This window comes from Aeribacillus sp. JST-2 (genome assembly GCF_056032925.1).
In genome coordinates, this window is the sequence record NZ_JBVVUU010000020.1 from 1 (window position 1) to 52,082 (window position 52,082).

At 39.7% G+C, this 52,082-nt stretch carries 55 protein-coding genes and 2 tRNA genes; 1 reads left to right on the plus strand and 56 read right to left on the minus strand.

Annotation, left to right across the window (positions count from 1 at the left end; all coding sequences use genetic code 11):
- Positions 1-322: 322 nt before the first annotated feature.
- The 49 genes from lysS to metG all read right to left on the minus strand — a co-directional run bounded on the left by lysS (position 323) and on the right by metG (position 46,565).
- On the minus strand, positions 323-1,825 hold the full coding sequence (lysS, locus tag AC0KTX_RS11015; RefSeq protein ID WP_474252238.1) for a lysine--tRNA ligase: 1,503 nt from the start codon (positions 1,823-1,825) through the stop codon (positions 323-325).
- Between the two features lie 94 nt (positions 1,826-1,919).
- A complete protein-coding gene (gene dusB, locus AC0KTX_RS11020) occupies positions 1,920-2,912 on the minus strand; it encodes a tRNA dihydrouridine synthase DusB (RefSeq protein ID WP_474252239.1) in 993 nt (330 codons plus the stop codon).
- 16 nt (positions 2,913-2,928) lie between these two features.
- Positions 2,929-3,144 (minus strand): helix-turn-helix domain-containing protein, encoded by a 216-nt coding sequence (locus AC0KTX_RS11025; RefSeq protein WP_474252240.1) that lies wholly within the window; start codon positions 3,142-3,144, stop codon positions 2,929-2,931.
- Positions 3,096-3,623 carry a 2-amino-4-hydroxy-6-hydroxymethyldihydropteridine diphosphokinase gene (gene folK, locus AC0KTX_RS11030; protein WP_474252241.1) on the minus strand — a complete coding sequence of 176 codons (528 nt, stop codon included), beginning with the start codon at positions 3,621-3,623 and terminating at the stop codon, positions 3,096-3,098. The genes AC0KTX_RS11025 and folK overlap by 49 nt, the downstream gene beginning before the upstream one ends.
- Positions 3,620-3,982 (minus strand): dihydroneopterin aldolase, encoded by a 363-nt coding sequence (gene folB / locus AC0KTX_RS11035; protein ID WP_474252289.1) that lies wholly within the window; start codon positions 3,980-3,982, stop codon positions 3,620-3,622. The genes folK and folB overlap by 4 nt, the downstream gene beginning before the upstream one ends.
- Complete coding sequence (folP, locus tag AC0KTX_RS11040) at positions 3,975-4,826, minus strand: dihydropteroate synthase (protein WP_474252242.1); 852 nt, start codon at positions 4,824-4,826, stop codon at positions 3,975-3,977. The genes folB and folP overlap by 8 nt, the downstream gene beginning before the upstream one ends.
- On the minus strand, positions 4,823-5,695 hold the full coding sequence (gene pabC, locus AC0KTX_RS11045; protein WP_474252243.1) for an aminodeoxychorismate lyase: 873 nt from the start codon (positions 5,693-5,695) through the stop codon (positions 4,823-4,825). The genes folP and pabC overlap by 4 nt, the downstream gene beginning before the upstream one ends.
- Positions 5,696-5,697: 2 nt before the next feature.
- Positions 5,698-6,285: an aminodeoxychorismate/anthranilate synthase component II gene (gene pabA / locus AC0KTX_RS11050; RefSeq protein ID WP_474252244.1), complete on the minus strand. Its 588-nt coding sequence runs from the start codon at positions 6,283-6,285 to the stop codon at positions 5,698-5,700.
- Entirely contained in the window at positions 6,282-7,715 is a 1,434-nt protein-coding gene (gene pabB / locus AC0KTX_RS11055; protein ID WP_474252245.1) for an aminodeoxychorismate synthase component I, read from the minus strand. The genes pabA and pabB overlap by 4 nt, the downstream gene beginning before the upstream one ends.
- Positions 7,716-7,772: 57 nt before the next feature.
- Positions 7,773-7,916, minus strand: a complete 144-nt coding sequence (locus AC0KTX_RS11060; protein ID WP_474252246.1) for a hypothetical protein — start codon at positions 7,914-7,916, stop codon at positions 7,773-7,775.
- A complete protein-coding gene (gene cysK / locus AC0KTX_RS11065) occupies positions 7,906-8,835 on the minus strand; it encodes a cysteine synthase A (RefSeq protein ID WP_474252247.1) in 930 nt (309 codons plus the stop codon). Before cysK ends, AC0KTX_RS11060 begins: the two co-directional genes overlap by 11 nt.
- A gap of 69 nt (positions 8,836-8,904) precedes the next feature.
- Positions 8,905-9,783 carry a peptidyl-prolyl cis-trans isomerase gene (locus AC0KTX_RS11070; RefSeq protein WP_474252248.1) on the minus strand — a complete coding sequence of 293 codons (879 nt, stop codon included), beginning with the start codon at positions 9,781-9,783 and terminating at the stop codon, positions 8,905-8,907.
- A gap of 23 nt (positions 9,784-9,806) precedes the next feature.
- Positions 9,807-10,691, minus strand: a complete 885-nt coding sequence (gene hslO / locus AC0KTX_RS11075) for an Hsp33 family molecular chaperone HslO (protein WP_474252249.1) — start codon at positions 10,689-10,691, stop codon at positions 9,807-9,809.
- A 2-nt stretch (positions 10,692-10,693) separates the two neighbouring features.
- Complete coding sequence (locus AC0KTX_RS11080; protein ID WP_474252250.1) at positions 10,694-11,470, minus strand: type III pantothenate kinase; 777 nt, start codon at positions 11,468-11,470, stop codon at positions 10,694-10,696.
- Positions 11,471-11,598: 128 nt separating this feature from the next.
- Positions 11,599-13,566, minus strand: a complete 1,968-nt coding sequence (ftsH, locus tag AC0KTX_RS11085; RefSeq protein ID WP_474252251.1) for an ATP-dependent zinc metalloprotease FtsH — start codon at positions 13,564-13,566, stop codon at positions 11,599-11,601.
- Between the two features lie 89 nt (positions 13,567-13,655).
- Positions 13,656-14,204: a hypoxanthine phosphoribosyltransferase gene (hpt, locus tag AC0KTX_RS11090; RefSeq protein ID WP_474252252.1), complete on the minus strand. Its 549-nt coding sequence runs from the start codon at positions 14,202-14,204 to the stop codon at positions 13,656-13,658.
- 19 nt (positions 14,205-14,223) lie between these two features.
- The gene (gene tilS / locus AC0KTX_RS11095; protein WP_474252253.1) at positions 14,224-15,606 is read right to left on the minus strand and encodes a tRNA lysidine(34) synthetase TilS; all 1,383 of its coding nucleotides are present in this window, start codon (positions 15,604-15,606) and stop codon (positions 14,224-14,226) included.
- 166 nt (positions 15,607-15,772) lie between these two features.
- Positions 15,773-16,747 carry a protein kinase domain-containing protein gene (locus AC0KTX_RS11100; RefSeq protein ID WP_474252254.1) on the minus strand — a complete coding sequence of 325 codons (975 nt, stop codon included), beginning with the start codon at positions 16,745-16,747 and terminating at the stop codon, positions 15,773-15,775.
- Positions 16,716-17,486 (minus strand): VWA domain-containing protein, encoded by a 771-nt coding sequence (locus AC0KTX_RS11105; RefSeq protein WP_474252255.1) that lies wholly within the window; start codon positions 17,484-17,486, stop codon positions 16,716-16,718. Before AC0KTX_RS11105 ends, AC0KTX_RS11100 begins: the two co-directional genes overlap by 32 nt.
- A gap of 44 nt (positions 17,487-17,530) precedes the next feature.
- Entirely contained in the window at positions 17,531-20,023 is a 2,493-nt protein-coding gene (gene spoIIE / locus AC0KTX_RS11110) for a stage II sporulation protein E (RefSeq protein WP_474252290.1), read from the minus strand.
- 202 nt (positions 20,024-20,225) lie between these two features.
- Positions 20,226-20,297, minus strand: a tRNA-Glu gene (locus AC0KTX_RS11115).
- Between the two features lie 12 nt (positions 20,298-20,309).
- Positions 20,310-20,386, minus strand: a tRNA-Met gene (locus tag AC0KTX_RS11120).
- A 168-nt stretch (positions 20,387-20,554) separates the two neighbouring features.
- The gene (locus AC0KTX_RS11125) at positions 20,555-20,932 is read right to left on the minus strand and encodes a S1 domain-containing RNA-binding protein (protein WP_474252256.1); all 378 of its coding nucleotides are present in this window, start codon (positions 20,930-20,932) and stop codon (positions 20,555-20,557) included.
- 85 nt (positions 20,933-21,017) lie between these two features.
- The gene (locus AC0KTX_RS11130; RefSeq protein ID WP_474252257.1) at positions 21,018-21,392 is read right to left on the minus strand and encodes a septum formation initiator family protein; all 375 of its coding nucleotides are present in this window, start codon (positions 21,390-21,392) and stop codon (positions 21,018-21,020) included.
- A 20-nt stretch (positions 21,393-21,412) separates the two neighbouring features.
- Positions 21,413-22,033, minus strand: coding sequence for a spore cortex biosynthesis protein YabQ (gene yabQ, locus AC0KTX_RS11135; protein WP_474252258.1), 621 nt, complete (start codon positions 22,031-22,033; stop codon positions 21,413-21,415).
- Positions 22,030-22,335 carry a sporulation protein YabP gene (yabP, locus tag AC0KTX_RS11140; protein WP_474252259.1) on the minus strand — a complete coding sequence of 102 codons (306 nt, stop codon included), beginning with the start codon at positions 22,333-22,335 and terminating at the stop codon, positions 22,030-22,032. Before yabP ends, yabQ begins: the two co-directional genes overlap by 4 nt.
- Positions 22,336-22,432: 97 nt before the next feature.
- Complete coding sequence (locus tag AC0KTX_RS11145) at positions 22,433-22,720, minus strand: RNA-binding S4 domain-containing protein (protein WP_474252260.1); 288 nt, start codon at positions 22,718-22,720, stop codon at positions 22,433-22,435.
- Positions 22,721-22,722: 2 nt separating this feature from the next.
- Positions 22,723-24,195, minus strand: coding sequence for a bifunctional methyltransferase/pyrophosphohydrolase YabN (yabN, locus tag AC0KTX_RS11150; protein WP_474252261.1), 1,473 nt, complete (start codon positions 24,193-24,195; stop codon positions 22,723-22,725).
- Entirely contained in the window at positions 24,188-25,804 is a 1,617-nt protein-coding gene (locus tag AC0KTX_RS11155) for a putative polysaccharide biosynthesis protein (RefSeq protein ID WP_474252262.1), read from the minus strand. The genes yabN and AC0KTX_RS11155 overlap by 8 nt, the downstream gene beginning before the upstream one ends.
- Positions 25,805-26,178: 374 nt before the next feature.
- The gene (gene spoVT, locus AC0KTX_RS11160) at positions 26,179-26,715 is read right to left on the minus strand and encodes a stage V sporulation protein T (RefSeq protein ID WP_474252263.1); all 537 of its coding nucleotides are present in this window, start codon (positions 26,713-26,715) and stop codon (positions 26,179-26,181) included.
- Between the two features lie 184 nt (positions 26,716-26,899).
- Entirely contained in the window at positions 26,900-30,427 is a 3,528-nt protein-coding gene (gene mfd, locus AC0KTX_RS11165) for a transcription-repair coupling factor (protein WP_474252264.1), read from the minus strand.
- A gap of 72 nt (positions 30,428-30,499) precedes the next feature.
- Positions 30,500-30,727, minus strand: coding sequence for an anti-sigma-F factor Fin (locus AC0KTX_RS11170; protein WP_474252265.1), 228 nt, complete (start codon positions 30,725-30,727; stop codon positions 30,500-30,502).
- Between the two features lie 77 nt (positions 30,728-30,804).
- Positions 30,805-31,368: an aminoacyl-tRNA hydrolase gene (gene pth, locus AC0KTX_RS11175; protein ID WP_474252266.1), complete on the minus strand. Its 564-nt coding sequence runs from the start codon at positions 31,366-31,368 to the stop codon at positions 30,805-30,807.
- A gap of 72 nt (positions 31,369-31,440) precedes the next feature.
- A complete protein-coding gene (locus AC0KTX_RS11180) occupies positions 31,441-32,061 on the minus strand; it encodes a 50S ribosomal protein L25/general stress protein Ctc (RefSeq protein WP_474252267.1) in 621 nt (206 codons plus the stop codon).
- Positions 32,062-32,187: 126 nt separating this feature from the next.
- Positions 32,188-33,144, minus strand: coding sequence for a ribose-phosphate diphosphokinase (locus tag AC0KTX_RS11185; RefSeq protein WP_474252268.1), 957 nt, complete (start codon positions 33,142-33,144; stop codon positions 32,188-32,190).
- A gap of 18 nt (positions 33,145-33,162) precedes the next feature.
- Positions 33,163-34,539, minus strand: a complete 1,377-nt coding sequence (glmU, locus tag AC0KTX_RS11190) for a bifunctional UDP-N-acetylglucosamine diphosphorylase/glucosamine-1-phosphate N-acetyltransferase GlmU (RefSeq protein ID WP_474252269.1) — start codon at positions 34,537-34,539, stop codon at positions 33,163-33,165.
- A 587-nt stretch (positions 34,540-35,126) separates the two neighbouring features.
- Positions 35,127-35,882 (minus strand): arylamine N-acetyltransferase family protein, encoded by a 756-nt coding sequence (locus AC0KTX_RS11195; RefSeq protein ID WP_474252270.1) that lies wholly within the window; start codon positions 35,880-35,882, stop codon positions 35,127-35,129.
- Between the two features lie 258 nt (positions 35,883-36,140).
- On the minus strand, positions 36,141-36,434 hold the full coding sequence (spoVG, locus tag AC0KTX_RS11200; protein WP_474252271.1) for a septation regulator SpoVG: 294 nt from the start codon (positions 36,432-36,434) through the stop codon (positions 36,141-36,143).
- 151 nt (positions 36,435-36,585) lie between these two features.
- The gene (ridA, locus tag AC0KTX_RS11205; RefSeq protein ID WP_474252272.1) at positions 36,586-36,960 is read right to left on the minus strand and encodes a 2-iminobutanoate/2-iminopropanoate deaminase; all 375 of its coding nucleotides are present in this window, start codon (positions 36,958-36,960) and stop codon (positions 36,586-36,588) included.
- Positions 36,961-36,991: 31 nt separating this feature from the next.
- The gene (gene purR, locus AC0KTX_RS11210) at positions 36,992-37,813 is read right to left on the minus strand and encodes a pur operon repressor (RefSeq protein ID WP_474252273.1); all 822 of its coding nucleotides are present in this window, start codon (positions 37,811-37,813) and stop codon (positions 36,992-36,994) included.
- Between the two features lie 55 nt (positions 37,814-37,868).
- Positions 37,869-38,738, minus strand: a complete 870-nt coding sequence (ispE, locus tag AC0KTX_RS11215) for a 4-(cytidine 5'-diphospho)-2-C-methyl-D-erythritol kinase (protein WP_474252274.1) — start codon at positions 38,736-38,738, stop codon at positions 37,869-37,871.
- 160 nt (positions 38,739-38,898) lie between these two features.
- Positions 38,899-39,087, minus strand: coding sequence for a small, acid-soluble spore protein, alpha/beta type (locus tag AC0KTX_RS11220; RefSeq protein WP_474252275.1), 189 nt, complete (start codon positions 39,085-39,087; stop codon positions 38,899-38,901).
- A 133-nt stretch (positions 39,088-39,220) separates the two neighbouring features.
- Positions 39,221-39,487 carry a biofilm formation stimulator Veg gene (gene veg, locus AC0KTX_RS11225; RefSeq protein ID WP_474252276.1) on the minus strand — a complete coding sequence of 89 codons (267 nt, stop codon included), beginning with the start codon at positions 39,485-39,487 and terminating at the stop codon, positions 39,221-39,223.
- A 261-nt stretch (positions 39,488-39,748) separates the two neighbouring features.
- Positions 39,749-40,648, minus strand: a complete 900-nt coding sequence (yabG, locus tag AC0KTX_RS11230; RefSeq protein ID WP_474252277.1) for a sporulation peptidase YabG — start codon at positions 40,646-40,648, stop codon at positions 39,749-39,751.
- A gap of 90 nt (positions 40,649-40,738) precedes the next feature.
- Positions 40,739-41,641, minus strand: coding sequence for a 16S rRNA (adenine(1518)-N(6)/adenine(1519)-N(6))-dimethyltransferase RsmA (gene rsmA, locus AC0KTX_RS11235; protein WP_474252291.1), 903 nt, complete (start codon positions 41,639-41,641; stop codon positions 40,739-40,741).
- Positions 41,595-42,203, minus strand: a complete 609-nt coding sequence (rnmV, locus tag AC0KTX_RS11240) for a ribonuclease M5 (RefSeq protein ID WP_474252278.1) — start codon at positions 42,201-42,203, stop codon at positions 41,595-41,597. Before rnmV ends, rsmA begins: the two co-directional genes overlap by 47 nt.
- Positions 42,204-42,332: 129 nt before the next feature.
- Positions 42,333-43,532 carry a ubiquitin-like domain-containing protein gene (locus AC0KTX_RS11245; protein WP_474252279.1) on the minus strand — a complete coding sequence of 400 codons (1,200 nt, stop codon included), beginning with the start codon at positions 43,530-43,532 and terminating at the stop codon, positions 42,333-42,335.
- Positions 43,533-43,755: 223 nt separating this feature from the next.
- Positions 43,756-44,523 (minus strand): TatD family hydrolase, encoded by a 768-nt coding sequence (locus AC0KTX_RS11250; protein ID WP_474252280.1) that lies wholly within the window; start codon positions 44,521-44,523, stop codon positions 43,756-43,758.
- Positions 44,524-44,618: 95 nt separating this feature from the next.
- A complete protein-coding gene (gene metG, locus AC0KTX_RS11255; RefSeq protein WP_474252281.1) occupies positions 44,619-46,565 on the minus strand; it encodes a methionine--tRNA ligase in 1,947 nt (648 codons plus the stop codon).
- A 344-nt stretch (positions 46,566-46,909) separates the two neighbouring features.
- Between metG and AC0KTX_RS11260 the strand changes: the two genes are divergently transcribed.
- Positions 46,910-47,194 (plus strand): AbrB/MazE/SpoVT family DNA-binding domain-containing protein, encoded by a 285-nt coding sequence (locus tag AC0KTX_RS11260; protein ID WP_474252282.1) that lies wholly within the window; start codon positions 46,910-46,912, stop codon positions 47,192-47,194.
- A 27-nt stretch (positions 47,195-47,221) separates the two neighbouring features.
- On the opposite strand, the gene rsmI is transcribed toward AC0KTX_RS11260, so the two are convergent.
- The 7 genes from rsmI to AC0KTX_RS11295 all read right to left on the minus strand — a co-directional run bounded on the left by rsmI (position 47,222) and on the right by AC0KTX_RS11295 (position 51,935).
- Positions 47,222-48,097, minus strand: a complete 876-nt coding sequence (gene rsmI, locus AC0KTX_RS11265) for a 16S rRNA (cytidine(1402)-2'-O)-methyltransferase (protein WP_474252292.1) — start codon at positions 48,095-48,097, stop codon at positions 47,222-47,224.
- A gap of 20 nt (positions 48,098-48,117) precedes the next feature.
- The gene (locus tag AC0KTX_RS11270; RefSeq protein ID WP_474252283.1) at positions 48,118-48,870 is read right to left on the minus strand and encodes a tRNA1(Val) (adenine(37)-N6)-methyltransferase; all 753 of its coding nucleotides are present in this window, start codon (positions 48,868-48,870) and stop codon (positions 48,118-48,120) included.
- Between the two features lie 72 nt (positions 48,871-48,942).
- The gene (gene yabA, locus AC0KTX_RS11275) at positions 48,943-49,305 is read right to left on the minus strand and encodes a DNA replication initiation control protein YabA (RefSeq protein ID WP_474252284.1); all 363 of its coding nucleotides are present in this window, start codon (positions 49,303-49,305) and stop codon (positions 48,943-48,945) included.
- A 14-nt stretch (positions 49,306-49,319) separates the two neighbouring features.
- Complete coding sequence (gene ricT, locus AC0KTX_RS11280) at positions 49,320-50,144, minus strand: competence/sporulation regulator complex protein RicT (RefSeq protein WP_474252285.1); 825 nt, start codon at positions 50,142-50,144, stop codon at positions 49,320-49,322.
- A 2-nt stretch (positions 50,145-50,146) separates the two neighbouring features.
- Entirely contained in the window at positions 50,147-51,139 is a 993-nt protein-coding gene (gene holB, locus AC0KTX_RS11285) for a DNA polymerase III subunit delta' (protein ID WP_474252286.1), read from the minus strand.
- A gap of 14 nt (positions 51,140-51,153) precedes the next feature.
- Positions 51,154-51,594 (minus strand): YaaR family protein, encoded by a 441-nt coding sequence (locus tag AC0KTX_RS11290; RefSeq protein ID WP_474252287.1) that lies wholly within the window; start codon positions 51,592-51,594, stop codon positions 51,154-51,156.
- A gap of 11 nt (positions 51,595-51,605) precedes the next feature.
- Positions 51,606-51,935 (minus strand): cyclic-di-AMP receptor, encoded by a 330-nt coding sequence (locus AC0KTX_RS11295; RefSeq protein WP_474252288.1) that lies wholly within the window; start codon positions 51,933-51,935, stop codon positions 51,606-51,608.
- Positions 51,936-52,082 lie beyond the last annotated feature (147 nt).

Here is a 52,082-nt window from a genome sequence, read left to right on the forward strand (position 1 = left end):
AAAAAAGTTTATCCTCATATCTGCTCATTTCTTGAATCAACAGGAACGCTTTCGTTTTGTTCAGTTTTCAAAGATCAAGCTTCTAAAAAAGACGACTTATCCAATATAACAATTTCTTCACATCATGTCAACAGGTAATTTTCGAACCCTTTAGCAAGGACGAATATTAATATATCATCTTTTCTATCACAAATCAATATATTTTTTATGATTTTCCCACCATTATCGCTCTAATCAAAGATAATAAAAAATGGGCATTTTTGCAAAACTTATTTGAAAAATAAATAGGAAGACGATAAAGCCTTCCTATTGTATAGAAAAATTATTTGTTTCTCATTTGCGGGAACAAGAGAACATCTCGAATGGACGGTGAGTTTGTAAGAAGCATAACAAGCCGGTCTATGCCAATGCCAAGCCCTCCAGTCGGAGGCATGCCGTATTCCAAGGCTTCAACGAAATCTTCATCCATCATATGCGCTTCATCATTTCCTTGTTCTCTTTCTTTTAGTTGGGCTTCAAAACGTTCACGCTGGTCAATCGGATCATTCAATTCGGTAAAAGCATTTGCATGCTCACGTCCGACAATAAATAATTCAAACCGGTCTGTAAATCTTGGATCTTGTTCATTTTTCTTTGCAAGAGGCGAAATTTCAACCGGATGGCCGTAAATAAATGTCGGCTGAATCAGTTTGTCTTCTACTTTTTGCTCAAAAAATTCATTAACAATATGGCCGTATTGCATATTTTCATCGATTTTTACGTCGTGGCTTTCCGCTAAAGCCCTTGCTTCCTCTGTTGTTGTAATATTCCAAAAATCAACGCCTGTGTATTCTTTAATGGCGTCTGCCATGTGAAGCCTTTTCCACTTCGGCTCCAAATTCACTTCGTGTTCGCCGTAGCGAATAGTAGTTGTACCAAGTACTTCTTTTGCAATATGAGCAATTAAGTTTTCCGTTAATTCCATAATATCCTGAAAGTCTGCATATGCTGCGTAAAGCTCAAGCATGGTGAATTCAGGATTATGTCTGGTTGAAACTCCTTCATTGCGGAACACGCGGCCAATTTCATATACCTTTTCCAACCCGCCGACAATAAGCCGCTTCAAATGCAATTCAATGGCAATTCTCATATACAACGGCATATCAAGAGCATTATGATGGGTGATAAATGGCCGTGCAGCCGCTCCTCCCGGAATGGAATGCATCATCGGCGTTTCAACTTCCAAATATCCTTGATTGTCTAAATAACGGCGCATTGATTGGATGATCTTGCTTCTTGTGATAAACGTGTTTTTGCTGTCCGGATTCATAATTAAATCTAAATAACGTTGACGATAACGTTGTTCAATGTCTTTAAGCCCATGATATTTATCTGGCAGAGGACGCAATGCCTTTGTGAGCAGAATAAACTCCGTTGCTTTTACAGAAAGTTCGCCAACTTTTGTTTTAAAAACGGTTCCTCTGACACCAACTAGATCGCCCAGATCCGCCATATTGAAAATCTCATACTGATCATCGCCCACTGTATCTTTTCTTACATAAATTTGAATTTGCCCTGACAAATCTTGGATATGAGCAAATCCAGCTTTTCCCTTACCCCGTTTCGTCATAATTCTTCCAGCAATCGAAACATGAATGTTTTTTTCTTCTAACTCTTCCTTTGTCAATTCCCCGTACTGTTCTTTCAGTACATTTGCTTGATGGGTGCGCTCAAACCTTTTGCCAAAAGGATCAATCCCTTTCTCTCTTAAAGCATTCAGCTTTTCCCTTCGAACTTGCAGCTGATCATTCAATTCTTCCTGATGATTGATTTCTTCTTTACTCATCTTTTATCAACTCCAATGCTTTGAAAATGTAAAGCAGAAAACTGCCAGATGCCTGGCAGTATACAAAATAGCTAAACAAAAGTTCATATTTCCGCTATGCGGTTTGACGCTCTTTCTCTTCTACTTCATTGGCAAAATGATCAAGCAGGGAAACGAACTCTTGTTTTGTTTCGCAATTATTAATGGCATTTCTTATTTTTGCGCCGCCGCGAATGCCTTTTAAATACCAAGCCGCATGTTTGCGCATTTCTCTTACCGCAATGGTTTCACCCTTTAAATTGATCAAACGTTCCAAGTGCAATTTACATACATCAATTTTTTCACGAACGGTCGGTTCCTCCAACAGTTCTCCTGTTTCTAAATATTTAACCGTACGGTAAATCATCCACGGATTGCCTAAAGCAGCTCGTCCAATCATAACGCCGTCGACCCCTGTCTCATCCAACATTCTTTTTGCATCTTCAGGGGTTTTGACATCTCCGTTTCCGATAACCGGAATATTGACAGCTTGCTTTACTTCCTTGATAATATCCCAATTCGCCTTTCCTTCATACATTTGAACCCGTGTCCGTCCGTGTACCGAAACCGCCTTACCGCCTGCCCGTTCAACAGCTTGGGCATTTTCCACCGCAAAAATATGTTCTTCATCCCAGCCTATCCGCATTTTAACGGTAACGGGTTTTTCTACGGCATCAACAACAGCGGCAACCATGTCATAAATTTTATTTGGATCAAGCAGCCATTTAGCGCCGGCATCGCATTTCGTGATTTTCGGAACAGGGCAGCCCATATTGATGTCGATAATGTCTGCGGTTGTATTTTTATCAACGAACTTTGCCGCTTCCACCAATGTTTCTTTTTCACCGCCAAAAATTTGCAGGCTCAATGGCTTTTCCCGTTCATCTATATAAAGCATACCCATTGTTTTGGCGTTTTTATATAAAATCGCTTTATCACTGACCATTTCGGCGCAAACTAAACCTGCACCGAATTCTTTCACTGTCAGCCGAAACGCTGAATTGCATACTCCCGCCATCGGCGCAAGAACAACACGGTTTTTTAATTGGATATCCCCAATTTTAAACAAAACCTCGCAACCTCCTTTACTTTTCAATGTCTTCCGGCGTTAACTCCTCCACGCTGACGTTTAGCTTTAGAGCAATATCTTCCACTAATTGTTTGCTCGGAATACGGTTTCCTCTTTCCACCTCTCCAAGAACTGATACAGAAACCCCCAAATCTTTTGCAAAACCGGCTTGTGTATAGCCTTTTAATTTTCTAAAAGCGCGAATCCTTCTTCCCCATTTTTCTGCTTCCATATTCGCACTCCTTTTTTATCTTGTAATTGATCTATTAAAAGCGACAAAGAATACGGCGGCTTCGGGCATTGAATATGACGATCTATCTCAAATAAAGGAATTAGGACAAAAGACCGTTCAAACATTCTTGGATGGGGAATGGTGAGCTGTTCTGTTTCAATATTTTCGTTATTATATAATAAAATGTCAAGGTCAATTGTTCTAGGCCCCCATCTGATTTCTCTTGTTCTGCCCAAATGCTGCTCAACGGATTGAGTTAACTTAAATAATTCAAATGGCGACAAATTCGTTGCCACTTTCACAACCATATTTAAAAACAAATTTTGCTCGACAAAGCCGACAGGATCTGTTTCATAAATGGAAGATGTTTTTATTACCGCCACATTTGGATCCTTGTCCAATCGCCTGATGCTTTCCCGCAAAAAGTATTCTCGGTCACCTATGTTAGAACCTAACGATATATATGCAATATTGTTCATTTTCGTCCCCTTTTAATTTCCACTGCAACATAGTGATAATGACCCGGAATAGGCGGATCCGGTTTGGTCACTTTCACCATGCATTGTGCAACAATTGGAAAAGTAGATAATAATGTTTCTGCCAACTTTTCTGCGATTGCTTCAATTAATTTGCAGGGCGGGCCTTCTACAATATTTTTGCAAACATCGTACACCTTTGCGTAGTTTACGGTATCATTTATTTCATCCGTTTTTCCCGCTTTTTTTAGATCCGTCTCTAAAATGACATCAACCCGAAATCGTTGTCCAAGCTTGTTCTCTTCAGGATAAACGCCGTGATAGCCCCAAAACTCCATTCCAGTTACATGGATCTTATCGATCTTGATCAAGCCCCTTTCCAAGCATCGCATCCATCATTTTAACCATCCGTGCAATTGGTTTAACATCATGAACCCGAACAAATTGACAACCTTTTTGCACTCCTAAGCATACGGTAGCTCCTGTTCCTTCCATTCGCTCATCTACCGGTAAATCGAGAACACGTCCTATAAATCTTTTTCTCGAAGTTCCAAGCAAAACCGGGAATCCCAGTTTTGTAAATTCTTCCAGATGGCGCATGACCAAGAGATTGTCTTCAAAAGTTTTTGCAAATCCGATGCCCGGATCAAGAATAATTTGTTCATCCCTTACGCCTGCTTTTTTGGCTATCTCGACACTTTCCATTAAATCAGAAATCATGTCTCTAATTAGATCATTATACCCTTCTTTTTCGCGATTGTGCATCAAGATGATGGGGACGTCATATTCTGCCGCCACACGAGCGATGTCCGGCTCTTTTTTCGCCCCCCATATATCATTGATGATGGTTGCCCCAGCTTCCACCGCTTTTTTTGCCACATGCGCTTTGTACGTATCGATAGAAATAGGAACTCGAATTTCTTTAGACAATCTTTCAATTACTGGAAGAACCCTAGCTAACTCATCTTCTTCCGAAACGGGCTCATGGCCTGGACGGGTCGATTCACCTCCGACATCAATGATATCGGCGCCGCTTTCCACCATTTCTTTTGCATGCTTTATGGCTCTTTCAATATCGTTAAATTTTCCGCCGTCCGAGAAAGAATCAGGTGTAACATTTAATATTCCCATTACTTGCGTTTTATCTTCATAGCGTAATAGATAGGGTCCACATTTTAAAATTTTTGCTTTTTCGATTACACTCATTGTTCATCACCTGCTTTAAAGTCATTTCTAGTAAAAAGAAGCTGCCGGCATTTTTTATAGATATCGATTAATTGATTTGTCAAAATTCCCTGTTCACCTGCAAATGCTTTTTGGCCAATATGCGTAATTGGGACAATCTCCTGCAAAGAATTTGTGATAAATACTTCTTGTGCAGAAAACAGATGTTCTGGTTTATAAAATCCTTCTTCAAAAGGAATGCCGATTTTTTTGAGAACCGTCAACACAAACTGTCTTGTAATTCCGTTTAATATTCCTGTATCAACAGCCGGTGTATAAACGGTGTTGTTTTTCACCCAAAAAATGTTGGAAACAATCCCTTCAGCAACATACCCTGAATGTGTTAAAAATATACCCTCCTTTTTCGGGTCATCTCCAATTTCTCTTTTGGCCAGCAAATTATTTAAAAAGTGGTGCGATTTGATACGAAAAGACCCTTCCGGCGTATTTCTCCGAACCGAAAGAATGACCCCCTGCTTTGTCGATCGTTCCGGCATCTTTAATTCTTTAATAAACATAATGAAAACCGGATTTTGATAGCGGGCTGCCGATAAGCCCAGCTCCTTTTCACCAGCTGAAACATTTATCCGAATATACGCATTTTTGAAATGATGTAATTCATGCAGTTTTCTAATAATTTGTTCCGCCTTCTGATAAGAAAGAAAAAAATCAATGCCGAGTTCGTTAACCGCTGCATTCAAGCGATCGATATGATCATGCAATAAAAATGGATGACCGTTATAAGTTCTTATTGTTTCAAAAGCGCCGATTCCGTATAAAAACCCATGGTCGAACGGGGAAATATGCAGCTCATCCTGCTTTTTATATTCACCGTTTATATATAAGTACACACTTATACACTCTTTTCTTCCGCACGATAATATAATAGGAATTGCTTTAACATCCGTTTCCCGTTTTCAGTCATAATGGATTCCGGATGGAACTGCACACCTTCAACCGGCAATAATTTATGGCGGATTCCCATAATTTCCCCCTCATGAGTCCAAGCTGAAATTTCAAAACAGTCCGGAAGGGTTTCTTTTTTTACAATCAAAGAATGATACCTTGTCGCGGTGAACGGGTTGTCCAAGCCGTTGAAAATCGTTTTTCCATCATGATAAATTTGCGATGTTTTTCCATGCATTAATTTGTCTGCGCGGACTACATCGCCTCCGAACACTTGAGCTATTGATTGATGACCTAGACAAACGCCAAAAATCGGAATTTTCCCTGCGAACTGTTTGATTGCCTCCATGCTGATTCCTGCTTCATTCGGTGTACAGGGCCCAGGAGAAATCATGATATAAGCCGGTTTGAGCTCTTCTATTTCCCTAATGGTGATTTCATCATTTCGTCTGACGACAAGCTCTTCGCCAAGCTCACCAAGATATTGGACTAAATTGTACGTAAAAGAATCATAGTTATCGATCATTAAAATCATCTCATCTCACCTCTAACTAACATTTTCTCTTCTTCGCTCAAACTGATCGCTTTCCATATTGCTTTCGCTTTTTTCAAACACTCTCTATATTCATATTCCGCAACAGAATCAATCACGATTCCAGCACCTGCTTGCACATACGCCCAACCGTCTTTGGCAAGGAGCGTCCGTATGACAATATTAAATTCTAAATCTCCATTAAAGCCGAGCCAGCCGATGGAACCGGTATATAACCCTCTTCTTGTCGGCTCCAGTTCTTCAATGATTTCCATCGTTCTTACTTTCGGAGCCCCTGTGATCGTACCTCCGGGAAAAACAGCACGAATAATATCAGAGAAGCCTTTTCCTTCCTGCAGCACCCCGCGAACATTCGATACGATATGAATGACATGTGAATACTTTTCAATTGTCATCAGTTCATTGACTTCCACACTGCCATATACACATACCCTGCCGAGATCATTCCGTTCTAAATCAACAAGCATGATATGTTCTGCCCGCTCTTTTTCATTGGTGATCAAATCTACGGAAAGCTGGCGATCCTCCTCATCGCTTCTTCCTCTTGACCTCGTTCCTGCAATCGGACGGGTATTCAGGACGTTTCCCCTTTTTTTAATGAGCAGCTCTGGAGATCCGCTGGCAATTTGAAATTCCGGTGTTTCAATATATGCCATATATGGAGAAGGGTTAACCTTTCGCAAAGCTTTGTAAATTTCAAAAGGATGGGTAGAAAGCAGCTTTGCCTGTCTGACAGATAAGTTCACTTGAAAAACATCACCGCTCGCAATATATTCCTTTACCTTTTCAACTGCTTTTTTAAACGGCTCCTCCATAAACGTGACCGGCTCGTAGGTTAGATTGCCCTGCTCGACTTCATCATTAAAAACATCATGTCCAATTTCATCACACCATAATGTTTTCATCTCTTCTAGCCGTTGTCTTGCAAGCAATTCCTCTCCGTTTTTACAGCTGGTTATCAGCCAAAGCTTTTTTTCTTCATGATCGTAAACGGCAACGTCTTGGAAAACAATGAAAAAAAGATCAGGAATATTTAAATCATCCAAGGAGCGGTTAGGCAGTTTTTCAAAATAACGGACGGCATCATAACTAATAAATCCGATAGCTCCCCCTTGAAAATCAGGCAGAGAAGGATCGGTTTCAAATTGAAATTCCTTCATCCATGCTTCCAGCAATAACAATGGATTGCCTTTCTGAACAATTTCTTTATCTCCTTGATGTATAATTAGTTTTCCGTTTTTCCCTTTGATCAAGGCATAAGGCTTGATCCCTGCAATACTGTATCGGCCGCCTCTTCCACTTTCAAGAAGGACATGATATTTTTCACCATGCGCAAGCTTCTCGTAACAAATAAAAAAGCGATCCGTTTCAAAAGGGATAGACGTTGCCAGCGGTTTTCTTGTGTTTCCCATTCATCCACTCTCCTTTTGCCCATATCCTTATTTTACATCAACAATGAGCTGTTTACATTAATAGACTTGCAATTTCCAAACTTCGTAAACATCACTCAATTGATACAGCGGATGATACCCCATTAATAGGAAAAAGCTGCCGACAAATTTGTCAGCAGCTTTTTCGGCAGCTAATTTCCAGTCTAAAAGATTATTCTTCATCAAATTTATACAATGGTGTACTTAAGTATCTTTCGCCGTTACTTGGAATAATCGCTAATACTTTTTTGCCTTTTCCCAATTGTTTTGCCACTTTGAGTGCAGAGTAAATTGCAGCTCCTGAAGAAATTCCGCCTAATACCCCTTCTTCTCTTGCAGCTTTACGAGCTGTTTCAAAGGCTTGTTCAGTTGTGACGGTAATAATTTCATCATAAATGTCCGTATTTAAAATATCAGGAACAAATCCCGCACCAATACCTTGAATTTTATGAGGGCCTGGTTTTCCTCCGGATAAAACAGGAGAATCAGCGGGCTCTACCGCATAAATTTTAATATTTGGATATTTTTCTTTTAATACTTCTCCCGCTCCTGTTATCGTACCGCCTGTACCGATGCCGGCAACAAATGCATCCAATTGATCACCCATCTGTTCAACAATTTCCGGTCCAGTAGTTAAACGGTGAATTGCAACATTTGCTTGGTTTTTGAATTGCTGCGGCATGAAATAACCGTGTTTCTCAGCTAGTTCTTCCGCTTTTTTAATCGCACCTTTCATTCCTTCTGATCCAGGCGTTAAGACAAGTTCTGCACCGTAAGCCCGCAGTAAGTTGCGTCTTTCTAAACTCATTGTTTCAGGCATGACTAAAATGGCCCGTAACCCTTTTGCAGCTGCAACCATTGCCAAACCGATTCCTGTGTTTCCGCTTGTAGGTTCAATAATCGTATCTCCCTGCTTTAACTTCCCTTCTTTTTCCGCTGCTTCAATCATAGCTAAAGCAATACGGTCTTTAACGCTTGAACCTGGATTAAAATATTCCAGTTTCAAATAAACATCTGCGCTGTCATCGTCAACAATTTTTTGCAATTTTACTACAGGAGTTTTACCAATCAGTTCTAAAACCGAATTTGCAACAACCGCCATAATTCACACCTCAATTTCCGAGTAATTTTATTGGTTTTATTGAAAATATACCAATAAATTTTTGAATTGTCAATGATTTTGTTTATTTTCGTAAAACCAAGTGACGCCTATGTCATCCCAGAGCTGTCTGGCGGTTACATTTCCTTCCATCTGCTCTAATGCCAGCTGCCGGCGAATTTGATGTTTTACTTCGTCAAACTTATATTGTTCACCTTTTACTTTCTCACGCAAAAAAATGATAGCATAACCATTGTCAAGCGAAATTGGATCTGACCATTCATTTTCCTCCATAAATTTTGCTTCTTCTATATATTCTCTTGGAATATTGGGATCACCATCAAAAATAAAACCGAGATCGCCGCCATCTTTTGATGTCATTTTGTCAATCGATTGTTCAGCTGCCAGAGCTTCAAAGCTGGATCCACCTTCCAGCTCTTTTATTATTTTTTGTGCATCATTTTTTGTTTTAACGATGATATGAGATAAGTGATAAGCATCATGTACAACAAATTGTTCCTTATGCTCTTCATAATACTTCCTTAATTCCTCTTCGCTTATATTGACATCTTTCGTTAATAGCTCTTCCAAAAGAATGCTGTAGCGTATTTTTTTCTTCAATTCATCTTCTGCAAGAACGTTTTCCTCGGGAATTTGATATGACAGTTTAAACATTTTCATTTCGCGTTCAATGGTTTTGTCATCCACTTTGATACCATATTTTCGGGCTAACTCCAGCACGACCTTATAGTTAATCATATCTTCCAATGTTTCCTGGCCATACCGCTTTTCAAGCTCATTCAGCCATTGCTGCCTTGTAATGCGGCTATCACCAATTTTTGCAACTGCTTCATCTTTTCCATTTACATTCTTAGATAGCAAAAAGGCGAACGATACGATGTTTATAAGCACTAGTACAACTATAATGGTCCATAACGCTTTTTTGCTCATCCCTTCAGCTCCCTGCTGCTATTTTATTTTTGCGTAGCTGCTTCCTTTAAGTCCAGCAAATCCTCCTTTGAAAATACATATATTTCGTTGCAAAAATGACATTGAGCTTCCGCTTTTCCGTCTTCTTCAATCATTTGTTGAATCTCTTCCACGCCTAAACTGATAATAGCATTTCCAAATCTCTCTTTTGAACAAGTACAACGGAACTGCACGGGCATTTGATCTATCATTTTAACATTACCTTTCCCTGCCAGCTCCTCCAATATTTCTTCCGGCGCAAGCCCTTTTTGTATCAATTTTGAAATTGGTTCAATCGTTTTTAAACGTTGTTCTAGTTCGGTAATCACTTTTTCTTCCGTCCCAGGCATTAATTGCAAAATAAATCCGCCTGCCGCCAAAATCGAGTTGTCCGGGTTAACTAAAACCCCCACTCCTACTGATGACGGAACTTGCTCAGAAGCAACTAAATAATAGGCAAAATCTTCCCCTAACTCTCCGGAAATTAGCGGTACCTGGCCGGAAAAATGCTCTCGCAATCCTAAATCCTTTACAACCGTCAGCATTCCGTTTTTGCCGACAACTCCCGCTACATCAAGTTTTCCTTTCTCGTTGAGAGCAGTATGAGCCTGCGGATTCTTTACATAACCTCTGACATCACCTTTTGAGTTGCTGTCGACAATAATGGCGCCGATAGGTCCACCGCCTTCAATCTTAATCGTTAATTTTTCATCGCCTTTTAACATTGATCCAAGCATTACACCGGCTGTCATAGCCCTGCCAAGAGCAGCTGAAGCTGTAGGCCATGTTTGATGGCGGCGTTGCGCTTCCCCAACCGTATTGGTGGTTCGAACGGCATAAGCACGCACCCCCCCATCATAAGCTAATGATTTTACCAAATAATCATTCATCATCATGACTCCCTTCCAACGTTGCGTTCATAAATTAACTGCAGCCCGGTTAATGTTAATAATGGGTCAACAATATCGATAATATTCGATTCTTCAGCAACTAAGCTGCTAAGTCCCCCTGTGGCTATCACTTTCGGCTCCTTTTTTGCTTGAGCTTTCATTCTAGCGACGATCCCTTCCACTTGCCCAACATAACCGTAAACAATTCCCGATTGCATAGCTGCAACTGTATTTTTCCCTATTATGTGATCAGGTTTGGCAATTTCTATTCGTGGCAGCTTTGCGGCTTTTGAATAGAGGGCTTCCGTAGAAATATTAATTCCTGGCGCAATGGCGCCGCCCATGTATTGTCCTTTCTCGTTAATGTAACAGTAAGTTGTGGCGGTTCCGAAATCCACAATGATAAGCGGGCATCCATATAGATATATGCCTGCTACAGCATTGACAATTCTGTCTGCCCCAACTTCCCTGGGGTTATCATATTTAATGTCCAAACCCGTTTTGATTCCCGGACCAACAATAAGCGGTTCCAAATGGAAATATTTTTGACACATGTTTTCTAAAGCAAGCATAATCGGAGGAACAACGGAGGAAATAATGATTCCTTTAATATCGGAAAATGTCAATCCAACGTATTCAAATAATGTTTTAAAAAGCATTCCGTATTCATCTTCGGTCTTGTGGCGATTTGTTTCAATCCGCCAATGATAAAGCAATTTCTCTTTTTGGTACACACCAATTACAGTATTTGTATTCCCAACATCCAACGCTAAAATCACTATCCATCACCTTTTTAACGTTAATTTCAATACTACGTCACCATCATATCATACATTGAATATTAGTAGTTGCCCACAATGTTAAAAGAAAAACCGCCAACCTAATACGAGTTGGCGGCAGCAATATTTTAATCTTTGTTCAATTCAGAGGAATTAATCTGAGGATCTTCATTTTTCGGCTGAATATTTACCCGCACAAGATTCTCTTTGCTTGTTTCCTCTTTGTTTTCTTTTTCTGCATGATCATTTTCGGATAAAGCTTTTTCATTTGAACGATCCGGCAACGTTCCATGCTCAATCAAATATTTAATTTGTTCGGCATCAAGAGTTTCTACTTCTAACAACGTTTTAGCAACCAATTCCAATTTATCGCGATTCTCAGTGAGAATTTTCTTCGCCCGTTCATAACATTCTTTAATAATGCGCTGAATTTCCAAGTCAATTTCATAAGCAATCGCATCGCTGTAATTTTGCTCCGTTTGAATGTCCCTGCCTAAAAAGACCTGTCCTTGAGAATTTCCAAATTGCAACGGACCCAATTTATCAGACATTCCAAATTCCGTAACCATTCTTCTTGCAATATTTGTCGCCCTTTGGAAGTCATTGTGAGCTCCTGTGCTCACTTCACCAAATATAATTTCTTCTGCAACCCGTCCGCCAAGCAATCCGGTAATTTTATCCAGTAGTTCCGGTTTTGTCATAAAGTAGCGGTCTTCTTTCGGCAGCATGACAGCATACCCGCCAGCTTGGCCGCGAGGTACAATCGTCACTTTATGAACCATTTCAGCTTCATCTAAAACCAAGCCGATAATCGTATGCCCTCCCTCATGATAGGCAACAATACGGCGTTCCTTTTCCGAAATAACCCGACTCTTTTTGGCAGGTCCAGCAATCACTCGGTCTGTCGCTTCATCGATATCAGACATATCGATTTTCTTTTTATTCTGCCGCGCTGCTACAAGAGCTGCTTCGTTCAACAAATTTTCCAAATCCGCTCCCGAAAAACCAGGGGTTCTCATCGCAATGCTGCGCAAATTAACGGATTCATCCAACGGTTTATTTCGGGCGTGCACCTTAAGTACCGCCTCGCGCCCCTTAACATCCGGCCGATCCACAGTGATTTGCCGGTCAAAACGGCCGGGACGCAGCAATGCAGGGTCTAAAATATCCGGACGGTTGGTAGCCGCAATGATGATAATTCCTTCATTAGAGCTGAATCCATCCATTTCAACAAGCAGCTGGTTCAGCGTCTGCTCTCTTTCATCATGCCCTCCGCCTAATCCTGCTCCTCTTTGGCGGCCGACAGCATCAATTTCGTCGATAAAAATGATACATGGGGCGTTCTTCTTAGCTGTTTCAAACAAATCGCGAACGCGGGAAGCACCGACACCGACGAACATTTCAACGAAATCCGAACCGCTTATGGAGAAAAACGGGACGCCGGCTTCTCCTGCTACAGCGCGAGCCAGTAATGTTTTACCAGTTCCCGGGGGTCCTACCAAAAGAACACCTTTAGGAATGCGAGCGCCAAGTTCTGAAAACTTGCGGGGATCTTTTAAAAACTCGACTACTTCCACAAGCTCTGCTTTCTCCTCATCTGCTCCTGCCACGTCTTTAAATCTGACCTTTTTCTTATCATCGTTATAAAGCCTTGCCTTGCTTTTGCCAAAATTCATGACACGGCTGCCGCCGCCTTGCGCTTGGTTGAGCACAAAGAAGAACAAAATAAAAATGATAATAAACGGGATGATGGACGTAAAAAATTGAACCCATCCATTCGTATCATCGGCCTGAGACCATTTCATTTCCGTCTTGGCAGCTGCTTGATCCAATCTGGCCAAAGCTTCGTCTCCTGATAAGTAGGTGATAAAGAATTGATTTTCTTCATACCCCTTTAATTGCCCTCTTACTTCATATACGCCTCTTACCGGTTTCACCACTATATTGTCAACATCTCCGCTTTCCAATTTGGAGATGAAGGTACTATAACTCATTTGTTCCGTTTTTTGGTTACCGCCTTGGAAAAAGTTCACCACACCGATAACCACTAAAAAAATCAGCAAATAAAATATAGTATTTCGGAAAATCCGATTCATCCCTTACCTCCTCCCACGCAGTAAAACAAAACTATACTCAATAGTATCATAGAAAATTGGCACAATACAACTAATACGACTTTATTCCATTACTCATCTTTATTTTGGTAAATATCAGGCTTTAATATGCCGATAAAAGGAAGGTTTCGGTATTTTTCGGCATAATCCAAACCGTAGCCGACAACAAACGCATCAGGCACTTCAAAGCCCACATAATCTGCTTCAATGTTAGTTTTACGTCCACTCGGTTTGTCCAAAAGGGTTACAATTTTAATCGATGCTGCTTTACGATAACGGAAAAGATCCACCAAGTAGCTTAAGGTCAGTCCGCTGTCGATGATATCCTCAATTATTAAAAGATCCCGCCCTTCAACAGAAGCATCCAAGTCTTTAATAATTTTGACTTCTCCTGATGAAACCGTTTTGTTGCCATAGCTGGATACATCCATAAAGTCCATTTCCAAGTATGTATTCATATGTCTTATAAGATCGGCCATAAACGGCATAGCGCCTTTTAAAACGCCGATGACCAAAGGAAACTTGCCTTCATATTCTTCTGTCAATATCGCTCCTAACTCTTTTATTTTTTTTTTAATTTCTTCTTCAGAAATTAAGACTTTTTCAATGTCTTGAATCATTTTGGCTCCTCCTAGAAGATCATTGCTCTTTATATTGTAATACAATGTAAGATTGGTTGGTAACGTTTATTTGTTCAAATTTTGATTTTTTCACAAGTGGAATCCAAATAATTTGCCCATCTCCATTTTCTACAATAGGAAGAAGATCTCGCTCCTGCCTCGGAATTTTTTGGTCGATAAAAATATCTTTCACTTTTTTTGACCCGTTCATCCCTTTAATTGTCATTCGATCTCCTTTTTTTCTATTTCGGACAATTAAAGGCGGAACAAACCATTTTTCAGGGAGATAAAAGATATGATCACTTTTATACGTTGGAACGCCGTAAAAAGTTTCACTTTTTAATTTTTTTCCGTTGGGCAATTTTAATTCTCCGGGGACGGGAAGCTCATCATAAAAACGCTCGGGAATGAATGATTGGAAGGTGAACGTGCACTTATGATAAGATTTCATCACCTTCAATCCCATTGGCAAATGCAGAAAACCTGACGGCCGTTTATTTAATAAGAAATTTTTTACACTTTCAATATGTATAGCTGAAAAAACACCTTTATTGCCAAAAAGTTCATCCATCATAACATAAATGGCTCTTCTTTTGATGGGTTCCGGCAGTTTTTGAAACTCTTCAATATGAAGGGTAACCTCTGAATCCTTTTTCCCAATAACGATTTTATTTAAATGCTGCTTTGTAAGTTCTTCTAAAAATTGTTCATCTTCCATCATGATTTCGCTAAAATATTGAAAATGGTCATATACTTTTTCATTTTCTTGTCTAATAACAGGTAAAATATACTTGCGAAATCTGTTTCGGGTATAAGCATCTTTTTCATTACTTGGATCGAACCGCGGATTTAGCTGGTTTTTTTCACAATACTGCAAAATATCAGATTTGGTGACACCCAAAAACGGACGAATGATTTGTCCGGGTCCAAATTTCCTTTTTACGGGAATGCCCGCCAGCCGTTTGCCAACCGTTCCGCGGACAAGATTCATCAATATAGTTTCTATTTGGTCATCTCCATGATGAGCCAGTGCTAAATAATCAGCTTTTTGCCGATCCATTACTTCCTTAAAAAAGCGGTAGCGACTCTCTCTGGCTGCTTGTTGAGGATTTACACGACGTTCTTTTGCTATTTGCGGCACATTGATCTGCTTGGCGCAGCATGGAATATTGAACTTTTGGCAAAAATCGATGACAAATTCCATTTCTTTTTTGGATTCTTCGCCGCGAAACATATGATCAACATGGGCGGCAAAAATTTTTATATCGTATTTTTCTTTTAACAGATTCAGTATATGAAGCAAAGCAAGAGAATCAGGACCTCCGGAAACTCCAACAACAACCGAACTGTTTTTTTTCATTAATTGATGTTTTTCAATAAATTGATCTACCCTTTGAATCAATGGAATCCACTTCCGCATCATAATCTTGAGATACCATTATCCTACCATTAATTGCACTTTTTCTGCAAAGACAATATCTTTTCATATTCCATTTTTTTATTTTTTCATCGTCTTTGTAAAAGATAAAAAAAAATGGCTTCGTATGTGGTATCAACTGTTCATTTCATCAAAGCAAATACGCAAAAACATAAACAGAATAAAGAACGGCTAAAAAAACCACAATGACAAACGTTTCCAAAACCCCTCCACCCTTCTTTTTCCTTTTATGTTTTGACGACCGTGATGCAGCTGATTGCTTCTTGGTCTGTACTGCTGCCCTTTTTTGCTGCGTTGCGGCGGAGGGGAAATGGAGCAAATCTTTTTTCATAGCGGAAGCTGAGGAATAGGAACCGAACAAAGCTTTCGTTAATACATGTTTTCTTTCTTTTAAATAAGGATGGGAATGGATGATTTGCTGCAATTGTTCTTTCCCATTCCCTTTCTTAGAAAACCGTTTTGGAAACACAGCATTAATCATGATCATCGCCACTGCAAATAAATCATATGCAGGTTCTGCTTTCCTTGTTCCCAATTCCCAGTATCCCCTGTCGAAAAACTCAGTAAATTCCTTTATGGATCTTCCGGCTATTGTCGTACCGCCAACATCAATGCAACGGATTTTAGGAGGAGGTCCAGTCACAATAATATTATCGGGCTTTAGATCGCCAAAAACCCAACCTGATTGATGGAGCAGTTCTAAATTGGATAACAGCTGAATGATTAAAACATCAATCCATACGGTTCCTTTTTTTTTAATAAATGTAATTAGATGCTCTCCTTTTACATATTCCATTACATAAAATGGAAGAACCTTCCCGCTGGCATGGTTATGCCAATCATCCACATCGATCAAATAAGGTCCAAGGCTCGTGCCTTGGACCTTGGCAAGACGTTTTAATACATTTACTTCCGAAATGACACCCATGCTGTTTTCACTTAACTTTAACGCTGCCAATCCGCTGCTTGATTCTGCAAGATAAACTGCGCCAGTTGCACCAAAGCCTAACGCCTTCAATATTTTATATGAGTTTTGATGCCATTTCCCTTTAATTACCGTTCCCAATTGCACGTTACATGCTTTGTTCATCGAGATATTCATCATCGATTAACATTCTCCTCAAAGATCGTTTTTGTGAAAAATATTGGATTGCCGCTTTGATGGCTGGACCTGTAGGTGTCATCCCTCCTATTGTTAATTTCGGAAACACAGATGACAAAGATTCCAGCTTTGGTGTCCAATCCAAAATTTTATCAACATCGGATGTTTTCCCGGGAAATATAAACAGCGCATATTCATTATTTCCGATTCTGGAGTTCAGGCTGATGGATAGGTCAAACAACGCTTCTTTCACCGTTTCCAGTTTTGGGCCCATACTTGCGCTTGTGTCCACCAATATTAAAATTTCCAAGTTAACCGTCTCACCAAGCTCATCAACCACTTCTATTATTTCTCCACGTTGTTCCGGCGGAAGCTCCTCAATTGAGGCCGATTTTCCCAAAATATGCTTTAATTCTTGATTGACTACGCCTTGCAAAGTCTGAGTCATCGCCTTTCTGGTCACCATCTGCACCGTTTGCGACAATTGGTGAGCATAGACAACTTGACTGACGCCTCCGCCTGATGCCGCAATTCCTTCAATTTCCTTCATCGCTTCTTGGTCTATGACGCTTTCCTCGACTACTCCGATTACATTCACAGTAATCCCGTGTTCGTTCGCCAAAGCAGCCATAGCAATCGGATCTTCACCATGATTGGAACAACCATCAGTCAACAGCAATATTTGCTTTAACGTTCCTTTCCGCATCATTTTCTTCTCCTCCTGGCTTCTTTTTATTACCATCCTCGCCAGAAAGAGTTTGTTTTATACAATCCATCATGGCAAAATCAACTGATCTTCTTCGATTTAAAGAAGGAAGACACAGGGATGGCCGCCCATTTCGGTGTGTTATGGTGAATCTCGGCCACCACCACCGTCATATCATCTTCAATCATTCCAGACCTTGAGCGAATAACTTCTTCCATAATTAAATCGGCTACCTCTTGAGGGTCGTTCGTTTCAAACCCTTTTATCTTCCTCTTCATCCAAAGATCATGATTTTCCACTTGCTTTGGCCCTTCAAAGATTCCATCGCTCATCATGATTAATAAATCTCCGGCTTTTAATTGTTCGTCGACGATTTCAACATCCAAATCATCAATAATGCCAATCGGCAAATTGCTGGCCTCAATTTTAATGACATGGCTGCCCCGCTTGATGAAGCTCGGTGTTGAACCGATTTTGATAAATTTGCTATGGGCGTTTTGCAAATCGATTAATGCCAAATCAAGCGTTGCGTATATTTCATCTGTTGTTCGGAGCGACAAAATGGAGTTAATTGTTTTAATGGCAACTTTTTCATCAATGCCTGATTGAAGAATTTTTTCGAGCAATTTAATCGTCTCATTGCTTTCAAAATGAGCCCGCTCCCCGTTCCCCATCCCATCGCTAATAGCGATGGCAAATTTTCCGACACCTAGTTCGATCATTGAATAGCTGTCGCCGGAAACAAGCCCCCCTCCTTTCGCAGCATGGGCCACCCCGGTTTTCACTTTGTATGATTTTGCCGAACCAAACACAACATGGCAATATCCATTTGGATAATTGGCACATTCTTCATGCTTTACGACAACTGTTTCACCTAAAATATCCGAAAGCATCGGCGCAATAATTTTTTCACATTCACCGCGGCCGTTGCAATACGGAATACTCATTTCAATGTCGACCTTTCCTTTCTCAAGGCTGTAAATTTCAATATGGCCAATTTCCACGCCAAAACTGTCTAAAACAGAAATGATTTGCTCCTCCTGCAGAACATGATTTTCCCTTTCCTTTTTCATTTCCCGCGAAAAATCAGCCATGACTTGTGAAACACCCAAAAGCTGATCCGCCACTAATTTCCTGCTTTCCTGCATCTGTTTTTTTAGTTTTTGATTAGCTTCCAACCAATTCATTTCTTGTTCGATCGTTTCGACTACTCGTTTGGATTTGGAACAATGGGCGCTAAATTTCTTTTGTAATTTCCGATTGCTTCCATAAGTTTTTTCTTTGCTTTCTTCCATTATTTTCTTCATCAGTTGATAAGTTTGTTCAAAATTTTCCACCCAACATTTATTCTTTTTAAAACAGGTTTGACACGTTTTTTCTGTTATTTTGCTTAAAAACAAATCCGTTTCCCGGCCATCATTGTCAGCATCTTTAGGAAAGAAAGTTGAAAAACTTTCTGCCAATGCTTCAAACACCTTTGAAAATTGTTCAACTCGATGAGCTGTTAAATCACGGATGTTTCTTACATATTTTTGCTGCTCTAGTGCATGCTCATTCGTTCCCGGAATGTATTTGGCTAATTGATCTGTTAACGATTTTGGCGTGAATAAAAACAATAGAATGGCGGCTCCTGACTCCGCTACTGTTGTTAAAATATCAGCGGAGCCTTCGCCATATAAGGAAATTAACACAGAGCCTATAAATAATCCTAATGAGGCTCCGATTCTTTGTCCTTCTTTTAGGAGCCCGCCTAAAAGACCCGAAAAAGCAAGAAGACTCATTTGGTATAGGTTCGAAACGTTGGCCAAACTGAGAACAAGCCCTGTTACGGCACCTACTGTACAACCTATTCCCGCACCGCCGCTAAAAGCAAACAAAAGCACAATATATCTAGATACAATGTGTTCGGCTTGAATATTTTCATAACTAAGCCCAATTAACCCTGTCATGACTGATGCAATTAATATCATGAGGCATACTATTTCTTCCACTTTGAACGACTGTTTATACTTTCGTCCTGAAAGCAGCGGGATGCTTTGCAGAAAAATGAGCGTTAAAACGAGAGATAAGCCTGCTTCAACGCCAGCCATCAGCAAATCATATGTTGTAATAAATCCTGAGGCCACTTTCGTATATAGGAGACGGCTGAAGGACATTCCCGCAAAGACTGTAAACGGCAAAATTTTTACCGGATCCTTCAACATGAATGTTGAAGTCATTTTTTGGAGCAAGAGGAATATACATATAGAAGAAAGCACTAAGAAGCATAATTTCAGCGAGATGGTAATCGTTCCGGCAAGCAATGAAAGAGCGGCCAGCAGCGCTTTATCTTTTTTCATCAAGAAAACGGCACCAAAAAATGGGAGAACAAACGGAATGATTTCCGATAAAATAAATGCCCGTCCAAGCAAAAAACCGACTATTGCGTAAATAAACCCTTTATGAAACAAAAAGGAATGAAGACGAAAACTGGCTTTTTCCCAAGACTTCCAAATAAAAGTGTGTGTTTTTTCGAACGAAACTTCTGAAAAAGACGCAACCAATCTCTTTTCCATACTTGAACACTCCTCCATTTTCATAATTAGCTTGTATTATACAAGCTTTCTTAAAAATAATTTGTCAAAAGAAGGGAAGAACCGTGAAGAAACGTTCGACGTTTTCTGTTATAAACGACAAATCTATGAAAAAGGAGGCGATTGTTCAAAATCATGAGGCATTTTGGAGGTTTCCGTCTAAAACAAAAACGACCCTTTCATTAGAAAGAGCCGTTTGACATGACCCGTACGGGATTCGAACCCGTGTTACCGCCGTGAAAGGGCGGTGTCTTAACCACTTGACCAACGGGCCGCAACGTTATGATGGTAGCGGCGGAGGGAATCGAACCCCCGACCTCACGGGTATGAACCGTACGCTCTAGCCAGCTGAGCTACGCCGCCAAAATCATTTATTTCTCTTCTCAGCAAATACGCACATGTTCTATAATACATAGGTTTATCAAAGACGTCAATATCAAAATAAAAAAATTAATGTTCAAACCCAATAAAAAACACCACCCGATGGGTTGGGCGGTGTTTTTCGCCGATCTATTTATTAAAAGCAGCAAGTTACCCTCTTCTTGCTCCTCTCCCTCCTCGTCTCGATTCAGTATGACGTCGAAGTGAAGCAAGACGATCCTCGCTCTCTTTTAAAAAGCGGTTCATTTTTTGCTCAAAACTTTCTTTGGAACGATAATCTTGTTTTTTTGGACGATCTTTTGCCTTTCTAATCGACAAACCGATTTTACCGTTTTCTTCTACGTTAATAACCTTTACTTCCACTTCATCGCCGACTTTTAAATGATCATGAATGTCCTTTACATAATTGTCGGCAACTTCACTAATATGAACTAACCCTGTTGAGCCCCCTGGCAGCTCCACAAATGCCCCGAAATTCGTAATGCCAGTTACTTTACCTTGTAACTTGCTGCCAACTTCAATTGACATAAAAAAAATGCTCCTCCTTAGATCTGAAAAAAATTAAAAATAATTTATTTAATTATACAAAAATCAGAAAAACGGGTCAATATCCCTATTCCTTATCCGGGAGATTAAAAATAATTTCCCCTTCATCAGATAAAAAATAATCTTTCCGTGCCAGTTTTGAAATATAATCTTCGTCTTTTAATTTAATTATCTCCGTTTTCAAGTCCATTTCTTTCTCTTTTAAGCTCTCTAATTTTTTTTCTAACTCTTTTTTCTCTTCCAATTGATTATGGATGGCTATGGATTGAGAAATGAGCGTCGATGCCATGATACCAATGCAAATGGTCGATAAAATGCCAAATACGGTAAGCCGTCTTATCAAACCTTTTTTTCTTCTTTTCAACATCTCCTGCTTCATTTCCTGTTCAGCATCAACCACAAAATTCAGCCTTGTTAATTTCAAATTCTGATTGTCCCTCATTTCTTCAATCCCTCCTGCATTTAACGGAATCGCCGATACAGTTTACGTATTATTTTCTTGATATATTTCCATATTCCTTCTATTAGCCGTTTAAAAAAGAATAACCGCTGCCGAACTGGGCGAGGGATTCTGTCGACTATCAGCTTTATTGCCCAAAATAATGGGGCTAATAAAATTTTACATAACTTCATGAGAAATTGTGAAGTCCATTTGGCTGTATTCCACAAAAATAGGAAAAGGGACATAAAACTAGCGACGGCAAAATAGGACATTCCTCTGATAGGCGTAATAATGAAAAGCATAACCAATTTGTTAAAAAACCGAATGAAAAAGAGCGTCACCTTGATTAAGATATGGAGAAGCTTCATATATCCTTTTCGAAGGATGCTTTGATAGGCTGCAAAACCGCATAACAATGCTAAAAATACATAAAATCTCAGTTCACCTTCATTAACTAGCAACAAGACGTAAAAAACGAAAAATGTTTGAACCAACCAAAAGATGAAGTCGTTTATATACACGACCCATCTTTTCCGTTCCCTTCTTCTCAAAAAAAGATTGTAAGTATCAAGCGAAGCACCTAAAAAGCTTCCCATACCGATCATTGCGGCCATCGTATAAAATTGGACAGTAAGGGTCATTTAAACAACTTGCTAAAGAAGCTTTTAGCTTTCTCCCCATGCTCATCATCCAAATAGGATATATCGAAAATTTTCCCTTTTATGGATACGACCCCTTTATCTACGTCCAAGTTTTTCATTTGCAAGTTTTCTCCTCGAATAGCAAGCGGACCCATTATTGTTTCCAACAAAAATTCTTCATTATCAAAGCTCTCAACCTGCTTCACGCCACTGATGTCCAAGACCTTCCGCCCCTTCATCATGACATCATGCTCCTGCACAGATCCTTTATATGAATGGTTTTCGCCATAATATTGGCTCATCAGCATCCCTCCGCACTTTGTAATCGAAAAGCCATTTTCGTTTACATGTTTATGTGAGCCGTGCGGAGTTTAGAACAAGCCCGGAGATGCTTTCATTTCAAAATGATGAAGGGTTTTCGTTTTTAAAATCCGATCGTTCTTCCTCCTTTAAAATGGTATAAAGGTTTTTCGCCTCTTCTTTTTTAACATTTTCAGACAATGATTCGACTCTTACGGTTACCGTTTTCTGGCCAAATTGAATCGAAATCTCGTCACCTGCTTTCACATTGGAGCTTGCTTTTGCAGGAAGCCCGTTGATTGACACTCTTCCTTGGTCTGCCACTTCCTTGGCAAGCGTCCGTCTTTTTATCAACCTCGATACTTTTAAAAATTTATCCAATCTCATGTTCAATCCCCCTCTTTCATTTTAGCCTCTTCCCAATATTGATCCATTTCTTCCAAAGACATGCTGTTTAAACTTTTTCCCTCATCACGCGCTCTTTTTTCGATAAAGCGAAACCGCCGCGAGAACTTTTCGATTGTCATGATTAACGCTTCTTCCGGTTCAATTCCGTAAAATCTGCCCACATTGACCAGTGCAAACAAAATATCGCCAAATTCCCCTATCGCCTTTTCCTTTTGCTGACTATTGGTTTTCACTTCCGCTTGAAATTCATTCAATTCCTCCAAAACCTTGGCCCATGCGTCTTCGACATTTGGCCAATCAAATCCGACTTTGGCTGCCTTCCGTTGATAATGATAAGCTTTTGACAGAGCAGGAAGCGCCTTTGAAACAGAATCTAAAAGTGATTCGCTTTCATTCCTGTTTTCAGATTTTTTGACTTCCTCCCAGCTTTTTATCGCTTCTTCAGGATTTTTTGCCTCAACGTTCCCAAAAACTTGGGGATGACGTCTGATCATTTTATCCGTTAACAGGCGAATGACATCATCAATTGAAAAAAATCCTTCGTCATCTCCAATTTGGGAATGTAGCATCACCTGCAGCAGAACGTCTCCGAGCTCTTCAATCATATGATCTATATCATTTTCATCAATTGCTTCAATCAGCTCGTAACATTCTTCAATTAAGTACCGCTTTAATGATTGATGGGTTTGTTTTCGATCCCACGGACAGCCGTTTGGCCCCCGAAGCGTTTGAATGATGCTTCGCAATGATGAAAAGCGATGATATAGCAATTGTTCATCCTTAACCGGCGGAATGTATAATGATGTTAAATTGCTCAGCTCGGCACATCGGTCCATTTCATATAACAAAACTTTTTGAATGTCCTCATATTTGCTCCCTGCAGCTGTTACAAGGTAAACTTCATAATCGTAAGGCAAATCTTCCATTAACGTCAATTTCACATCCGATGCAATCATCTTGTCATAAACTTGACAAATAATCAGATGCTGCCGAAAGGAAAGTTCTTCCCGCTTCATATCTTGCGCATCAATAAACTGCAATCCTTCGACAGGATCGATGCGGAGTGCATTAAACATCGCATCCAAAAACGACTGTCCGCCCTTTATCGACACATCGATTTTTCCTCTTTCCATTTCTTTCAATAAAAGCTGTACTGTTTTTTCTGCAACAAGCGGATGGCCAGGCACAGCATAGACGATATGTTTATATGTTTCAGTTTCCTTCAGGAGTATTTTGGCAATCTCCTGATAAACATCTTCAAATCGGTCAAACATTTCGTAAACGGAATCAAAAGATTGAATCGATCCAATCTTGTCTTTCATTTCCCTTAAAACAGGATGATCAGCAGTTCTTACATATATCGGCAGACCCGAAGTCAAAATGTTTAAAACCCCGAGCGGAAGCTGGTCGGCATCGCCGGCGCCCAGTCCCACAATCGTAATTTGCTTATCCATTTTCTTTCCTCTCTTTCCATGCTCTATTCAACATCAATTTATTTTTAAAAGGCAAGTTTTCTATTTCCTCTTTTCTAAAGATGGTGGAATGGATGATCAAAAACATATATACAACTGCTCCGAAAACGACGGCGGTCAATGATTGAATGGCAGCGGTCATACGTGTTTCGTATTGGATAAAAAGATCAAATAGAAAAAAGAAAAGCTTGATCGATAAAAACATCACGATAGCGCATCCAACCATTTTCCATACATCCTTGAAAGAAACCAAATCATATTTTTTCCGATTTAAAACAATGAGATTCAACAAGCATACGACACCATATCCGCAAACGGTCGCCAATGCCGCACCATATGTATAGAAAAATGGAATAAGACTTTCATTGAGCAATATTTTCACGGCTACACCCGCTAAAACAGATAGAGCCGGCCAAACGGGTTCATTTACTCCTTGCAAAATGCCGGCAGACGTGATCGCGACCGAACTAAATAAAATAGAAATGCTAAAAACCGATAATACGTCTGAGCCTTTCGTATCGGCAAACAGCATATAATCAACTTGCTCGATCATAGAAATCAAACCTGCTGTCGCCCCTATGGCAACAATGAAACAAATTTTAAAAGATAAGGCGACTTGCTGATGAATATTTTTAAATGCTTCAAGTTGATATGATGAAATAAGCGGAACAAGGGACAGGGAGATTGAAGTGGCAGCAACTGCTCCTACTTGCAAAAGCGGTTGCCCCCGATCATATACTCCTTTTGCCATTTTCGCTGCTTCAGGATCTGCACCACTGTTGATCATCAGCCTATATAATTGAAATGAATCGGCCAATTGCATAAAAATAAACAACATGCTCGTTAAACAAATGGTCACGGTATAAATCAGCAATTTTTTTAAGATTAATTTGGCAGATACAGACACTTCTCCCGATGAACGGGAAAATAATAACGGAATCCTTTTTTTCGAATAAACAAACAAAAGTGCAAACGCCCCGATATACCCAATGAGGGAACTAAAAACAGCGCCAGCAGCAGTTACGTAAAGATCAAAACCTTTATAGATGAAAAAGAAAGTGATTGATAAAAGAGAGCCAACCCTTATGGCTTGTTCAACAATTTGCGATAAAGACACCGGCAGCATTTCCTGAAAGCTTTGAAAAAAACCTCTCAGTATTGAAATAAATGGAAAAAACAGAAAAGCGCATGCAGCCACTTTTAATAAAAGCGAAAGTTTCGGATCACCCATCCAATGGGCAAGCTTTTCAGCTCCTACAAACAAGCTCGTGAAAGAAAGCAGACTGATGAAAACAAAAAAAGAAAAACAGACGATCAAAATTTTCCTGAGGTTATAATAATTCTTGTCGCCGCTATACTCATTCAACAACTTTGATAGAATGACCGGAAAGCCCGTTGTCGATAAAACCATGACAATCGCCAAAAACGGATATATTTGCTGATAAATATAAAAACCGATATCCCCTGCAATATTTTGATAAGGAACTCGGTAGATGGCACTTAATCCTTTCGTAACGATTCCAGCAACTGTCAATAAAACCGCACCATGCAAAAGTTTGTTCGTTCTCGTTTGAGGCCCTTTCTGGATCACTCTCGTACTCCTTCCAAACGTCTTGTTTCATCTTTTTCCAGCATATTATAACATAATCTGTTTCACATTCGACTGAAGGCATATTTAGAAAACGAGACAAAAGCCGGTAGCATGAACCGTAAACCCTTGGCCATTCATTCAAACGAGCCCGCATTTCTGCACAACATAAAGACCATTTTTAAGAAGGGACCCACATCTTTCGTTCAAGATTATATACAGCATTCTTCATGTCTTGTCTTTTTCCTCCCCGTTAATCAACCTTTGCTTTCATAAACGAAAAATGCCGCAGCTTTTAGAACTGCGGCACACATAAAATCTTACCTTTCAAAAAATAAAGCAGCTTCAACAGCTGCCTTTTGAAAAAAACACTCCCTTTATTGCTCCATTTGCTTTGCCAAAAAGCTGACAGCGGTTTCTACTGCTTTTTGTTCCACTTCAGTTAAAGCGGAATCTTTCGAAAAAATGACAACGGCTCCAATCGGATCGCCGTTGGCAATGATCGGCCCGACCGTATAAGAATTGACACGTTCTTTCACACCTTGGGCAAATTCAACTTCTTCTTCCTCTGTGAAAAAAATCGACTTTCTTTCTTCCATGACACGCTCGAGCATTTCACTAATGTTTTTATTCAAATACTCCTTTTTTGAAATACCAGAAACAGCTATAAAAGTATCACGATCACAAATAAGGACGGGTTGATTTAAGCTGTCGTATAGAGCATCGGCATATTCCTTTGCAAAATCGCCCAGTTCGCTGATGGGGGAATATTTTTTCAAAATGACTTCCCCATCCCGATCAACGAAGATTTCTAAAGGATCGCCTTCACGAATGCGAAGGGTTCTTCGAATTTCTTTAGGAATGACAACGCGGCCTAAATCATCAATTCGTCGAACAATACCAGTTGCTTTCATATATGCTGCCTCACTTTCATCTTAAGATTAGAATAAAGTGATCGCCGAATCTTTTTTAAAACGATCACCATCTTTGAATTTAGTATCCATCACTAATCGCGGAATATTCATGATGAAAGCGAATTTTTCCAAAGCAACGTAAAATCCCCTTAGCATCATTCCCATTGATCTTCTTTTCTAAACATTAACTGGCAGAAACCTCTTCTTTTTTCACCTCTGCCAGTCCTTCAAGCAATTGTATGAGATCAAATAGCCATTCGTCTGTTTTCATATTTTTGATTTGCAATGTAATTTTTAATTGCTTTCCATCCATGCCAAGCCCTGCTCTCCGTCCAAATTTGTCGGTTAATTCAAACAGCTTTTGACCATCTATGAGGCTGCTTGCTTCCTCGGAAACAACAATCGTAATTTGCTCTTTCGTTTGTTTAATGATATCGACTTTTTCCTTTAAAGCTAATAATTTAATTTTTGAAACTGTCACTAAATACTCAACTTCTTTCGGATACTCCCCAAAACGGTCCAACATTTCTGCCTTTAATTCATTGAGATCATCAAACGTTTCAATTCCCCTGAACCGTTTATACATATCGATTTTTTGTTTGCCGTCCTGAATGTACGATTGCGGGATATACGCATCAAGTTCCAAATCAATTTCAACCGTTCTTTTCCGCTCTGCTGGTTTTTCACCTTTACGCTGTTCAATGGCCTCTTTCAACATTTGCGAATATAAGTCAAATCCAACCGAATCGATAAATCCGTGCTGCTGAGGCCCTAATAAATTCCCCGCTCCCCTGATGGATAAATCACGCATTGCAATCTTAAACCCCGATCCTAGTTCGGTAAATTCTTTAATCGCTTGCAATCTCTTCTCTGCAACTTCTGATAAAACCTTATCTTTCCGGTAAGTAAAATATGCATATGCGATACGATTTGACCTGCCTACACGTCCCCGCAATTGATAGAGCTGGGAAAGCCCCATTTTGTCAGCATCAATAACAATTAATGTATTTACATTTGGAATGTCTACTCCTGTTTCAATGATCGTCGTACTGACCAAAACATCATATTGCCCGTCTAAAAAGTCTAAGATAACTGATTCAAGCTCATTTTCAGACATTTTCCCGTGGGCATATGCAACCTTTGCATCAGGGACAAGCATCGATATTTCATCTGCCTTTTTGTCAATGTCATCCACACGGTTATACAAAACATACACTTGTCCTTCTCGCGCCAATTCCCGTTCAATAGCCTCTTTGACAAGAGTTGGATTATATTCCACAACATAAGTCTGAACAGGGAACCGGTTTTCCGGAGGCGTTTCAATAATGGAAAGATCCCGAACACCAATCATAGACATATGGAGGGTTCTCGGTATCGGTGTAGCCGTTAAAGTCAGCACGTCTATATTGGCTTTCATTTGTTTGATTTTTTCTTTATGTGTAACCCCGAATCTTTGCTCCTCATCAATGATCAGCAAGCCTAAGTCTTTAAATTGAACATCTTTCGAGAGCAGCCGGTGCGTGCCGATGACCAAATCGATCGTTCCGTTTTTCAGTCCTTTGATCGTTTCGTTCTGTTCCTTCCTTGTGCGGAAACGGCTTAACAAACCGATATTAATTGGGTAGTCTTGGAAACGTTCCCTAATCGTTTCATAATGCTGTTGAGCTAAAATTGTCGTCGGTACTAGAAATGCAACTTGCTTTTGATCCATGATCGCCTTAAAGGCCGCACGGATTGCCACTTCCGTTTTTCCATAGCCGACGTCGCCGCATAGAAGGCGATCCATGGGGCGTTCGCGTTCCATATCTCTTTTAACCTCTTGAATGGATCGCAGTTGATCCTCCGTTTCTTTATACGGAAACATTGCTTCAAATTCACTTTGCATTTCCGTATCCGGACTGAAAGCATATCCTTTGCTGGCCTCACGTTCCGCATAAAGCTTGATCAAATCATCCGCTATATCTTGGACAGAAGACTCCACTTTTTTCTTTACCCTTTTCCATTCACTTCCACCAAGTTTGTAAATTTTCGGTTCTTTCCCTTCAGATCCAACATACTTCTGAACTTGATCAATTTGGTCTACGGGAACATACAGCTTATCGTTTCCTTGGTAACGGATATGCAAATAATCTTTATGAACCCCGTTAATTTCCAATGTCTCAATTCCAAGGTATTTCCCAATTCCGTGGTTGACATGAACGACATAATCGCCGACTTCAAGTTCAGAATAACTTTTAATTCGTTCGGCATTTGAAAGTTTCTGTTTTGGCTGTCTCCGTTTTACTCGTTTTTTAAAGAGCTCTTCTTCCGTAATAACAGCAAGCCGGCTCATCGGAAGCTCAAAACCTGTATTTAAATCTCCCCGCAAAATATTGGATCTATTCGAAAGAACACGGCCATGATGGGAAATTTCCACTTCAATTCCATAATCCCCGAGCACCCGCTCCAGCCTTTTCATTCTTTCTTCGTTGGCCCCTAAAAATATGATTGTATATCCCGATTTGATCCACCGTTCCACTTCCGATTTTAATAAATGCATTTGGCCATGAAAATTTTGCATCTGTTTGCAAGATACATTCATTACATTTTGCGGATTCGTGTGGGCAACGTGGCGCAAAAACAATGATAAATAAATTTTTGGAAAGGCTTTCTCATGCACAAGGTGATGGTATTTATGCGAGATTTTTGCATCATGAACAATTTTTCCTTGTTCTAGCAACGATGTAAGCCATTCTGCCTCTTCTTTTTCCAATTGGTCTGCCATTTCATTTAAACGGCTTACTTCATCCAGAATGAGCAAAGTATTGGCCGGGAAATAATCTAGCAAACTAGCAGGCTGATCATAGAAGAAAGAAAAGTATTTAACAAACTCTGGATCCATTTGTTTGTTTTTTAATTTTTCAAGGTCGTATGAGATGTTTTCCATTAATAACGTTTTTTGTTCTTCTTTTTTCAATTTTTTTAAACTATTTGCCAAAGATGCTTCTAATTTCTTTACACCATTTTCATAATGACTATCCATTAAAATGAATTCTTCAGCCGGTCCAATCGTCACCTCTTGCACCATTTCAATGGAACGCTGGTCCTCCAGATTGAAGGTTCGAATCGAATCGACTTCTGTATCAAATAGCTCGATGCGAATAGGATTTTCTTCTGTTAAAGGATAAATATCGAGAATCCCGCCGCGAACGCTGAATTCACCTGGAGCTGAAACCATTGAAACGCGTTCATAACCCATTGAAATAAGATGCGGCACCGCCTCATTTAATTCAAGATTACCGCCGACGGTGACAGAAAACTGGTAGCTTTTCCATAATTCTTTTGGCGGCAATAGCCTTCTTAAAGCCGCAACCGGTGCAACAACCATCATTCTTTTCTCTTTGCATAAACGGTTCAGCAATTCAATTCTTTGTGCTTTCAGTTCCGGGCTTGCGACAGCAATCTCAGATGCAATTAGTTCGTTGACAGGGTATAAATAAACAGAGCCATCCAGTAAATTATTTAAATCCTCATAAATTTTCTGAGCTTGGAATAGATTATGTGTAACCACAAGGACAGGTTTTTGAACTTCTTGGTAAAGAGCTGATATAAATACCGATCTGGCAGATCCAGATAGTCCAGCAACAAGCTGTTCTTTTAACCCTTCCTCCACCCCGTCCACGATGGTCTGAAAATCATTTTGATGTTGAAAAAATGGGTGTAAGCTTTGCATTCCCCAGCCCTCCTCTCTTACAAACAAATATAAAAACGCTTTGGAAACGATTCTTGGGGGTTTCCAAAGCCGTTATTGTATAAAATTGTCGATCTCATGAAAATCCGGATTACGTTCCAACGCCTCTTGGCAGTCTTCACATATCGTCTTGACATGAATATCGCCGTTTGGCAAATATTCAATCATTTCCTTCCGTTCTTCATTTGTTAAGTGATGAAATCCTAGTTCTACACTATATAGCGGATTATCAATTTTGCCAACTTCAACGCCGCAATGCCTGCAAAAATAGTGAACCGCCATCTTAAAGCCTCCTGCATACATCATTTAAGAAGAAAACGCTTTTTTAATATTATGTACCGCAGGTTTCTATAATATACTTAATGCCGGTTAAATTCGTTCATTACTTCCAAAAACGGTGTATGAATCCATTTTTCGCAAGCACTAGCAGAATCTTCCACTGCCTTTTGGATAGAATGCATATCATCTTCAGAAAATTTTCCTAATACATAGTCAATGACTTTCATTTTGTTGTTCGGGCGGCTTATTCCAATTCGAATTCGTTTAAATTCTTCAGTTCCAAGATGGTGAATAAGAGATTTCATCCCGTTATGGCCTCCGGCGCTCCCTTTCATTCTAAGACGAATTGTGCCAACAGGCAAATCTAAATCATCATAGATAACAACAAAATTTTCTTTTGGCACTTTATAGTAATCTAAAAAAGGCCGTACACATTCACCTGACAAATTCATATAAGTGAGTGGTTTTAATAATATTACTTTTTCTCCTGATATATGACCAATTCCGTATATTCCGTTAAATTTTCCTTTATCCAAAGAAATGTTTAATCGTTTAGCCAACTCATCAATAACCATAAAGCCAACGTTATGCCTTGTTTGTTCATACTGCTTACCGGGATTTCCAAGCCCTGCGATCACTTTCATGAAAACGTCCTCCAATTGTTATAGTATAAAATAGCACAAAAAACGTAACCAGAATTGGTTACGCCTTAATTGTTATTCCACCGTACCGCCCTTTTCTGTCTCTTGTTCCTTTTGATCCGATCCATCAACATCATCCAATTCATCATTTTGCGGCTGCAAAATGGTGGCTATAACCGTATTGGGATCGTCTAAAATTTCATACTGACCTTCTTTTTGAATATCTTTTACATAAAGGACGTCGTCAATTCCTAAATTTGTTATATTTATTTCAATGACTGACGGTAAATGAGCAGGTTTCGCTCTCACCTCAACTTCAGGCAGCATCTGCTGCAATACGCCGCCTTCTTTAACACCTTTGGCCTCTCCCTTTAAGACCACTGAAACGGCTACATCCACTTCTGAATCCATATCGACAATTTGAAAGTCCGCATGGATTAAGCCGCCTTTTAAAGGATCAATCTGCAATTCGCGTAAAAGTACTTTATGATTTTCCCCTGCAAATTCAATGGTCAGCATTGCATTTTTCCCATTTTCCCTCAAAACCTTTGTCAGCTCTGTTTCTGTAACAACAATTGGTCGAGATTCATGATGTTTTCCATAAATCACTGCAGGTATTTGCCCTTTTTGACGCATCTTTCTTCTTGACGAATTCGTAAACGTATTTCTTTCCATTGCATGTATGACAGCTGCCATGGTAATCCCCTTTCTTCAAACTGATGTTTGTTATTTATATGAAAAATTCATTTTAAGCCTCTTTCTATTGGTTTCCCATCTTAGCAACGTCTAAACATGCTGATTCGTCAATTCATGAAAGTGTTCTTAATCAAAAAGTACGCTGACGGACTGTTGTTCATGTACACGAATAATCGCTTCACTTAGCAAGGATGCTACCGAAAGCTGGGTCAATTTCCTGATTTTCTTTTCTTCCGGCAAGGCGATTGAATTCGTGACCACTAATTCTTTAATAGTTGAATTTTGAATCCTCTCAATGGCAGGTCCGGATAAAACAGGATGTGTACAACATGCATAAACCTCTTTGGCCCCATGTTCCACTAGAGCATTCGCAGCTAGCGTGATGGTTCCAGCGGTATCGATAATGTCATCAATTAAAATGGCTGTTTTCCCTTCGACATTTCCAACAATATTCATGACCTCCACCACATTTGGCCGCGGACGGCGCTTGTCAATAATAGCAATCGGCGCCTTCATGCGGTCAGCCAATTTCCGGGTGCGCGTAACACCGCCGTGATCCGGTGAAACAATGACTATATCTTCAAAATTCTTTTCTAAAAAGTATTCCGCCAAAATCGGTACTCCCATTAAATGATCTATCGGAATATCAAAAAAGCCTTGAATTTGCGGAGCATGTAAATCAAGGGTAATCATTCTTGTAGCACCAGCGGTTTCTAATAAATTGGCAACTAACTTGGCAGTGATAGGTTCGCGAGCCCGCGCTTTCCGGTCTTGTCTTGCATAACCGTAATACGGCATTACAATATTAATGGTTCTGGCAGATGCACGCTTAAGTGCGTCGATCATAATTAACAGTTCCATTAAATGCTCATTGACAGGTGCACTTGTTGATTGAATGACATAAACATCACAGCCGCGAATGCTTTCTTCAATGTTAATTTGAATTTCTCCGTCACTGAATCTCGTAACAGAGCATTTCCCCAAATCCACACCGACAACATCAGCAATCTGTTGTGCGAGAGATATGTTTGAATTTAATGAAAAGATTTTTAAATTTGCATCTTTGTAACGGTTTTTTGCCATCTTGAAGGGACCTCCAAATTACGATTTTTTTGCACTCAATTTATCGACATAATTTTCTTTGTTCACTTGACGTGCTCTTGCAATCGAAAGCGCCTTGCCAGGTACATCATCAGTAATGGTTGAACCAGCAGCTACATATGCTCCTTCGCCGATCGTGACAGGGGCAACTAAATTGGAGTTGCAGCCGATAAACGCCCTATCTTCAATTTTGGTTAAATATTTATTTTTTCCATCATAATTGACTGTAATGGATCCGCATCCGATGTTGACATGAGCACCGACTTCAGCATCACCGATATAACTTAAATGAGATGCTTTTGATTCCTTCCCGATTGTAGATTTTTTAATCTCAACAAAATTGCCGATTCTGACCCCGTCCTCAATCATGGTTGACGGACGAATGTGCGCAAAAGGACCGATATTCACTTTGCTGCCAATATTACTATCATGAACAACGGAATGGCGGATGCTGGTTTCATCTCCAATTTTGCAATTTTTAATTTCTGAGTTGGGACCGATTTCACATCCTTCTCCAATGACAGTTTCGCCTGTGATCATCGTCCCCGGGTAAACGATTGTGTCATTGCCGATCACCGCTTCAGCAGATATGTAAGTGTTATTTGGATCGACAATTGTCACGCCGTTTTGCATATGAAACTGATTGATCCGCTTTTTCATGACAAATTCAGCGCGGGAAAGTGCAACACGATCGTTGATCCCTATCGTTTCTTCGAACGAGTCCGTCCGATAGGCTGATACCGTCTCGCCTTTTTCTTTTAAAATTTCAATTACATCGGGCAAATAATACTCTCCTTGTGCATTGTCATTGGTTACAAGCTTTAATGCCTCAAATAAGGCTGCATTGTCAAAACAATACGTTCCTGTATTAATTTCCTTAATGAGTCGTTCACTTTCCGAAGCATCTTTATGTTCAACAATTTTTTCAACGAGCCCTTCTTTATTGCGGACTATGCGGCCATACCCTGACGGATCGTCTGCTTCTGCTGTAAGGATTGTTGCTTTCGCATTTGTTTTTTTATGATGTTCCAACAATTTTGCAAACGTCTCAGCAGTGATCAGCGGGGTGTCGCCGCAAACAACAATCGTGGTTCCATCTTGGTCTTTAAGAAATGAAGCTGCTTGCATGACGGCATGGGCAGTTCCAAGCTGCTCTTCCTGAAAAGCGTACAATGACTGATCCCCGAGCACTGATTTTACTTTTTCAGCTCCGTGGCCGACAATGGTAATGATTTTTTCAAGTTGAAGTTTTGATACATTATCTATCACATGCTGCACCATAGGTTTGCCGCAGACAAGGTGCAAAACTTTATAAAGTTTTGATTTCATCCTCGTACCTTGACCTGCAGCTAATATAACCGCAAATCGTTTCTCCATGTATAAGGCCTCCAATACCCTTTTTATCCATAAAAATCTTATCTTAAATAAACGTCTATTTCAAGGAATCTAACAGGATTCCGTAAATTTCCGACCGCATTCAACAATAAATATTTCATAAAGAAACAGAAAGCAGCACAATTTTGTCTCAATGGAAGGGAGCGGACTATGAATAAAATTGAATATGACAGAATACTTTTCCGAGAAAATTTTTGAAGATCGCAGCAGGAACAAGCATTTTATCCATTTATTTTAACTGGTAAATCTATTGGAGGATGAGCAACTGGTAACAGAGGATCGAACAATATGGATAGACTCCATAAGGCAGCTGAAAGAAGCGTCCCTCTTCGTCAATAGGAGATCAAGAAAATGATGAAGTGCCAGCAATCACGTTTCAGCACATTCTATAAATAAAAACTAAATGTTCATGCATGTCTTAAAAGAAAAACTTTTGGGATGATAAATAAAAGAATCCATGAGATAAAGCTCTCCCGCTTTCATTATGATATCCGATCATATTTTTTATAAAGATGGCATACTGCACAGCTGCGGTGCTTTGCAAGAGCAGGATGATGGCGCAAAATTCTTTAACATTTTGATATGCCAAAAAAGTCGTTTAGTGTTTTTTCAAGATCTTGAGGGGAAGCTATTTTCAACTTTCTTTTTGTCCCTCTTTCCGTTATCGTCAGATTTTCGCCGGATAACGTGATGCGTCCGTCATGTGTAGCCAAAGTAATCATTGGCTTATGAGTAAAATAAGAATCGGGGGAGGTTTGTTGGTAATGGCACATGTTTTCAAAGTCACGAAGTTGTCGCGGGATCGTCGTAAACTTGAACTCACTGATCCACTTCCCTTCAATCAGTTTTTGGAAGAAGTAGCCGTTATGTTTGAATGGATCCTGCTTAATTCGGTAAGTGCCGCTGACATCAACAACTTCTTTTCCCGAAATTTCCAATGGCGACCGGACAGAATCCCCGAAACCAACATCGACGATATACTCCTTATCAAAACGGACAAGAAGCAGCATATGATCAAATTCCGGCCCATACTCATCTTCCGACCTCGCAACCTGTCCTGAAAGCATAAATGTTTCAAAGCCGAGCTCCTGCAGAAGCCGATAAAAAAGACCATTTAATTCGTAACAAAAACCCCCTCTTTTATTAACGATAAGCTTGTTGAAAAAGGCTTTAAAATCTAATTGAATTGTCTTTCCTTGAATAATATCAAGATTTTCAAAAGGAATCCTAAGCATATGTTGTTTTTGCAGATGAGATAAAAACGGCAAATCCGGTGCTAATCTTTTTTCAATGTTCAGTCGCTTTAAATAAGCATTGACATCCAAAATCCCCACACCCTTCTTGATACCGCAATTTCTTTAAGACCGTTTTTTCGTTAAAAAACTTTTATCACAACGTATTCATCACATTTTCACCTATTTTTTTGAGGAGATATTGACAAATATTTCGGTGGAATTGCGGGAGATCCTGAATAAACTAAACAACCTGAGTCCTTATTCAATGGAACTCAGGCCACATCATTTGTTTTTAACTTGATTTCTGTTTTAAGGGAAGTGCTTTACATTCTCCCCCTTTAAATATTTTTACGAAGCACCGGCTTCTTCATACTCAATATCTTCCGTTTCACCTAAACGGTGATATTCGGTTAGGACAGCATCCTGAATTTTTCCGCGAGTATTTGAATTGATAGGGTGTGCAATGTCTCGAAATTCTCCGTCAGGAGTCCGCTTGCTCGGCATTGCCACAAAAAGGCCGTTATTGCCTTCAATCACCCGAATGTCATGAACGACAAATTCATTATCCAAGGTAATGGAGGCAATGGCTCTCATTCGGCCTTCTGTATTCACGCGGCGTAATCTTACGTCAGTCACTTCCATCCTGTTCACCACCTTTTTCCTATGTGCAAAGCTTTAGTATCAATAATTCAACACAATTTAAAATTTTCCTTCTTTTATGGAAAAAAAATTTAAAAAAGGCCAAACAAAAGGACCTGTTTTTGTTTGAAAACAGATCCTTTTCCAACTGCAGTTATTTAACTAAGGCAATTACCTCAATTTCAACCAACACATCTTTTGGGAGCCGGGCAACTTCAACACATGAACGAGCCGGTTTATGACTGCTGAAATATTCCCCATACACTTCATTGAAATCGGCAAAATCATTCATGTCTTTTAAAAAGGCCGTTACTTTCACAACTGTATCAAACGATGCTCCGGCTTCTTCCAACACCCCTTTTAAATTGGAGAAAACTTGATGGGTTTGGGCTTTAATGTCACCTTCCACTAAATTTCCTTCAGGCGTTAAAGGAATTTGACCAGAACTGTAAAACATATTATTGACAATAATGCCTTGTGAATAAGGTCCGATAGCTGCTGGAGCTTTGTTGGTTGATACTACCTTCACTTTCGAAACACTCCTTTTTCATTTAAATATATCAGAGGAAATCAAAATAATTTCCTTTGCTTACTTGTATAGATCGTTCTTTTTCATTTACATCGAAAAGTTTTATTAGCGAAATGTATTCATTTACGAGTCGTTCATCAGCGCTTTCCGACTCGACAAGAACGCCGATTCCCGATACATTAGCCCCGAATTCAGCCAATAGGCTGATCATTCCGTTGATCGTTCCCCCAGCTTTCATAAAATCGTCCACTATTAAAACATTCGAACCTTCTTTCAGACTTCTTTTCGCCAAAGTCATTGTTTGAATTCTCTTTGAGGAACCGGAAACATAATTAATGCTGACCATGGAACCTTCTGTCACTTTATTATCCCTGCGGACAATGACGAAAGGCACGTCCAAAAAACCGGCAACTGCATAAGCCAATGGAATTCCTTTCGTTGCAACCGTCATAACCGAATCAATACGGCGATCAGCAAAAACGGAAGCAAATAAACGGCCAACTTTATTCATCATTTTCGGGTTTCCGAGAATATCCGATAAATACAAATATCCCCCGGGTAAAAGCCTGTCAGGATTAGCAACAGTTTTGCACAGCGTTTGTATAAATTCCTCCGCTTCATCCTTCAGCACTTTAAGAATAAATTTAACTCCTCCAGCCGCTCCCGGGGTCGTCATTAAAGTTCCAATTCCTTGTTGTTCAAATGTTTGTTTAATAATGGCTAAATCTTCACTAATGGACGATTTAGCTGCCTCATAACGTTCAGAGAAAAAAGTTAATGGGATGAGCTCATGTGGATGATGAAGCAAATAGTGCGTCATATCGACAAGTCTCCCGCTGCGTCGAAACTTCATAGACGATCCTCCAGATCACGAATATTTTACAGTAAATATAACTTAATATTCGCATTTAATCAAGACTCACCCGTTCTCCCAACAGTCTGACCGCATAAACTTGGCTGCAAAACCCCCGCAATCCGTTGTACACCCTGTGAAGCCTTGATTCGTGTTGAACTAAACCGTATACAGTAGGGCCGCTCCCGCTCATGAGAACAGCATCGGCTCCAAATCGTTTCATTTGGTCTTTTATCAACGCTACTTCAGGATGCATATTCATTGTCACCGTCTCAAGGACATTCCCAACTTTAGCGCAAATTTTTTTATAATCTTGCTCTTTGATGGCTTGTACCATTCCAGCAGTATCCGGATGTCGAATTTCATCAAGTTTCAAACGGCGATAAACTTCCGCTGTTGAGACACCAATATCCGGTTTTGCCAATACTACCCAACAATGAGGCGGCGCATCAATATGCTCAATTTTCTCTCCTCTGCCCTTTGCTATTGCCGTCCCGCCATAAACACAAAAAGAAACATCGGAGCCGATCTCCGCTCCAATCTCGGCCAGTTCGTCAAGAGAAAGGTTTAGTTTCCAAAGCTTGTTTAATCCCCTTAAAGTAGCCGCCGCATCGCTGCTTCCCCCTGCAAGCCCCGCCGCAACAGGAATTGTTTTTGAAATGGTGATGGCGACACCTTTATTAATTTTTAAGCGCTCCTTTAAAAGTTGCGCCGCTTGATAAGCTAAATTCCGTTCATCATCCGGCACAAAACGATGATGAGAAATAATTTTGATGACATTTTCTTCAAGAAGCTTTAACTCAATGCGATCGACCAAGTCAATCGTCGTCATGACCATTTCCACTTCATGATATCCATCAGCTCTTTTATGTAGAACATCTAACGATAAGTTGATTTTGGCCGGTGCTTTTTCCAATATTCGCAATACATTCACCTACTTTATCGATCTGCCTTCATGTACCCACATTGTACCACAACAGTGGCAATATAGCATATTTCGACAAAATTCGCTCATGGAATGGTCAAACAAAAAAAGCCGGCTCAAAGAACAAGTTTCTTTGAACCGGCTGTCGAAATGTCTGCCTTTAAAAAGTTTTGCCGTTTTGCTTAGCTAAATGCTCTTCGGCAATCTCGATCGCTCGTTTTACCATATTTCCGGCATCACGAGTGCGAATAGCACCCCAGCCTTCATTTTTCACAGTGTCATAAAAGCCAAGCTCTTTCGCTAATTCATACTTAAAGCTTTCTGACATAATGCCGCGCCGTCTTGCCATCCCTTATTCCCCCTTAAATAAGCAGACATTCTCGCGGATTTCCATCCGCTTCTTTTAGTCTTTGGGGGAAGCGGGCGATTTATTCCTTTGTAAAATATGTTAAAGGCAAAAATAAAAGCAGCAAACATGATGTCTACTGCCCACCGCCTGCAACACTGTTGTTGTCATCTAAAAAGGTAATTTGCACTGTTTCCGTTAAAACATCTGCATAGCTGTATGATACCCGTTCAAACGCATTTTCTGCTTGATCCAGTTCCACCACAAAAACAGAAGGATACGTTTCAGCCAAAACACCCGAGCGCTCAATCATTTTTCTTCGTCCACCGTTTGCTTTTAATGTTAAACGGCGGCCGAGATTGGAATCGAGAGCTTGTTTTATATCTGACAATGTTTTTGCCATTCGAACCACCTCGCATATATCATTATATATTGGAAAATGTAATAAGTCAAATAAATTTTTAATTATAGCAATACATTAATATTTGTGTCAATATTTTCTTTTCAACAAATTATGATTCACTTTTTGTATTATTTCCGTTTTTGTCGATTTTATGTAATTGATTTTACATATACAAAAAATCCCCCAAGGCAGAAAAATCTGCATATGGGGGATCAGCTTTTCCGTCGGCTGAATAGAGGCTTTACCGAGATATTTGCTGCATTAGTCTTCATTTTTTTTATTATTTTCTAAAAAACGGTTATACGGAATTCCTGAACGCATCACGCCTCTTGTTTCAATGCCTCCGAGCCCTTTTTCCCTTGTCAAAGTATTTCGAAGAACATCCCAAACGTTAATTCGTTCAACAAATGGAGTAAAACTAATTTTGGCTACAATATACACAGGATCAAGCGCATGAATATTTACTCTTGAAGGAGAACTGGCAAAATTGGCGCCGGCTCGGATTAACGATTCGAAATGAGATTGGCAGGCCCCGGCAAAAATGACTAACTGATCAAGTCCGGGTATTTTTTTTCTAGCTCTTCTTACGGTTTTGACAAAATCCCTCGAATGCCGATAAGCGGCTAGATCGGTTATTTTTCCCTTTTGCTGTGAATAAGAGTCATGTCCGGTGATAACAAGAATATCAGGGCGGTATTTTTCCAAAAGATGTTCAATGTTGTCAGCCATTTGGCTTTCCTTTATGTGCAGCCCGTTTACCGGAACGCCGATTTTTCTGTACAAATTTAAACATTTTTGTAAATACAGCGAATCTCCGTCCACATGCAAGACTTTCCCCGGAATATGAAAACAATCGTCTTGATATTGAAAAGCCGATGAAGTGTAATATTCTTGCTTTTCTCGAGACAACCGATAGTCCTGTTGAAAAAGAAAAAAAGATGTTTCTATTTTTTCTCTTTCCTGTTTTTCATGTGTTTCCAACTCTTCATCATTCATAAAAACTAAATCATCGAGCGGTGCATCAGCAATTAAACGGACGTCTTTTCCGCCAATAATGGCAACTACCCGACCGTTTTGATCCTTCTTCCATTCGATTACCCGAAAGAGCAAATCGCATTGATAAGATTTTCGAGCCACAATCGCACCCGGCTTTAAAACCATGTTGTTCACTCCGCATTGGATGAGTTTGATTTATTCTTTTTTAGCCTATGAAACGTTTGTGGAAAAGGTGCCTATAAACTCTGCTTCATCTTAAAGTTGAAAACGATTAAGATCGTTTTGGAAAATGTCATACAGCTCATCGCTTAAACGGGCAAATTCTTCAATCGTTAAAGATTCACCCCTTCTTTTTCCATCAATCCCTGCCCTTTTCAGCCGTTCTTCGATTAATTCCTTCTTTGCTTTTCCCTCTGGCAAATTATGAATAAGATTGTTTAGCAACGTTTTTCTTCTTTGTGCAAAGCTTGATCTCACTACTTGAAAGAAAAACGGCTCGTTTTTCACCTGAACAAGCGGTTCGGAGCGAAGCAGGAGGCGAATGACAGCAGAGTCGACATTTGGTTGCGGAACGAAAACCGTTTTCGGAACAGACATAACAGTTTTCGCTTCCGTATAATATTGAACAGCAATGGATAAAGATCCATATTCCTTTGTTGAAGGCTTGGCCGCCATTCTTTCTGCAACTTCTTTTTGCAGCATCACCACAATTCCTTTAATCGTCAAATGATTTTCAAGCAGTTTCATAATAATGGGCGTTGTGACATAGTACGGCAAGTTGGCAACGACGATAATCTCTTTACAATCGTTGAGCTTTTTTTCAATGACATCGTGAAGGTTGGCCTTCAGCACGTCTTGGTGAATGATTTCAACATTGTTATAGTGTTCCAAAGTTTCTTTTAGAATCGGCAGTAAACGGTCGTCAATTTCAAAAGCAACCACTTTTTTTGCCTTTTTTGCCAATTGTTCCGTAAGCGCTCCTATTCCCGGTCCAATTTCAATAACGCCTGTATTTTCTGTTAAACCCGCATAATCAATCATTCGATGCAAAATATTCGGTTCAATAATAAAATTTTGGCCTAAACTTTTCTTGAGGGACAAACCGTATTTTTCAAGAATTTGCCTTGTTCGATTCGGGGTTGCAATATCTTTCATGATTCATCTCTTCCTCCTGCATGATCACTTCCATTGCCTCAACAAAAGTTTCCCTTGTGATTTGAAACATCGCAAGGCGCTTCATCAGCTGTTTTCCATTAGCATAGCCTAGTTTCAACCGCTCGCAAAGTTTTTCTCTAAGTTTTTTCGCCTTTGCACCGCCGATTAAACCGTAAATGAACAAATCTGATTGGGTTATGTCGCTTTTCCACTCCATCATTTCTACTCTCACGGCTTCCAGCGCTTTTCGAATGGCTTCTGTACTTGCATGTTCAACTCCGATTCCTTTTCCGTTTTTTTCTCTCGCTTCATTTCTTGGCAAAAACGCATGTTTACAACCCGGCACATGACTAGAGATGATTTTGCGGATTTTTTCCCCTGGAACATCCGGATCTGTAAAAATAATTACCCCCCTGTTTTTTTGCGCATGGCGGATTTGTTCTAAAATCGCTTCATTAATCGCTGATCCGTTTGTTTCGATCGTATCCGCATTCACTGCCTTTTGAATCGCTTGAGTATCATCTTTTCCTTCCACAACAATAATTTCTTTTATTTTTTTTTGCATTTTTTCCTCCATTACTTGAAACCTTTCTGTAATATTTGTCGTCTAATTGTATGAAAGCTTTCATGATTTTCCATTATAACGTAAAAAAACAGAGGGCTGAAACCCTCTGCTGACTGGTTTTTTTAATGATTAACGCAACACCCTAATTTTGACCCTTTTTCTACCCCATTGATAGGCTTTCGATTTATCAGAAAAGAAAACGTCGATTTTATTTCCGGTAATGGAAGATCCGGTGTCGGCGGCCACTGCATACCCGTATCCTTCAACATATACTTTTGAGCCTAGCGGAATAATGCTGGGATCAACAGCGATCACTTTTGCTCCGGGGTTTGACCGTAAATTATAACCTGTTGCTGTTTTGCCGGAGCATCCGCTGCAGGATGCGGTATATGCAGTAGCCGTCACATAAAATTCTTTTGCATTTGCCCCAGATCCTCTGGAAACCTGTACTGCATGGGCTGGAGCTTTTGTACCAACTGCAACAATTTGGCTTTTGCTCTCTTTCATCGTCACGGTTCGAACAAGTTTGCGGGAAACTTCTTTGCCATTTTCTAAAATCACTTCAAATTGTTTTTGCCTTTTTCCTTCTTCTCCCCGTTGAACGATTCTTTTCGAACCTCTTGCTAAACTATTATCTTTTTGTTCAACGATATTAAATGCGATTGGTTCTTCCACTACATCGGTGACTTTTTCTATTTTGACGACTTTTACATTTGTATTTTTCGTTAAAGTAGTTGTTGGTGCTGGTTGGACTTTATCTAAAGGATTTAATTGAATGTTCTGCTCCTTTAAAAAGTCAGCGACAGTAGTCGAAGTTGACCAGATTTTCTGTTGTTTTCCGCCAACAGTGAGCGTAATGAGATGTGCTTTACGCACAACGATTTCCATATTCTTTTCAACTTTCGCATTTAGTTTTGGTTGAACTTTGTCTTTATCTGTTAGCTTAATATTTTGCTGCGCCAATACGTCTTTGACGTTTTGAGCGGTTGTCCATATGGTCCTTCGCTTATTGTCTATCGTCAGCTGTATTGGTTTGGCATGTTTGATGACAATCTTCATTTGATCGCGAACTTCTGCATTTTTCGGATGGGAAATATAATCATTGGCTTTTAAGTTTATATTTAAATCTTTTAAAAGATCGCCGATTTGATCTGCATGGGTCCTTATTTCTTCTTTTTTGCCGTCAATGGTAATAGTGACAGTATCCTTCATACCTTCATATCCGCCATAAGTTGCCCCAGATCCAATCAAACAAACACCAACCGCAGAGAGGACGTATTTGTTTCTCTTGGAAAGATTGGATACCATTTTCTTCATGTTTTCAATCACGAAAACGCCTCCTTCTCCTCCGTGAGATTATAATAAAGTATTGATGAACCTGTCAACCCTCCCGCACTTTTTCTCGTTTTTGTAACTATTATCTTGAAAACCTACTGAAAAGTGAAGCAAGACTTCTCGACAGTTTATTCTATGAAGAAAAGAAGGCGTGTAGAACTTTTTTGAATCATTCTTTTTTCAGACAACCTTGTAGTAGGTTCGACATAAACTTTTATCAAGAAATGCCGAATAATTTTTTTCCATTTTTGCTTGTAATATTAGCTATTTCCTCAATGGTTAACCCTCTCAGCTCTGCAATTTTCTCTGCAACATATTTAACATAGCTCGGCTCATTGCGCTTTCCGCGAAATGGATGAGGAGTCAAATAAGGACAGTCTGTTTCAATTAACAGCCGGTCCAACGGAATCTCTTTCGCAACTTCCTTCGGTTTTTTAGCATTTTTAAATGTGACAGGGCCGCCAAACGAAATATAAAAATTCATCTCTATGCATTGTCTTGCTACTTCTACACTTCCGGAAAAGCAATGCATGACACCGCCCACTTCAGCGGCATTCTCCTCTTTCAAAATTTGAACAATATCGGCCGTTGCTTCCCGATTATGGATGATGATTGGCAATTGAACTTCTTTAGCCAGTGCGATTTGTTTGCGAAAAACCTCTTTTTGCACTTCTTTTGGCGATTTATCCCAATAGTAATCAAGCCCCATTTCTCCCAGTGCAACCACCTTTGGATGACTGGATAGTTCTTTGATCCAATCCAAATCACGATCTGTCATGTCAATGGCATCAACTGGATGCCAACCAATGGCAGCATAAATAAAATCATGCTTTTCAGCCAGTTCTATTGCTCTTGGAATCGTTTCGCCGTCAAATCCGACAACGACTATATTTGTTACTCCTTCTTGAAGTGCCCGTTCGATCACTTCATTTACATCATCTTCATACTGTACGGCATTTAAATGAGCATGTGTATCGAACAACATATTTTGACATCCTTTCCAACAATTTTTCTAAAATTTTCCAAAAGGGAAAAAGGTGTTTCACGTGAAACACCTTAAAATACTTTTATTCGACAGTTTTATTTCACTTTCGAACCGTTCTCCAAAGAGGAATCGACAGTAGCAAGCGACAATTTTCCGTTATTTTCTCCCGCTAAAATCATGCCTTGCGACAATTCCCCACGCAGTTTTACAGGTTTTAAATTTGTTACACAAATCACTTTTTTCCCAATCAATTCGTCCGGGCGATAATACTTCGCAATGCCGGAAACAACTTGTCGTTTTTCAAAACCTAAATCGAGTTGAAGTTTTAAAAGCTTATCTGCATTTTCTACCCGTTCCGCATGAATGATTTCAGCGACCCGTAAATCAACTTTCATAAAATCATCAATCGTTATTTCATTTTCATCAGCATCCTGCTTCTCTTCTTCTTTAGAAATCGCAGATCCTGTCATTTGTCCCTTAATATATTTTACCTCTTGTTCAATATCTAAACGAGGAAAGAGCGGTTCTCCCTTCTGAACACGGACTTCTTTCAATAAACCAAAATCATTCAAAGATTCCCAACTTTGCAAAGCCTCGTCCCGAACCCCGATTTGTGCAAATATTTTGTCAGGCGTTTGGGTTAAAAACGGTTTCAATAAAACAGCAATATGTCTGAGCGACTCTGCTAAATGATACATAACAGAAGCAAGCTGTTTCCTTTTTGATTCATCTTTAGCCAGCACCCAAGGCTGCGTTTCGTCGATATATTTGTTCGTCCGGCTGATAAATTGCCACAATGCCGATAGCGCGACGGAAAATTCCATTTTATCCATTGCTTCCTCATATTTTTTCAAAGATTCGATTCGAAATGCCCGAAGAGCTTCATCATACGGCGTTGCTTCTCCTTCATCTTTTGTCACCGTTCCCGCAAAATATTTTTCAATCATGGCGACAGTACGGTTTAATAAATTTCCTAAGTCATTTGCCAAATCATAATTAATGCGCTCAACAAAACCTTCAGGGGTAAATACGCCATCTGCTCCAAACGGTACTTCGCGAAGCAAATAATAACGCAAAGCATCCAAACCATATCGGTCAATTAACGTTACGGGATCGACTACATTTCCTTTTGATTTCGACATTTTACCGTCTTTCATTAACAGCCAGCCGTGTCCAAATACTTTTTTCGGAAGCGGCAAGTCTAGAGCCATTAACATAATCGGCCAGTAAATAGTATGAAAACGGATAATTTCTTTTCCAACTAAATGGACATCTGCCGGCCAATATTTTTGAAATTTCTCCTCATTTTCCGTCCCGTATCCGAGAGCCGTAATATAATTGGTTAAAGCATCGATCCACACATAGATGACATGTTTGGGATTCCCGGGAACTTTAATGCCCCAGTCAAATGTCGTGCGCGAAACGGCCAAATCCTCCAAACCTGGCTTGATAAAATTATTAATCATCTCGTTTTTTCTTGATTCAGGCTGGATAAATTCGGGATTTTCTTCATAAAACTTGAGAAGCCTGTCCACATATTTGCTCATTTTGAAGAAGTAAGATTCTTCCTTCACCTTTTCAACGGGGCGGCCGCAATCAGGACAGTTTCCATTGACGAGCTGTCTTTCCGTAAAAAAAGATTCGCAAGGCGTACAATACCACCCTTCATACTCATCCAAATAGATATCTCCCTGTTTCACCAAACGGTCAAAGATTTTTTCAACGACCTTTTTATGGCGGTCTTCCGTTGTACGAATAAAATCGTTATAAGAAATATCCAATTTATCCCATAATTCTTTAATTCCTGCTACAATGTTGTCGACATATTCTTTTGGGGAAACACCTTTCTCTTCCGCTTTTCTTTGAATTTTTTGTCCATGCTCATCCGTACCGGTTAAATACATGACATCATATCCACGGAGACGCTTATATCTGCACATTGCATCCCCGGCTACTGTCGTATACGCATGGCCGATATGTAGTTTATCACTCGGATAGTATATTGGTGTTGTTAAATAAAACGTTTTTTTGCTATTTTTCAAAAGAAACCCTCCTTTGTTCAACTACCCTTAGTAGAAAAGCTCCCGTCTAAAAGACGAGAGCGGCGAATGGCGCATCGTTTACATATTCTATGATACCATCATACCCCGTTTTATCAAGAAAATATACATCATCTTCAAACCATGATTTTGCATTTTAGTAATAAATTCTTACAAGTTAGGAACATCTATCAAATTTTGAAATTTTTTAAAAAAACAGGATTGACGTTTATTGGTAAAACTGCTATTCTATTAATTGACAATCCTGTTTGTCGAATTATGACGAAAAAAGGAGTATAAAGGCGATAAATCTCTTTCATTTTTTATAATAAGGGGAGGAAAACATTATGAAATCTACAGGTATTGTACGCAAAGTTGACGAATTAGGCCGGGTGGTTATTCCAATTGAATTGCGCCGCACGCTGGGAATTGCTGAAAAAGATGCACTGGAAATTTATGTTGACGACGATCGCATCATTTTGAAAAAATATAAACCGAGTATGACTTGCTTAGTCACTGGGGAAGTTTCCGATGACAACCTCCAGCTTGCAGGAGGCAAAATTGTACTTAGCCGCGAAGGCGCTGAACAAATTTTGAGTGAAATTCAAAACTATCTTCAGTCTTCTAAGTAAAAAAGTCCCTTTTTCTAAGGGACTTTTTTACTTTAAATGATAGGATTGATAGACTTCGCGTTTAGGCAAATTCCGGTCTTTGGCCACAAGTTTGATTGCTTCTTTTGATGTATATCCTTTCTCGATATAATGTTCAATATGCTCCGCCACTGTCCATGCCTTCCACCAGCTTTGTTCATCGCCACCCTCAATGTTATCGTTATTCCCTTCTATGATTAAGCAAAATTCACCTTTAATTTCATTATTTAAGGCCCAATCGATGGATTCCTTAACCGTTCCCCTTATAAACTCCTCATACTTTTTTGTCAATTCTCTAGAAATAACAATCTTTCTGTCGCCAAAATATTCCGCTATCTCTGTCAATGTATCCAAAAGCCGATGAGGAGATTCATAAAGAATAATGGTTTCTTTTCGATTTTTTAATTGTTCCAATTGTTTTCTCTTCTCTTTTTTCTTATGGGCTAAAAATCCGAAAAAATAAAAAGGCTGTGGCGAGATTCCTGAGGCGATCAGAGCAGTTAGCGCAGCATTTGCACCCGGAAGGGGAATAACCGGAAAATAATGCTCTAAAACGAGCCGAACTAGTTCGCTTCCGGGATCTGAAATCGTCGGCATGCCGGCATCGCTGACAAGGGCAACCGTTTTCCCTTCCTGCAGCTTTCTTAATATTTGTTTTCCACTCGTTTCTTTATTATGTTCGTGATAACTGATGACGGGAGTATCAATTTCATAATAATGGCAAAGCTTTTTCGTTTGCCTCGTATCCTCCGCAGCAATTTGATCACACTCTTTTAAAATACGGATGGCCCGAAACGTCATATCTTCCAAATTGCCGATAGGTGTGGGCACTAAATATAAAGCACCTTTTCGATCGTTTTCCAAGAAGCTTTTTTGCTGCCACATCGATTGATCACCATCCATCCTCATTTCTGCTTGTTAGACCCATATAAAATTTGCTGCACTTCTTCGGTATATTCATTTTTATCATTGTAAACGATAAGAGGCGGAAGAATTTTTAAATCGGGACTCCCATCTTTTATCCCCTCGACTAACAATGTGTTTGCTTCTTTTCCGAGCTTTGGATATACAAATCGAATTCTCTTCGGTTCTAAACGATATTTTTTCATTAATTCCATTATCTCCAAAAACCGTCCCGGCCGATGGACAAAAGCAACTTTCCCTCCCGGACGCACCAATTGGCTGCTGACTTGCACCGCATCCTCTAATGTGCAAAATATTTCGTGCCTAGCAATGGCAAAGTGTTCGTTTTGATTTAATTCTTCCTTCCCAGAGGTTTTAAAATACGGAGGATTGCAAGTAACCACGTCAAATGTTCCATATCCAAGCTTCGCCGACATCTCTTTTATATCACCATGGATAATCTCAATTTGCTGTTCCAGCCGGTTATATTGAACGGATCTGACAGCCATATCATACAGCTTCTCTTGTATTTCCACCCCTGCTATCCTTGCTTTTGTTCTTGTGCTTAAAAGGAGCGGGATCACGCCATTTCCTGTACAAAGATCGATGATGCGTCCTTTTTGAATTGGTACATATACAAACTTTGCCAAAAGAACCGCATCAAGAGAAAATGCGAATACGCTGGGACTTTGAATAATACGTAAATCTTCTGCCAGCAAATAATCTAGTCGTTCATTTTCTTTTAAGTGCACCATTAGTAAATTCCTTTCTAGGCCAACTCAGCTGAATTCATTTTCATAAGAAAAGCCTCCTGAAACAAGGAAGCTTCAATACTTTTTATTTAAAAACGACAGACAAAACAAACAGTCGCCGTCTTTTCTGACGCTGCCGTAATGGAGATTGCAAATGTGAAATCCTTCTTGATAAATTCTTGCTAAATTATCATATCCTTCCCCAATATCCAAATATTGCTTTTCTCCTTTTTCTTGGGAAACCTCATCTTTCTCTCTTTTTTTTTCCCTGTTTATTGTGGAAATTCTTTTACGCAAATGGTCATTTTCCATTTTTAAATGTTGATTTTCTTCAATTAGTTCACCTATATGTTGTTTTAATTCTCCTAATTGCCGATATAAATCACCAATTTGTTCTTCCAAAAGTGTTACTGCATCAAATATTTCTTTTTTATTCACAATTTTTTCCACCTCTAATCTGTGGACTCGATCGAAACAGGATCATCCTTCAATTCTTCCCACGTATATTCGACAACACGCTCCCGATTAATCAGCTCAACTTGCAAAACACGTTCCAAAATATTGAGCCCGACAACCTTTCCTTGGCCGCTTGGCGTTTCAATCATCTCTCCAATATCCGGAAGTTGTTCTTTCGCTGTTTCATATTCATCATTTTCATATTTTAAACAGCACATTAACCGTCCGCATAAACCGGATATTTTTGTAGGATTCAACGATAAATTTTGATCTTTTGCCATCTTAATGGACACAGGTTCAAAATCCCCTAAAAACGTGGAACAACAGAGCATTCGTCCGCATGGTCCGATTCCGCCAAGCATTTTCGCCTCATCTCTGACACCGATTTGTCGGAGTTCAATTCTTGTTTTAAAAATGGAGGCTAAATCTTTGACAAGCTCCCGAAAGTCTACACGGCCATCTGCTGTAAAGTAAAAGATTATTTTATTGCGGTCAAACGTATACTCTACATCGACAAGTTTCATTTCCAAGCCGTGTTCTTCGATCTTATTCAAACAGATTTCCATTGCCTCTGCCGCAGCTTTATTGTTTGCTTCCACAACGAGCCGATCTTTTTCATCCGCCTTGCGAATGACTTTTTTTAACGGTAGAACAATATCATGTTCTCCTACTTGTTTTTTGCTGACTACCACTTTTCCATATTCAATGCCGCGTATCGTTTCCACAATGACAAAATCATCAACATGTATATCAAATCCGTTTGGATCAAAATAATAAATTTTTCCAGCTTTTTTAAAACGAACTCCAACTACATCATACAAGCTTATCCCTCCTGCAACGTTAACACCAAATGCTCCATAAGAAGCTGAGAATTTACATTGGCGTTTAAACGCTTTTTAGCTTCCAAAATGGAGACAATATGGTTTAAAACGCTTCCTTGGCCAAACTTTATCGCTTGCCGCTTTAACATCGGCACTATATCTGAATAAATACATTCCTCTTCATTTCCGATTTGAACGAAATGCAAATCACGGTATAAAAAAAGGAGAAAGTCCAATCCCGTCTCCATCTGCTCTTTTTCTTGAAAAAAAGGCATCCATTGATTATGGATAAAAAGCAGTGCATTGTTTGGACGGGAATGTATAATTTCATATAATTTTATCACTTTATTTCTTGCTTCCGCAAACCAATCGTCGCGACTTAACAAAATCGCCTTTTCCAAGTGATTTGTCACTTGACTTGCGAGGGCAGCTATATGACTGGGTATTCCTTCTTTTTCCAATTCTTGTTGAATAATTTTTGGAGAAAGCGGCTGAAAAGTTAGCACTTGGCATCTCGAAAGAATGGTTGATAACAAGCGGTGAACTTGATCTGTCAGAAGAACAGCCATTGTCCCTTTCGCCGGTTCTTCTAAAAATTTAAGCAAGCTATTGGCTGCATGAACGGTCATCTGATCACAATGAGAAATAATGTACAGCTTTTGATTGGATTCAACACCTGTTTTGGCAAACTCCTGTTGCAGCGCTTCAATTTGGCTTTTTTTTATGGAAAGGCCGTCAGGTTCGATGAAATGAAGATCTGGATGATTGCCGCTTTCAATTCTTTTGCAGTTTATACATTGATCACAAGGTAAATAGCCGTTCTTGACATTTTGACAGAAAAAGCTTTTAGCCGTTAAAATAGCCGTTTCTTTTTTTCCTACTCCTTGTTTTCCTTCAAATAAATAAGCATGAGCCAATCTTTTTTTTTGAAAAGAGTTTCGCAGTATTTTAAACACTCTTGGCTGCTGTTTTTCAAGTTCATCCCATGTTTTCATTGCTTATCACTCGCTTACATATACAGATTCACGATAAGCCCTTTGATTTCCCCAATTTTCCCCAAAATATCCACCGCATCCATTTCTTTATTTAGAATATCTTCTGTCAGTTCAACAAGCTTTTGATCAATTTTTTCTATAATTTTTAAATTGCGGCGGTTCCCATAAAAATCCCAGCTTTGCGACTCTTTCAGATTCATTCCATGTTCAACTGTTTCATGAATCAGGCGTTTTACCAGCCTTTTAAACCTTGTTAAATCATGAATATTTTTTGATTTACTTAAACGTTCTCCGGCCTCATCCAAATCCTTTAATAGCTTTTGCCATTGTTCCCCTGCTAGTTTTTCCTCATGTTTTTGAACAATTTGGGAAAACAGCTTTGAACCGCCCTGTTGCCCATTGGGTTCCATAGTCCGTTTCGGCATCACTGTTCTAAGATCCTCGTTTATCTTCATCGGTCCCCACCCTAAAATTGATGAAATTCTTCTACTGGAAGTACGAAAACGGTCGCCCCGCCAACTTCTATTTCGATCGGGTAAGGAACATAGGAATCGGTATTTCCACCCATCGGTGAAACTGGCGCAGAAAGTTGTTTTCGGGACTGACAATTGTCCTTAATAATATCAAGCGCTTTTCTTACACGAACGTCTTCTGTTCCAATGATAAAAGTCGTATTGCCGGATTTTAAAAATCCTCCCGTACTTGCCAGTTTTGTGACGCGAAAATGATGCTCGGTCAGCGCTTTTAAAAGCCGGTTGCTATCCTGATCTTGAACAACAGCCATTATCAACTTCATGCTGGAGCCCTCCTCGTATACTAAGTTTCAGAAAGTTTTTTTATCGAATTTCCAGTCCGATACGCTCCTTGACAATCGCATATCTTGGGTGGTTGCCTTTGTGGGAGGGGCGCGCCCCTCCCACAAAGGGTTGAGCGTACCGGGGTT

Coding starts and splice junctions, on each gene's coding strand:
- pabB (WP_474252245.1), bottom strand. CDS start 7,715: ATGGGAAACACAAGAAAACCGCTGGCAACGTCTATCCCTTTTGAAACG.
- rsmI (WP_474252292.1), bottom strand. CDS start 48,097: ATGTGGCAGCAAAAAAGCTTCTTGGAAAACGATCGAAAAGGTGCTTTA.
- AC0KTX_RS11180 (WP_474252267.1), bottom strand. CDS start 32,061: ATGGCAGCTGTCATACATGCAATGGAAAGAAATACGTTTACGAATTCG.
- pth (WP_474252266.1), bottom strand. CDS start 31,368: ATGAAAGTGATCGCAGGGCTTGGAAATCCCGGTAAGCAGTATGAACAA.
- AC0KTX_RS11220 (WP_474252275.1), bottom strand. CDS start 39,087: ATGGCAAGACGGCGCGGCATTATGTCAGAAAGCTTTAAGTATGAATTA.
- cysK (WP_474252247.1), bottom strand. CDS start 8,835: ATGGCGGTTGTTGCAAATTCGGTTTTAGAACTGATTGGTAAAACTCCT.
- AC0KTX_RS11130 (WP_474252257.1), bottom strand. CDS start 21,392: ATGAGGGACAATCAGAATTTGAAATTAACAAGGCTGAATTTTGTGGTT.
- AC0KTX_RS11025 (WP_474252240.1), bottom strand. CDS start 3,144: ATGGAAGCAGAAAAATGGGGAAGAAGGATTCGCGCTTTTAGAAAATTA.
- AC0KTX_RS11290 (WP_474252287.1), bottom strand. CDS start 51,594: ATGAAGATAAACGAGGATCTTAGAACAGTGATGCCGAAACGGACTATG.
- yabG (WP_474252277.1), bottom strand. CDS start 40,648: ATGGTTTTAAAGCCGGGTGCGATTGTGGCTCGAAAATCTTATCAATGC.
- lysS (WP_474252238.1), bottom strand. CDS start 1,825: ATGAGTAAAGAAGAAATCAATCATCAGGAAGAATTGAATGATCAGCTG.
- AC0KTX_RS11105 (WP_474252255.1), bottom strand. CDS start 17,486: ATGGTAATAAAAAGAAGCCAGGAGGAGAAGAAAATGATGCGGAAAGGA.
- AC0KTX_RS11145 (WP_474252260.1), bottom strand. CDS start 22,720: ATGAGATTGGATAAATTTTTAAAAGTATCGAGGTTGATAAAAAGACGG.
- AC0KTX_RS11185 (WP_474252268.1), bottom strand. CDS start 33,144: ATGGCAAAAAACCGTTACAAAGATGCAAATTTAAAAATCTTTTCATTA.
- mfd (WP_474252264.1), bottom strand. CDS start 30,427: ATGCAAAGCTTACACCCATTTTTTCAACATCAAAATGATTTTCAGACC.
- spoVT (WP_474252263.1), bottom strand. CDS start 26,715: ATGAAAGCAACTGGTATTGTTCGACGAATTGATGATTTAGGCCGCGTT.
- hslO (WP_474252249.1), bottom strand. CDS start 10,691: ATGAATGATTATTTGGTAAAATCATTAGCTTATGATGGGGGGGTGCGT.
- spoIIE (WP_474252290.1), bottom strand. CDS start 20,023: ATGGAGGAGTGTTCAAGTATGGAAAAGAGATTGGTTGCGTCTTTTTCA.
- AC0KTX_RS11170 (WP_474252265.1), bottom strand. CDS start 30,727: ATGGCGGTTCACTATTTTTGCAGGCATTGCGGCGTTGAAGTTGGCAAA.
- folK (WP_474252241.1), bottom strand. CDS start 3,623: ATGAACAATATTGCATATATATCGTTAGGTTCTAACATAGGTGACCGA.
- yabP (WP_474252259.1), bottom strand. CDS start 22,335: ATGAGCCAATATTATGGCGAAAACCATTCATATAAAGGATCTGTGCAG.
- AC0KTX_RS11100 (WP_474252254.1), bottom strand. CDS start 16,747: ATGATGAATATCTCGATGAACAAAGCATGTAACGTGCAATTGGGAACG.
- folP (WP_474252242.1), bottom strand. CDS start 4,826: ATGAGTGTAATCGAAAAAGCAAAAATTTTAAAATGTGGACCCTATCTA.
- veg (WP_474252276.1), bottom strand. CDS start 39,487: ATGGCAAAAACATTGTCAGATATAAAACAAGCTCTCGATTCCAATCTC.
- AC0KTX_RS11060 (WP_474252246.1), bottom strand. CDS start 7,916: ATGAAGAATAATCTTTTAGACTGGAAATTAGCTGCCGAAAAAGCTGCT.
- AC0KTX_RS11270 (WP_474252283.1), bottom strand. CDS start 48,870: ATGGTGCACTTAAAAGAAAATGAACGACTAGATTATTTGCTGGCAGAA.
- AC0KTX_RS11125 (WP_474252256.1), bottom strand. CDS start 20,932: ATGTCAATTGAAGTTGGCAGCAAGTTACAAGGTAAAGTAACTGGCATT.
- yabQ (WP_474252258.1), bottom strand. CDS start 22,033: ATGACCCTTACTGTCCAATTTTATACGATGGCCGCAATGATCGGTATG.
- hpt (WP_474252252.1), bottom strand. CDS start 14,204: ATGATTCAAGACATTGAAAAAGTCTTAATTTCTGAAGAAGAAATTAAA.
- pabA (WP_474252244.1), bottom strand. CDS start 6,285: ATGATTTTAATGATCGATAACTATGATTCTTTTACGTACAATTTAGTC.
- ftsH (WP_474252251.1), bottom strand. CDS start 13,566: ATGAATCGGATTTTCCGAAATACTATATTTTATTTGCTGATTTTTTTA.
- yabN (WP_474252261.1), bottom strand. CDS start 24,195: ATGGATAAGCAAATTACGATTGTGGGACTGGGCGCCGGCGATGCCGAC.
- holB (WP_474252286.1), bottom strand. CDS start 51,139: ATGAAAACATGGGATGAACTTGAAAAACAGCAGCCAAGAGTGTTTAAA.
- AC0KTX_RS11250 (WP_474252280.1), bottom strand. CDS start 44,523: ATGTTGTTCGATACACATGCTCATTTAAATGCCGTACAGTATGAAGAT.
- purR (WP_474252273.1), bottom strand. CDS start 37,813: ATGAAGTTTCGACGCAGCGGGAGACTTGTCGATATGACGCACTATTTG.
- AC0KTX_RS11260 (WP_474252282.1), top strand. CDS start 46,910: ATGAAATCTACAGGTATTGTACGCAAAGTTGACGAATTAGGCCGGGTG.
- spoVG (WP_474252271.1), bottom strand. CDS start 36,434: ATGGAAGTGACTGACGTAAGATTACGCCGCGTGAATACAGAAGGCCGA.
- glmU (WP_474252269.1), bottom strand. CDS start 34,539: ATGGAGAAACGATTTGCGGTTATATTAGCTGCAGGTCAAGGTACGAGG.
- AC0KTX_RS11295 (WP_474252288.1), bottom strand. CDS start 51,935: ATGAAGTTGATAATGGCTGTTGTTCAAGATCAGGATAGCAACCGGCTT.
- rnmV (WP_474252278.1), bottom strand. CDS start 42,203: ATGCAAAAAAAAATAAAAGAAATTATTGTTGTGGAAGGAAAAGATGAT.
- AC0KTX_RS11070 (WP_474252248.1), bottom strand. CDS start 9,783: ATGAGCAAAAAAGCGTTATGGACCATTATAGTTGTACTAGTGCTTATA.